General features: G+C 67.9%; 60 protein-coding genes (2 of these 60 only partly in view). 31 read left to right on the top strand and 29 right to left on the bottom strand.

Going from position 1 to position 55,063, the window contains the following annotated elements; genetic code table 11:
* The 4 genes in view from AB0L70_RS20655 to AB0L70_RS20640 are tightly spaced (at most 1 nt apart) and all read left to right on the top strand, a layout consistent with a single transcriptional unit that may run on beyond the window.
* On the top strand, positions 1-675 hold the final stretch of the coding sequence (locus AB0L70_RS20655) for an extracellular solute-binding protein (protein ID WP_363686336.1). The gene continues 699 nt to the left of window position 1, outside the view; 675 of the gene's 1,374 nt are visible here — the last part of the coding sequence; the start codon falls outside the window, past its left edge; it ends in the stop codon at positions 673-675.
* Position 676: 1 nt separating this feature from the next.
* Positions 677-1,552, top strand: a complete 876-nt coding sequence (locus tag AB0L70_RS20650) for a sugar ABC transporter permease (RefSeq protein WP_363686334.1) — start codon at positions 677-679, stop codon at positions 1,550-1,552.
* Entirely contained in the window at positions 1,549-2,433 is an 885-nt protein-coding gene (locus AB0L70_RS20645) for a carbohydrate ABC transporter permease (protein ID WP_363686332.1), read from the top strand. Before AB0L70_RS20650 ends, AB0L70_RS20645 begins: the two co-directional genes overlap by 4 nt.
* Positions 2,430-3,299: an NAD(P)-dependent oxidoreductase gene (locus AB0L70_RS20640; RefSeq protein ID WP_363686330.1), complete on the top strand. Its 870-nt coding sequence runs from the start codon at positions 2,430-2,432 to the stop codon at positions 3,297-3,299. Before AB0L70_RS20645 ends, AB0L70_RS20640 begins: the two co-directional genes overlap by 4 nt.
* Here AB0L70_RS20640 and AB0L70_RS20635 read toward each other — a convergent pair.
* Complete coding sequence (locus AB0L70_RS20635; RefSeq protein WP_363686328.1) at positions 3,272-4,267, bottom strand: LacI family DNA-binding transcriptional regulator; 996 nt, start codon at positions 4,265-4,267, stop codon at positions 3,272-3,274. The genes AB0L70_RS20640 and AB0L70_RS20635 overlap by 28 nt on opposite strands.
* Before the next feature lie 105 nt (positions 4,268-4,372).
* Here AB0L70_RS20635 and AB0L70_RS20630 point away from each other — a divergent pair, with 105 nt between their 5' ends.
* The 7 genes from AB0L70_RS20630 to AB0L70_RS20600 all read left to right on the top strand — a co-directional run bounded on the left by AB0L70_RS20630 (position 4,373) and on the right by AB0L70_RS20600 (position 11,873).
* A complete protein-coding gene (locus tag AB0L70_RS20630; protein ID WP_363686326.1) occupies positions 4,373-7,120 on the top strand; it encodes a sugar-binding protein in 2,748 nt (915 codons plus the stop codon).
* Between the two features lie 62 nt (positions 7,121-7,182).
* The gene (locus AB0L70_RS20625) at positions 7,183-7,404 is read left to right on the top strand and encodes a biotin/lipoyl-binding carrier protein (protein ID WP_363686324.1); all 222 of its coding nucleotides are present in this window, start codon (positions 7,183-7,185) and stop codon (positions 7,402-7,404) included.
* Between the two features lie 150 nt (positions 7,405-7,554).
* Positions 7,555-8,223, top strand: a complete 669-nt coding sequence (gene sigE, locus AB0L70_RS20620; RefSeq protein ID WP_363686322.1) for an RNA polymerase sigma factor SigE — start codon at positions 7,555-7,557, stop codon at positions 8,221-8,223.
* The gene (locus AB0L70_RS20615) at positions 8,220-8,840 is read left to right on the top strand and encodes a zf-HC2 domain-containing protein (protein WP_363686320.1); all 621 of its coding nucleotides are present in this window, start codon (positions 8,220-8,222) and stop codon (positions 8,838-8,840) included. The genes sigE and AB0L70_RS20615 overlap by 4 nt, the downstream gene beginning before the upstream one ends.
* A gap of 3 nt (positions 8,841-8,843) precedes the next feature.
* Positions 8,844-9,899, top strand: a complete 1,056-nt coding sequence (locus tag AB0L70_RS20610; protein WP_363686318.1) for a sigma-E factor regulatory protein RseB domain-containing protein — start codon at positions 8,844-8,846, stop codon at positions 9,897-9,899.
* 182 nt (positions 9,900-10,081) lie between these two features.
* On the top strand, positions 10,082-11,467 hold the full coding sequence (locus AB0L70_RS20605) for a trypsin-like peptidase domain-containing protein (protein ID WP_363686316.1): 1,386 nt from the start codon (positions 10,082-10,084) through the stop codon (positions 11,465-11,467).
* A 67-nt stretch (positions 11,468-11,534) separates the two neighbouring features.
* Positions 11,535-11,873: a sec-independent translocase gene (locus tag AB0L70_RS20600; protein WP_363686314.1), complete on the top strand. Its 339-nt coding sequence runs from the start codon at positions 11,535-11,537 to the stop codon at positions 11,871-11,873.
* On the opposite strand, the gene AB0L70_RS20595 is transcribed toward AB0L70_RS20600, so the two are convergent.
* The gene (locus tag AB0L70_RS20595; protein WP_363686312.1) at positions 11,870-12,298 is read right to left on the bottom strand and encodes a hypothetical protein; all 429 of its coding nucleotides are present in this window, start codon (positions 12,296-12,298) and stop codon (positions 11,870-11,872) included. The two genes, AB0L70_RS20600 and AB0L70_RS20595, sit on opposite strands and share 4 nt — an antisense overlap.
* A 90-nt stretch (positions 12,299-12,388) precedes the next feature.
* On the opposite strand from AB0L70_RS20595, the gene AB0L70_RS20590 reads away from it, so the two are divergent.
* On the top strand, positions 12,389-12,994 hold the full coding sequence (locus AB0L70_RS20590) for a helix-turn-helix domain-containing protein (protein WP_363686310.1): 606 nt from the start codon (positions 12,389-12,391) through the stop codon (positions 12,992-12,994).
* A 3-nt stretch (positions 12,995-12,997) separates the two neighbouring features.
* On the opposite strand, the gene AB0L70_RS20585 is transcribed toward AB0L70_RS20590, so the two are convergent.
* The 6 genes from AB0L70_RS20585 to AB0L70_RS20560 form a co-directional block, all read right to left on the bottom strand.
* Positions 12,998-14,146 (bottom strand): P-loop NTPase, encoded by a 1,149-nt coding sequence (locus tag AB0L70_RS20585; RefSeq protein WP_363686308.1) that lies wholly within the window; start codon positions 14,144-14,146, stop codon positions 12,998-13,000.
* A gap of 173 nt (positions 14,147-14,319) precedes the next feature.
* Entirely contained in the window at positions 14,320-14,883 is a 564-nt protein-coding gene (locus AB0L70_RS20580) for a hypothetical protein (protein ID WP_363686306.1), read from the bottom strand.
* Between the two features lie 4 nt (positions 14,884-14,887).
* Positions 14,888-15,781, bottom strand: a complete 894-nt coding sequence (htpX, locus tag AB0L70_RS20575; protein WP_363686304.1) for a zinc metalloprotease HtpX — start codon at positions 15,779-15,781, stop codon at positions 14,888-14,890.
* Between the two features lie 64 nt (positions 15,782-15,845).
* On the bottom strand, positions 15,846-16,379 hold the full coding sequence (locus AB0L70_RS20570; protein ID WP_363686302.1) for a DUF1003 domain-containing protein: 534 nt from the start codon (positions 16,377-16,379) through the stop codon (positions 15,846-15,848).
* Complete coding sequence (locus AB0L70_RS20565) at positions 16,369-17,646, bottom strand: CBS domain-containing protein (protein ID WP_363686300.1); 1,278 nt, start codon at positions 17,644-17,646, stop codon at positions 16,369-16,371. The genes AB0L70_RS20570 and AB0L70_RS20565 overlap by 11 nt, the downstream gene beginning before the upstream one ends.
* Positions 17,647-17,676: 30 nt before the next feature.
* Complete coding sequence (locus AB0L70_RS20560) at positions 17,677-18,204, bottom strand: hypothetical protein (protein WP_363686298.1); 528 nt, start codon at positions 18,202-18,204, stop codon at positions 17,677-17,679.
* Positions 18,205-18,307: 103 nt separating this feature from the next.
* On the opposite strand from AB0L70_RS20560, the gene AB0L70_RS20555 reads away from it, so the two are divergent.
* Positions 18,308-19,270 (top strand): CoA ester lyase, encoded by a 963-nt coding sequence (locus AB0L70_RS20555; protein WP_363686296.1) that lies wholly within the window; start codon positions 18,308-18,310, stop codon positions 19,268-19,270.
* Here the strand turns inward: AB0L70_RS20555 and AB0L70_RS20550 are convergent.
* A complete protein-coding gene (locus AB0L70_RS20550; RefSeq protein WP_363686294.1) occupies positions 19,267-19,632 on the bottom strand; it encodes a VOC family protein in 366 nt (121 codons plus the stop codon). The genes AB0L70_RS20555 and AB0L70_RS20550 overlap by 4 nt on opposite strands.
* Before the next feature lie 40 nt (positions 19,633-19,672).
* Positions 19,673-20,338 carry a peptidylprolyl isomerase gene (locus tag AB0L70_RS20545; RefSeq protein WP_363686292.1) on the bottom strand — a complete coding sequence of 222 codons (666 nt, stop codon included), beginning with the start codon at positions 20,336-20,338 and terminating at the stop codon, positions 19,673-19,675.
* Positions 20,339-20,457: 119 nt separating this feature from the next.
* Here AB0L70_RS20545 and AB0L70_RS20540 point away from each other — a divergent pair, with 119 nt between their 5' ends.
* Both AB0L70_RS20540 and AB0L70_RS20535 read left to right on the top strand, forming a co-directional pair.
* Entirely contained in the window at positions 20,458-21,936 is a 1,479-nt protein-coding gene (locus tag AB0L70_RS20540) for a serine/threonine-protein kinase (RefSeq protein ID WP_363686290.1), read from the top strand.
* Positions 21,937-22,046: 110 nt separating this feature from the next.
* Entirely contained in the window at positions 22,047-23,237 is a 1,191-nt protein-coding gene (locus tag AB0L70_RS20535) for an acyl-CoA dehydrogenase family protein (RefSeq protein WP_363686288.1), read from the top strand.
* A 38-nt stretch (positions 23,238-23,275) separates the two neighbouring features.
* Here the strand turns inward: AB0L70_RS20535 and AB0L70_RS20530 are convergent, their stop codons facing one another.
* From AB0L70_RS20530 to AB0L70_RS20515, 4 genes are all read right to left on the bottom strand, one after another.
* Positions 23,276-23,725, bottom strand: coding sequence for an RICIN domain-containing protein (locus AB0L70_RS20530; protein ID WP_363686286.1), 450 nt, complete (start codon positions 23,723-23,725; stop codon positions 23,276-23,278).
* Between the two features lie 128 nt (positions 23,726-23,853).
* Positions 23,854-24,846 (bottom strand): winged helix-turn-helix domain-containing protein, encoded by a 993-nt coding sequence (locus tag AB0L70_RS20525; RefSeq protein WP_363686284.1) that lies wholly within the window; start codon positions 24,844-24,846, stop codon positions 23,854-23,856.
* Between the two features lie 159 nt (positions 24,847-25,005).
* A complete protein-coding gene (locus tag AB0L70_RS20520) occupies positions 25,006-26,025 on the bottom strand; it encodes a helix-turn-helix domain-containing protein (RefSeq protein WP_363686282.1) in 1,020 nt (339 codons plus the stop codon).
* Positions 26,026-26,221: 196 nt separating this feature from the next.
* The gene (locus AB0L70_RS20515; RefSeq protein ID WP_363686280.1) at positions 26,222-27,331 is read right to left on the bottom strand and encodes a magnesium and cobalt transport protein CorA; all 1,110 of its coding nucleotides are present in this window, start codon (positions 27,329-27,331) and stop codon (positions 26,222-26,224) included.
* A 74-nt stretch (positions 27,332-27,405) separates the two neighbouring features.
* On the opposite strand from AB0L70_RS20515, the gene AB0L70_RS20510 reads away from it, so the two are divergent.
* Positions 27,406-27,960: a general stress protein gene (locus tag AB0L70_RS20510; protein WP_363686278.1), complete on the top strand. Its 555-nt coding sequence runs from the start codon at positions 27,406-27,408 to the stop codon at positions 27,958-27,960.
* A 122-nt stretch (positions 27,961-28,082) separates the two neighbouring features.
* Positions 28,083-28,586 carry a MaoC family dehydratase gene (locus AB0L70_RS20505; protein ID WP_363686276.1) on the top strand — a complete coding sequence of 168 codons (504 nt, stop codon included), beginning with the start codon at positions 28,083-28,085 and terminating at the stop codon, positions 28,584-28,586.
* A gap of 9 nt (positions 28,587-28,595) precedes the next feature.
* On the opposite strand, the gene AB0L70_RS20500 is transcribed toward AB0L70_RS20505, so the two are convergent.
* From AB0L70_RS20500 to AB0L70_RS20485, 4 genes are read right to left on the bottom strand one after another with little or no spacing between them, the layout of a single operon-like run.
* Positions 28,596-29,888 (bottom strand): alpha-L-fucosidase, encoded by a 1,293-nt coding sequence (locus tag AB0L70_RS20500; RefSeq protein ID WP_363686274.1) that lies wholly within the window; start codon positions 29,886-29,888, stop codon positions 28,596-28,598.
* Positions 29,889-29,907: 19 nt separating this feature from the next.
* On the bottom strand, positions 29,908-30,771 hold the full coding sequence (locus tag AB0L70_RS20495) for a carbohydrate ABC transporter permease (RefSeq protein WP_363686272.1): 864 nt from the start codon (positions 30,769-30,771) through the stop codon (positions 29,908-29,910).
* Positions 30,761-31,705, bottom strand: coding sequence for a sugar ABC transporter permease (locus AB0L70_RS20490; protein WP_363686270.1), 945 nt, complete (start codon positions 31,703-31,705; stop codon positions 30,761-30,763). Before AB0L70_RS20490 ends, AB0L70_RS20495 begins: the two co-directional genes overlap by 11 nt.
* The gene (locus AB0L70_RS20485; RefSeq protein WP_363686268.1) at positions 31,705-32,976 is read right to left on the bottom strand and encodes a sugar ABC transporter substrate-binding protein; all 1,272 of its coding nucleotides are present in this window, start codon (positions 32,974-32,976) and stop codon (positions 31,705-31,707) included. The genes AB0L70_RS20490 and AB0L70_RS20485 overlap by 1 nt, the downstream gene beginning before the upstream one ends.
* A gap of 213 nt (positions 32,977-33,189) precedes the next feature.
* Between AB0L70_RS20485 and AB0L70_RS20480 the strand changes: the two genes are divergently transcribed.
* A complete protein-coding gene (locus AB0L70_RS20480) occupies positions 33,190-33,951 on the top strand; it encodes a FadR/GntR family transcriptional regulator (RefSeq protein WP_363686266.1) in 762 nt (253 codons plus the stop codon).
* Here AB0L70_RS20480 and AB0L70_RS20475 read toward each other — a convergent pair.
* From AB0L70_RS20475 to AB0L70_RS20450, 6 genes are read right to left on the bottom strand one after another with little or no spacing between them, the layout of a single operon-like run.
* Positions 33,857-35,668: a xylan 1,4-beta-xylosidase gene (locus tag AB0L70_RS20475; RefSeq protein WP_363686264.1), complete on the bottom strand. Its 1,812-nt coding sequence runs from the start codon at positions 35,666-35,668 to the stop codon at positions 33,857-33,859. The genes AB0L70_RS20480 and AB0L70_RS20475 overlap by 95 nt on opposite strands.
* A 14-nt stretch (positions 35,669-35,682) precedes the next feature.
* Positions 35,683-37,257 (bottom strand): glucoamylase family protein, encoded by a 1,575-nt coding sequence (locus AB0L70_RS20470; protein ID WP_363686262.1) that lies wholly within the window; start codon positions 37,255-37,257, stop codon positions 35,683-35,685.
* Positions 37,258-37,268: 11 nt separating this feature from the next.
* Entirely contained in the window at positions 37,269-38,081 is an 813-nt protein-coding gene (locus AB0L70_RS20465) for a carbohydrate ABC transporter permease (RefSeq protein WP_363686260.1), read from the bottom strand.
* The gene (locus tag AB0L70_RS20460; RefSeq protein ID WP_363686258.1) at positions 38,081-39,022 is read right to left on the bottom strand and encodes a sugar ABC transporter permease; all 942 of its coding nucleotides are present in this window, start codon (positions 39,020-39,022) and stop codon (positions 38,081-38,083) included. The genes AB0L70_RS20465 and AB0L70_RS20460 overlap by 1 nt, the downstream gene beginning before the upstream one ends.
* A gap of 5 nt (positions 39,023-39,027) precedes the next feature.
* Positions 39,028-40,323: a sugar ABC transporter substrate-binding protein gene (locus tag AB0L70_RS20455; protein WP_363686256.1), complete on the bottom strand. Its 1,296-nt coding sequence runs from the start codon at positions 40,321-40,323 to the stop codon at positions 39,028-39,030.
* Between the two features lie 11 nt (positions 40,324-40,334).
* Positions 40,335-41,366 (bottom strand): LacI family DNA-binding transcriptional regulator, encoded by a 1,032-nt coding sequence (locus tag AB0L70_RS20450; RefSeq protein ID WP_363686254.1) that lies wholly within the window; start codon positions 41,364-41,366, stop codon positions 40,335-40,337.
* A gap of 104 nt (positions 41,367-41,470) precedes the next feature.
* On the opposite strand from AB0L70_RS20450, the gene AB0L70_RS20445 reads away from it, so the two are divergent.
* Positions 41,471-42,046 carry a histidine phosphatase family protein gene (locus AB0L70_RS20445; RefSeq protein WP_363686252.1) on the top strand — a complete coding sequence of 192 codons (576 nt, stop codon included), beginning with the start codon at positions 41,471-41,473 and terminating at the stop codon, positions 42,044-42,046.
* 4 nt (positions 42,047-42,050) lie between these two features.
* Here the strand turns inward: AB0L70_RS20445 and AB0L70_RS20440 are convergent, their stop codons facing one another.
* A complete protein-coding gene (locus tag AB0L70_RS20440) occupies positions 42,051-42,605 on the bottom strand; it encodes a TetR/AcrR family transcriptional regulator (protein WP_363686250.1) in 555 nt (184 codons plus the stop codon).
* A 90-nt stretch (positions 42,606-42,695) separates the two neighbouring features.
* Here AB0L70_RS20440 and AB0L70_RS20435 point away from each other — a divergent pair, with 90 nt between their 5' ends.
* A complete protein-coding gene (locus AB0L70_RS20435) occupies positions 42,696-43,112 on the top strand; it encodes a DUF4267 domain-containing protein (RefSeq protein WP_363686248.1) in 417 nt (138 codons plus the stop codon).
* On the opposite strand, the gene AB0L70_RS20430 is transcribed toward AB0L70_RS20435, so the two are convergent.
* Together AB0L70_RS20430 and AB0L70_RS20425 are read right to left on the bottom strand one after the other, a co-directional pair.
* Positions 43,088-43,867: a GNAT family N-acetyltransferase gene (locus AB0L70_RS20430; RefSeq protein WP_363686246.1), complete on the bottom strand. Its 780-nt coding sequence runs from the start codon at positions 43,865-43,867 to the stop codon at positions 43,088-43,090. The genes AB0L70_RS20435 and AB0L70_RS20430 overlap by 25 nt on opposite strands.
* A 17-nt stretch (positions 43,868-43,884) precedes the next feature.
* The gene (locus AB0L70_RS20425; protein ID WP_363686244.1) at positions 43,885-44,718 is read right to left on the bottom strand and encodes an SDR family oxidoreductase; all 834 of its coding nucleotides are present in this window, start codon (positions 44,716-44,718) and stop codon (positions 43,885-43,887) included.
* Between the two features lie 85 nt (positions 44,719-44,803).
* On the opposite strand from AB0L70_RS20425, the gene AB0L70_RS20420 reads away from it, so the two are divergent.
* Positions 44,804-45,565 carry a helix-turn-helix domain-containing protein gene (locus AB0L70_RS20420; protein WP_363686242.1) on the top strand — a complete coding sequence of 254 codons (762 nt, stop codon included), beginning with the start codon at positions 44,804-44,806 and terminating at the stop codon, positions 45,563-45,565.
* A 1-nt stretch (position 45,566) separates the two neighbouring features.
* Here AB0L70_RS20420 and AB0L70_RS20415 read toward each other — a convergent pair whose 3' ends face one another.
* A complete protein-coding gene (locus AB0L70_RS20415; RefSeq protein WP_363686240.1) occupies positions 45,567-45,971 on the bottom strand; it encodes an NUDIX domain-containing protein in 405 nt (134 codons plus the stop codon).
* Positions 45,972-46,097: 126 nt separating this feature from the next.
* On the opposite strand from AB0L70_RS20415, the gene AB0L70_RS20410 reads away from it, so the two are divergent.
* From AB0L70_RS20410 to AB0L70_RS20375, 8 genes are all read left to right on the top strand, one after another.
* Positions 46,098-46,982, top strand: coding sequence for a PHP domain-containing protein (locus AB0L70_RS20410; protein ID WP_363686238.1), 885 nt, complete (start codon positions 46,098-46,100; stop codon positions 46,980-46,982).
* Positions 46,979-47,596, top strand: coding sequence for a MarC family protein (locus tag AB0L70_RS20405; RefSeq protein WP_363686236.1), 618 nt, complete (start codon positions 46,979-46,981; stop codon positions 47,594-47,596). The genes AB0L70_RS20410 and AB0L70_RS20405 overlap by 4 nt, the downstream gene beginning before the upstream one ends.
* On the top strand, positions 47,596-48,486 hold the full coding sequence (locus AB0L70_RS20400; protein ID WP_363686234.1) for a PD-(D/E)XK nuclease family protein: 891 nt from the start codon (positions 47,596-47,598) through the stop codon (positions 48,484-48,486). The genes AB0L70_RS20405 and AB0L70_RS20400 overlap by 1 nt, the downstream gene beginning before the upstream one ends.
* A gap of 71 nt (positions 48,487-48,557) precedes the next feature.
* A complete protein-coding gene (locus tag AB0L70_RS20395) occupies positions 48,558-49,379 on the top strand; it encodes an alpha/beta hydrolase (RefSeq protein ID WP_363686232.1) in 822 nt (273 codons plus the stop codon).
* A 79-nt stretch (positions 49,380-49,458) separates the two neighbouring features.
* Positions 49,459-50,298, top strand: a complete 840-nt coding sequence (locus tag AB0L70_RS20390; protein ID WP_363686230.1) for an alpha/beta fold hydrolase — start codon at positions 49,459-49,461, stop codon at positions 50,296-50,298.
* A 242-nt stretch (positions 50,299-50,540) separates the two neighbouring features.
* Positions 50,541-51,338: an ABC-2 family transporter protein gene (locus AB0L70_RS20385; RefSeq protein WP_363686228.1), complete on the top strand. Its 798-nt coding sequence runs from the start codon at positions 50,541-50,543 to the stop codon at positions 51,336-51,338.
* Positions 51,331-52,146, top strand: coding sequence for an ABC transporter permease (locus tag AB0L70_RS20380; protein ID WP_363686226.1), 816 nt, complete (start codon positions 51,331-51,333; stop codon positions 52,144-52,146). The genes AB0L70_RS20385 and AB0L70_RS20380 overlap by 8 nt, the downstream gene beginning before the upstream one ends.
* Before the next feature lies 1 nt (position 52,147).
* Positions 52,148-53,101, top strand: a complete 954-nt coding sequence (locus tag AB0L70_RS20375; protein ID WP_363686224.1) for an ATP-binding cassette domain-containing protein — start codon at positions 52,148-52,150, stop codon at positions 53,099-53,101.
* Here the strand turns inward: AB0L70_RS20375 and AB0L70_RS20370 are convergent.
* On the bottom strand, positions 53,091-54,053 hold the full coding sequence (locus tag AB0L70_RS20370) for a hypothetical protein (protein WP_363686222.1): 963 nt from the start codon (positions 54,051-54,053) through the stop codon (positions 53,091-53,093). The genes AB0L70_RS20375 and AB0L70_RS20370 overlap by 11 nt on opposite strands.
* 158 nt (positions 54,054-54,211) lie before the next feature.
* Here AB0L70_RS20370 and AB0L70_RS20365 point away from each other — a divergent pair, with 158 nt between their 5' ends.
* Positions 54,212-54,718 (top strand): RNA polymerase sigma factor, encoded by a 507-nt coding sequence (locus AB0L70_RS20365; protein WP_363686220.1) that lies wholly within the window; start codon positions 54,212-54,214, stop codon positions 54,716-54,718.
* Positions 54,715-55,063, top strand: partial view of a hypothetical protein gene (locus AB0L70_RS20360; protein WP_363686218.1) — the beginning only. It continues 704 nt past the right edge of the window; the window shows 349 of its 1,053 coding nt (coding positions 1-349); its start codon is at positions 54,715-54,717; its stop codon lies beyond the right edge, outside the window. Before AB0L70_RS20365 ends, AB0L70_RS20360 begins: the two co-directional genes overlap by 4 nt.

Here is a 55,063-nt window from a genome sequence, read left to right as displayed (position 1 = left end):
TTCGACGACGCGCCGTCGCGGGCCGCGCTGCAGGCTTTGCACGACATGAAGTGGGTCGACAAGTCGATGGGCAAGGCGGTGCTCTATGACATCGACGGCATCTCCAAGGCGTTCGCGGCCGGCAAGGTCGGCATGTACATGGCCGCTCCGGACTCGTACCGCACCCTGGTCCAGACCAACGGTCTGAAGGCCTCGGCGTTCGGCATCGGCCCGATGCCCCAGCAGGGCGGCGATCACGGCACGCTCAGCGGCGGCAGCGTGCAGATCGTCAGTCCGAGTACGACGGACGCCGAGCGGGCGGCCGCGATCAAGTGGATCAAGTTCAACTACCTGAACAAGTTCGTGAACCAGGACGCCGCGGTGACGAGTGCCAAGAACGGTGTGGCGGCGAAGCTTCCGGTCGGTGTCCCGGGGCTGCCGGTGGTCGCGGCCGATCAGTGGGAGAAGTACAACTCCTGGATCAAGCCGTACGTGAACGTGCCGCTGGAGAACTTCGCGCCGTACACGAAGGTGGCGGCCGACCAGAAGATCATCCCGGAGCCGCCGGTGAAGGCCCAGGAGGTGTACGCGGCGCTCGACCCGGTGGTGCAGACCGTGCTCGGCAACGAGAAGGCCGACATCCCCGCGCTGCTGACCAAGGCGGCCGGCACGGTGAACGCGAAGCTCGGGCGTTGAGTTGATCCGGCGCCTGCGCAACGGCGTACCGGCAGTGGTGTTCGCACTGCCGGTACTCCTGGTCTTCGCGGTCTTCTCCTGGGGGCCGATCGTTCGCGGGCTGGTGATGAGCCTGCAGCAGACCAACCTGATCGACCCGGTCCGTTGGGTCGGCCTGGACAACTTCAAGTACGTCCTGACCGACCCCGGTGTCGGTCAGGCAACGATGAACACGGTCTGGTTCACCCTGCTGGCGCTGCTGTTCGGCTTCCCGTTGCCGATCGTGCTGGCGATGTTCCTGTCCGAACTGCGCGGCCGGTCCTGGGCGTACACGACGCTGGCGTACCTGCCGGTGATCACGCCGCCGGTGGTTGCGATCCTGCTCTGGCGGTTCTTCTACGACCCGTCCTCGAGCGGGATGTTCAACACCATCCTGGGGTTCTTCGGGCTCGGACCGTTTCCCTGGCTGGACAGTCCGTCGTCGGCGATGCCGTCGATCGTGCTGGAAGCGACATGGGCCGGAGCCGGCAACGCAGTGATCATCTACCTGGCCGCACTGACCTCCGTCCGGGCCGATCTGTACGAGGCCGCCGAGCTGGATGGCGCCGGGGTGTTCCGACGGGTGTGGCACGTGATGCTGCCGCATCTGCGCGGCGTACTGCTGTTGATGCTGCTCCTGCAGGTGATCGGCACCATCCAGCTCTTCACCGAGCCGCTGCTGTTCACCGGGGGCGGGCCGCAGAACTCGACCACCACGATCCTGCTGCTGATCTACAACTACGCCTTCGTCAACGGCGACTACGGTGCTGCGACCGCGTTGAGTGTGCTCCTGGCGATCGCGCTCGCCGTACTGTCGGCCGTCTTCCAGTTGGCGACGCGTGGCTGGAGTTCTGAGTGAGCGACGAGCGCGGGGCGCTGTCGGACGCGGACCGCAGGCAGAATCGGATCCGCGTGCCGTTCGTCATCGGACAGGTCCTGGTGTTCGTGGGACTGCTGGTGGCAGGTCTCGGGCCGTTCCTGTGGTTGCTCAAGGCAGCGATCTCGCCGACGCAGGACAGCATCCGGCATCCACTCGCGTTCTTCCCGTCCGGCCAGGTGCAGTGGCAGAACCTCGGTACCGCCTGGCAGCAGGGCCACATCGGCTACTACCTCGGCAACACCGGCATCATTGCGGCCGGTACGGCGCTGGCGGCACTGATCGTCTGTACGACGGCCGGTTACACGCTGAGCGTGCTCCGGCCTCGTTGGGGACCGGTGTTGTCGGCGGCGATCCTGATCACGCTGTTCGTCCCGCACATCGTTTCGCTCGTACCGCTGTACCTGACCGTGCTGAAGCTGCCGGTGGTGCACAGCAACCTGACCAACACGTTCTGGGCGGTCTGGCTGCCGCCCGCGGCCAGTGCGTTCAACGTGCTGATCGTGAAGCGCTTCTTCGACGGCATCCCGCGCGAGTACTTCGAGGCGGCCCGGATCGACGGGGCCGGGTCGCTGCGGGTGTTCACCTCGCTCGTACTCCCGCTGTCGCGCCCGATTCTCGGTGTGGTCGTGCTGCTGAGCATCATCTCTTCCTGGAAGGACTATCTGTGGCCCCTGCTGGTGCTGACGAATCCGGATCTGCAACCGGTCTCGGTGGCGTTGCCCAAGATCGCCAAGGTGACGGAGCTCAACATCCAGTTGGCGGGGCTGTTCCTGGCCCTGCTGATCCCGGTGGCGCTGTTCCTGGTCTTCCAGCGGGCGTTCCTGCGCGGCGTCGGACTGTCCGGGGGGATCAAGGCGTGAAGCGTGTGCTGGTCACCGGAGCGGACGGATCGATCGGACGGGCCGCAGCCATCGGTCTGTACGCGGACGGGTACGACGTGACCGGCCTGTCGCTGCGCTACGACCACGTCAGTACGGCGGACCGCCCCCTGGTCGGCGACGCGCGCTCACCGGACGACGTGGCCGCCGCACTCGACGGTGTGGACGCCGTACTGCATCTGGCCGCGATCCCACATCCCAGTCTGGGTACGCCGGAGGAGGTGTTCGAGAACAACGTGGCTGCGACGTTCAACGTGCTCTCGCAGGCCGGGCAGCGGGGGATCGACCGGGTGGTGATCGCGAGCAGTATCAACGCGTTCGGCGTACCGATGAACGTGAATCCGGTAGTGCCGGCGTACTACCCGCTGGACGAGGACGTGCGGGCGGACATCTCCGATGCGTACTCGTTGTCGAAGAGTGTGGACGAGCAGAGCGCCCGGATGGCCTGGCGGCGTTGGGGGACCAATGTGATCGCGCTGCGCTTTCCGCTGGTGAAGTCCCGCAAGGACCTGCTGCGGTTCGCGGCCAAGGCTGAGAGCGACCCGTCCATCATGGCGCGCGAGGGCTGGGCCTATCTCGACCTGCGCGACGGTGTGGCGGCGATCATCGCCGCACTCGAGTCATCGGTGACCGGAGCACACGTGGTCGGGCTGGCGGCCGATGACGTCCTGATCGACCGCCCGACCGATGAACTGCTCCGCGAGTACGCCCCGACAGTGCCGGTACGACGTCCTGTCGCCGGGCGGGACGCGTTGGTCGACACCTCCCGGGCGCGCGACCTGTTGGGGTTCAGTCCGCGCTACTCGATCCACAACGATGATCACACCGTTTCGGCGATCACCAGCTGAGGGGCGACGTACTGGGTGCCGGGCTCGGGGTCTGGTTCGAGCAGTTGGGCCGCGACCCGGCGGCCGATCTCCTCGAGTCCGACCTCGATCGTGGTCAGGTGCCGGGTCACGCGCTGGTCGTGCATCAGCTGTTCCCAGTTGTCCACGCCGATCATCGCCACATCCTCGGGCACCCGGCGACCGCTGGCCCGGACGACTCGCTCGGCACCCCGGGCGATGGCGTCGCTGCCGCAGAAGATGCCGTCGATGTCGGGCACCTCGGCCAGCACCTCACGCGCCGCGTCCTCGCCCCAGTCCTCACGCCACCGGCCGAACCGCACCGGCGTCGCCCAGTCCAGCCCGGCATCAGCGAGCGCCTGAGTGGCACTCGCCGCGCGGCGCTGGGCGGCGTGGTCGTGCGGCTCCGCAGTGATGTGGGCGAGGCGGCGGCGGCCCTTGGACAGCAGGTGATTCGCCGCCAGCTTGCCGATCGCGGTGTCGTCGGAGGTGATCGTGACGTCGTTCGGATCCTCGGTGGAGGTGAACGCGTAGATCACCGGGACGTCGAACCGGCTGGTCAGCGACGGGGTCGGGTACGACGTGCCGGTGCCGATCACGATCAGTCCGTCGATCCGGCGGGCCCGCAACTGCAGGACGCTCTCGGTGATGTCCTGGTCGCCCAGGCGGGCGTCGTACAGCAGGATGGCCTGTTCCTTGGCGCCGAGCTCGGTGGCGACAGTGGCCAGCACGATCCGGGTGAACGGGTTCGACGCGCGGTGCGTGAGGACGCCGATCGTCTGGCTCCGGCCCCGGGCGAACGACCGGGCCAGCGCGTTGTGCCGGAAGCCGAGTCGTACGGCGGTGTCCCGGACGTGGTCCCGGGTGGCCTGCGAGATCCGGTCGGTGCCGTTGAGCGCCTTGGAAGCCGTCGACAGCGACACCCCCGCGGCAGTAGCCACATCGGACAGGGTGATCAGCTGGTCGGCCATCTGCTCATCGTAGTCAGCTACGAGCCGTTGACAGTGGGCTCGGCGGGTATCAGGGTGTGATGTGCGAAACCGCTTTCGCAACCTGCGATCTGGGAGGAGCACTCCATGGTCCGCCGCCGCTCTGGCGCAGTCAGTCTTCTCACGGCCGGCTTGCTGCTGGCCGCCGTACTTCAGTCACCCGCCCACGCAGCCTCCACCGCCGCGCCGACTCTGACTATCGCGCCGACGACTGTCGGCAACACGTTCATCGCCGGTGCGGCGGTGCAGCTCGGCTTCAGCACCAACGCCGCCACGGTCGGCTGGACCGTGCGCGACGCGAGCGGGACCGAGGTCGCCAAGGGCTCGGCGACCGCAGCCTCGCTCATCGGCCGGCTTCCGCTCTCGATCACCTCACCGGGCTGGTACCAGGTCGACCTCACCGCGACCGGCTCCGACGGCTGGGTGACCAACGGTGGCACGGACTTCGCCGTACTCAGCCAGCACGACTTCTCCACGTCGACGGACACCCGGATCGGTGTCGCCACCGGACTGGGCTTCGCCAGCGGCGCCAACCCCGGCCTGGCCTCGGTGCCGCTGCTGGCGAAGGGTGGCATCTCCACCGCCCGCGATGAGGCCTTCTGGGCCAACGCGGAGACCACTCCGGGTGTGATCCAGTTCCCGCAGCGGGTGAAGGACTACAAGGCCGCACTGGACGCGAACCACGTCGATTTCCTCAACATCCTCGACTACGGCAACCCGATCTACTACCCGGACGAGGCGCCGTCCACGGACGCCCAGCGGCAGGCCTTCACCCGGTACGCCGTCGCCGCGGTCGACGAGTTCGGTACGGCGCACACGACGTACGAGCTGTGGAACGAATGGAACTGGCGCGACAAGGACGGCCCTGCTGGTGCCACGGCCGACAACTACGTCGCACTGCTGAAGACGGTCGCTCCGGCGATCCGGGCGAAGCACCCGGACGTCAAGCTGACCGGTCCGTCGCTTGCGGTCATCTCGGACTGGCAGGCCTGGTTCACCCGGTTCGCCGACCTCGGTGGTCTGGACTACGTCGACGCGGTCACCATCCACCCGTACGTGCAGCCGAGTGACCCGGAAGCGTCCGTCACCTACGTCAACACGATCCGCAGCATCATGGCCGCGCACGGCTCGACCAAGCCGATCTACATCTCCGAACAGGGTTGGGCGACCGGTACCAGCGCGACGGCAGTCAGCGAGCCGGTGCAGGCCCGCGACCTGATCCGTGGCGAACTGCTGGCCTTCGGCAACAATGTGGCCCGGTACAGCGGCTACAACTTCATGGACTCGGGCACTGACCCCACGAACGTCGAGCACCGCTTCGGCCTGGTCCGCAACACCCAGGACCCCCGGGGCGCGCTGGTGCCGAAGCCGTCGTACGTCGCAACCGCCGTCCTGGCCCGGCAGATCGACCAGCTCCCGCTGATCGGTCAGACCCGATTCGGCACCAACGGGTACGACGTCGCCTTCAACGCCGGCGGTGGACAGAGCGTGCACGCGGTCTGGTCCACTACACCCGGACTGGTCAACGCGGGCGCAACGCCTGGCTCAACCGTCCGGGTGACGAACATGTACGGCGCGGTGACCAACCTGACCGCGGATTCGGGCGGCCATATCTGGGTGACCACCGGACCGGAGCCGGTGTACCTGAAGGGCGCTATCAGCGGAGTCGCCGCGTCGACCCGCTTCGCGTTGTCGGTCCAGCCGGAGATCGCCGGCGACCCGGTGAGCGGCAGCCTGACCTTCACCAACCCCGACACGACCGCGCATGCGTTCACCGTCCAGGCGGGCACCGGCCAGGCCAGTGGCAACGTCCCTGCCGGCGGCACAGCGTCCGTACCCGTCAACTACGCGGCACAGAACTCGACCGGCCCGCGTACGTACTCCGCCAAGGTCACCGTGGACGGCGTCCCGTCCGCACTCCTGACAGCCAGCGGTACGGCGACCGCACCGCTGACAGTCACCGGATCACACGTGCTGAGTACTAGTGGACAAGACCTGCTCCGGCTGCGGGTCACCAACGCATCAGCCCACTCGTACACGGTCGCCGGGCTCGACTGGGCCTCCGGACCTGGATCCGGAACGCTGCTCGCCGGCACCACGATCACAGCGCACGGTACGGCGTCGGCCGACGTACCTCTCACCGTCACAGCCGCCTCTGACTGGGCCGCCAGCCTGCGCATCTCTGGCGTCGGCTTCTTCAAGGCATCCGGCAAGCTGGCACCGGTCGGTACGCCGACAATCGCCACGCAGCACACCCTGACACTCGACGGGGTGATCGACCCGGAGCTCAGCCAGGTCACGCCGATCTCCTTGGCAGGCACCGGAACACCACCGGTGACCGGCTGGGGCGGGCCGAACGACCTGTCCGGATCACTCTGGCTGACCCAGGACAGCCAGAACCTGTACCTGTCCGCCAAGGTCACCGACGACGTGTTCTCGCAGCCCAACCGCGACGGCAACATCTGGGGCGGTGACGGACTGCAGATCGGTATGACGTCCGGTGCGCCGGGGGAGGCCACCAGGACGCAGGAGATCGGTGCTGCACTGACTGATGCGGGCACTGTGGACACGTGGCGATGGGCTCCGGTCGAGCTGGCCGGAAAGCCGCCGGGCGTGCAGGCCAAGGTGGTCCGCGACAACACTGCCCACACCACGACGTACGAGGTGGCGCTGCCCTGGAGCACGCTCGAGTTCGCGCCGGGTGATCGGCTGCTGTCGGCGACCGTGGTGGTCAACGAGAACGACGGCACCGGGCGGCGCGGCTGGCTGACCTGGGGCAAGGGCGTCGCGGAGACGAAGAACACCGCCCTCTTCAACGCGATCCGCCTGGGCTGAGTACGTCGATCCGGATCTCCCGCCTAGGATCGAGGCGGGAGATCCGGATCGAGGGAGCGCGAGTGAGTCACACCGTGGTGGCCGAACTGGTGGCCAATGTGCTGAAGGTCACCGCACGGGCCGGTGACACGGTGGGACCGGATGACACCCTGGTCATCCTGGAGTCGATGAAGATGGAGATCCCGGTGCTGGCCGAGGTGGCCGGAACCATCGTCGAACTCAAGGTCGTCGAGGGCGAAGTGGTCCGCGACGGTGACCCGATCGCGATCATTGAAGAGAAGTGATTAAACCGAAATGGCCACCAACGCGTCTTGCTTGGTGAGGGGCCTGGTGGGGAACTTCCCACCGGGGCGCCGCGTTGAGCCGTCGTACGAAGAACTCAGGGTCCGACCCGGGTTCTCCCGACGTGCGCAGAGGACGGTGACCGCGGCACCATGGCCTTCACGCTTATTGCCGAGAGGACCCAGGGAGGCGTCGCGGTGAAGCCCGCCGACACCAGGACGGTGCCCGCGCCCCAGGTGGCGCCCGAGGTGCTGCCCTCGTGGGACGAGATCGTCCGCACCCACTCCGCCCGGGTCTACCGGCTCGCGTACCGGCTGACCGGCAACAAGCACGACGCCGAGGACCTGACCCAGGAAGTGTTCGTCCGGGTCTTCCGCTCGCTGTCGTCGTACACGCCGGGCACCTTCGAGGGCTGGCTGTACCGGATCACCACGAACTTGTTCCTGGACGGCGCCCGCCGCAAGCAGCGGATCCGTTTCGACGGCCTGCCGGACGACGCGCACGACCGGCTCCCGGCCAAGGGCGTGGGCCCGGCCGAGAAGCTGGACTCCGACCTGTTCGACCACGACGTGCAGGACGCGCTCGACGCGCTGCCCGAGGACTTCCGCGCCGCCGTGGTGCTCTGCGACATCGAGGGCATGACGTACGACGAGATCGCGGACGTCCTGGACGTCAAGCTCGGCACCGTCCGCAGCCGGATCCACCGCGGCCGATCGATGCTGCGCAAGCACCTGGAGCACCGGGCCCCGCGGTCCGGTCAGACCCGGGTCGGCGGCCCACCGGTCGACGGCCCTCTGAGCGCCGGAGGTGAGCACCGGTGACGCTGCAACACCCGATGGACAAGCTCAGCGCCGTCGTCGACGGTGCGCTCGACCACGACTCCCGGGACAAAGTCCTGAGCCACCTGGTCGGCTGCGACACCTGCCGCGCCGAGGTGGACGCCCAGCGCCGGCTGAAGGCGCGGATGGCGACCCTGGACTCACCGGATCCCTCCACCGACCTGATGCAGCGCCTGATGGGCGTCTCGTCGTTCTCCCCAGAGCCGCGCGAAGAGGTCCGTCCGGTGCTCACACCGGTGAACCTGTTCCCGCAGCGGTCCGCGTTCCCGGCCGGGCGCTCAGGTGGCACCCGGCCGGGCGCACCCCGGACCACGCGGTCCCGCCGGCGCACCGGCGTACTGGGTGCGGCCGGTTCCGCTGCCGCAGTCGCCTCCCTGCTCGGTACTGCGTTCGTCGTCGGCGATCCGGCCCGGTCGGAGCAGCCACCCGCGCTGCAGCCGCCGGTTGCGAGCTTCTCGTCGGACCACGCGAGCACGACGGGCGGAGCGCCGTTCGCGGACCCGGTCGCACTGCTGAACTCCTACAGCGGGGCTGGGTACACAGGGCTGAGCCCGACGCTGCAGCCGGTGGCGATGGTAGGGCCACAGGCGGGGCGCTGACCCGTGAGCCTCTCCCGGCTCGCCGTACTGGTCAGCACCGCTCTGATCGGCTTCGGCCTGCCCATGCCCGCCTACGCGGCGCCGTCCGCCGGCCGGGCCGACTCACCGCTCGCGGTCAGTTGGCTGCAGCGCGCGGCCGCAGCGCCGAACCAGGTCTCGTATCACGGCACGCAGATCATCACCGCCTGGGGACCGCAGGGTGCGAGCTCGGCGATGCTCGACATCGTGCACGCGGCCTCCCAGGGCTCTGAGATCAGCGTGGTCGGTTCGTCCTCCGCACCGGGTGCCAAGGCGTTCGTGCAACGCGTGACGACGACGGGCGCGGCGATTGACGGCGGACCGCTGGCTTTGCTGCAGGCGACGTACCAGCTCATCTACAAGTGCTGCACGGACACGATCGGGCGGGCCGCCGTCCTCGTGGAGGCCGTGCGGGACGACCAGACACTGGCTGCGCGGTTCTGGATCGACAAGGCGACCGGACTGCTCTTGCAGCGGCAGCTGTTCAGCGTGGACGGCAAGACGATGGTCCGGGCCACGGTGTTCACCGAGCTCGAGATCGAGGACTCGGAGTTCATCAGCCACCTGCCGCCGATGACGCCGAGTGGGGTCGAGTCGCTCGGCCTGGGCACGGCCGACAGCCTCCGCTCGCAGGGCTGGGTGTGTGCGCCCGAGCTGCCGGCCTCGCTGAGCTTGTACGGCGTCCACAAGGACACGTCCAACGGATCCCTGCAGTTCTCTTACTCGGACGGGCTCTTCAACGTCTCGCTCTTCGAGCAGCGCGGCGCACTCGATCCGGACGCGGTCGCCGGCTTCACCAGCACCGACCACCCCGGTGTCTACCTCCGCTACGGAATGCCGTCGTACGTCGTCTGGTCGTCCGGCGGGATCGTCTACACGCTGATCGGGGACCTGCCCCCGGACATGCTCGGACAGGTGGTCCACGCCTTCCCGCACGACGTCCCGGTGAAGCTGTCCGCGGTCCAGCGAATGGGCGCCGGACTGGCCAAAATCGCGACGTGGCTCACTCCGATGGGTGCGCTTTCCCCGAAACTGGGATAATCGACTCTGGAAGACCCTTCGGTAACCTCGAAGTGCCCTCCGGCAGAGACCACGACGACGACGTGAGGCGGGGCAGCGTGAGCAACGACGACGCCGAGCCGACAGTTCCGAACCTGACCACTTCGGAACCCACTGCGGTCCTTCCCACCTCCGGGGCACCCTCCGACGGTCCTCCTCCGCCGATGTCGAACGGGTCCAACGGGTCCAACGGCTCGTCGCCGCTGACCGGCCTCGCGCCACCGGTGCCCGGCTCGGGTGCTGCGCCACTGCCCACTCCCGGGAGTGACGCGGCGTATCGGCAGACGAACGGGCGGTCCACCACCCAGCGCAGCTTCGGTAAGCCAGAGGCTCAGGAGCCCGGCTTCCGGCCGGTGTACCAGGGACAGGCCTGGCCGACGCAGCAACCGGCGTACCGGCCGACCTACACGCCGCCTCCGCCCTCGGACTGGCACCACCAGCAGGCGCACGCCTACACGCCGGCGCCGCCGCCCAAGGCCAACCGGATCCTCATCATCGCCGGGGTCGTCGCGTTGGTGATCGGTGTGATCGCCGGCGCCGGTGCGGCCGCGACTGTGGTCGCCGTGAACCGGAGCACCGGCGACCCCATCACCGCGCAGCCGACGGTGCCGGTCGGCAACGGTACCGACCCGAAGATCAAGACCGGATCCGTCTCCGCGGTCGCGGCCACGCTGCTGCCGAGCGTCGTCCAGCTGAAGGTCGAGGGCGCGGACAACTCCGACGCCACCGGATCCGGGTTCGCGATCGACAACGCCGGCCACATCCTGACCAACAACCACGTGGTCGCGGGTGCGGCGAAGGGCGGTTCGATCCAGGTCCTCACCCAGAGCGGCAAGACCTCGACCGCACGGCTCGTCGGCCGGTCCCCGGCGTACGACCTGGCCATCGTCCAGGTGATCGGGCTGGACGCGCCGTCGGTGCAGTTCGGTCAGTCGGACCAGGCCGTCGTCGGGCAGGACGTGGTCGCGATCGGCTCGCCGCTCGGGCTGGCCGGGACGGTCACCTCCGGGATCATCTCCGCGAAGAACCGGCCGGTGACCACGGGCGAGACCGCGGACGAGACGTCGTACATCAGTGCGCTGCAGACCGACGCTGCGATCAACCCGGGCAACTCCGGCGGCCCGCTCGTCGACATGAACGCGCGGGTGATCGGTGTGAACTCCGCGATCGCCACCGTCCGCGGCTCCGAGGAGGGGCAGAGCGGGAACATCGGACTTGGGTTCGCCATCCCGATCGACCAGGCCCGGCGGACCGCGCAGCAGCTGATCGCCAACGGCCAGGCGTCGTACCCGGTGATCGGGGCGAGCGTGGACATGCAGTTCGAGGGTGGTGCCCGGGTGAGCGCGGTCAACGCCGGTTCGCCGGCCGCCCGCGCCGGGATGAAGGTCGGTGACGTGATCACCTCGATCAACAGCGTGGCGGTCGACTCCGCCGAGACGTTGATCGTCGCGATCCGGACGCACCAGCCGGGCGAGAGCGTGCAGTTGGTGTACGAGCGCAGCGGGAAGGCGCGGCAGGCCACGGTGACCTTGGCGCAGCAGATCGGTTGACCCAACAGGCGGAGTGACCAGGGCCGATATACCCTGGTCGGCGTCGGGACGTAGACAGGGGTGAGGCATGTTCGGCATCGGGCCGCTCGAGCTGGTCGTGATCGCGATCGTTGCCATACTCGTCTTCGGTCCGGACCGGTTGCCGGAGTTCGCCCGGACCGCGGGCCGGCTGCTCCGCCAGGTGCGCCAGATGGTCACCACCGCGCAGAACGACCTGCGCAACGAGCTCGGCCCGGAGTTCGCTGACCTCGAGCTCCAGGACCTGAACCCGAAGAACTTCGTCCGCAAGCACCTGCTCGAAGGCGCGGACGACTTCGACGAGAAGCCCGTCGCGGACTTCGCCGACTCGGCTCCCGAGCGGCTCCCCGCCGGCCAGCGCCCTCCCTACGACCCCGAGTCCACCTAGCGTCCCGACCGCCGGACCACCATGACGGTTGCGGCGATGCCGGCTACGGCCGGGAGCAGCGCGAGTACGCCCCAGAGCGCGGGGAAGAGGTGTGCGCCGTACTCCGAGGTGGTCAGCAGGACGACGGCCAGAGCTGCCGTGATCACGACCGAGGTGACCGCCAGGGCCGCCTTGGGCCAGCGGGCGACGAGTAGCCAGAGCAGCACGTTGACGACCGCCACGGTGTACACGAGGCCGTAGAGCAGGCCGCTAGCGGGCTGTTTGCCGTACGACGCGTAGACGGCGGCGGTGTGGTCCACCAACGACTGGCCACCGGCTTGATCGATGATCCCGGCGACCGCGAGGGCGAGGGAGAGGACGACGGCGCCTACGGCTGCGCCGCGGCCGGTCGAAGTTGTTGTTTTTTCAGATAGTGACTGTCTCATGCAAGTGACTGTACGAACGAGGGATCCGTGTGGTCAAGTTTTTAGATAGTGACTTGCTGAAGCGCGTGGCTGTCTCTTAGAGTCGGAGCCATGGCTACCGGTCTGCGGGAACGCTGGCGCGTGAAGGCGCGGCGGAACATCCAGGAGCGTGCGCTCGACCTGTTCGACGAGCGTGGGTTCGCCGCGGTCACAATCGAGGAGATCGCCGCGGCGGCCGAGGTCTCGCCGTCGTCGGTCTATCGGTACTTCGGGACCAAGGAAGGGCTCCTGGTCGCGGACGAGTTCGACACGCTCAGCCAGGAGGCGCTGGAGGAGATCATCGATCTGAAGGATCCCGTCGGGAGCCTGCTCGAGATCGTCCGCCGGTACGAGGCGGTGTCGGAGGACATGGAGTCTCCCCAGACCGAGCGCAGCCCGTGGCGCCGGGTCCGGTACTTCTTCCAGGAGCCATCGGTGCGGATGGCGTTCTGCGCCACCCTCGACCGCGCGGGCCAACGCATCGCGCCGATGCTGGCCCGCTCCGGCGACGTCAGCGCGACCCAGGCCCGGGTCGCCGCCAACGCGCTCGTTTTCGGCTACCTCGCCGCGCTCGAGCAGTGGTACCTGGACGACGGCGCCAACCCCATCGCCCACTACGTCGAAGAGGGACTGGCCCCGCTGCGTTCCATCTGGCCGACCCTCGGTGGCGTCGACTGAGCGTTAGCGCCCGACGGGGGACAGGCCGAGCTGACGGCCGAGGAGGCCGCGAGGCTTGCCGCCGAGCTTGGCCGCGATCTGATCCAGGATCTGAGCGGCCGGGGCCTCCGGGTCGGTGGCGATCAGTGGGTTGCCGATGTCGCCGCCGCTGCGCAGCCGCTCGTCGAGCGGGATCTCGCCCAGCAAGGGGATCGGGTACCCGAGGCGTGCGGACAGCGTCTCCGCCACTCGCGTCCCGCCGCCGGTGCCGAAGATCTCGATCCGGTGCTCGGGACCGCAGTGCGGGCAGGGCAGGAAGGACATGTTCTCGACGACCCCGGCGACCCGCTGGTGCACCATCTGCGCCATCGTGCCGGCCCGCTCGGCCACCTCGGCCGCGGCTTCCTGCGGCGTCGTCACCACGATGACCTCGGCGCTGGTCAGCCGCTGGCCGACCGAGATCGCGATGTCACCGGTGCCGGGCGGCAGGTCGAGCAGCAGTACGTCGAGGTCACCCCAGTACACGTCCGCCAGCATCTGCACGAGCGCGCGGTCCAGGATCGGGCCGCGCCACGCGACCACCTGGTCCCGCTTCGGCTTCAGCATGCCGATCGAGATCACCTTCACGCCGTGCGCGGGCACCGGCATGATCATGTCGTCCACCGCGGTCGGCCGCTCGTCCGCGACACCGAGCATGGCCGGCACCGAGTGCCCGTAGATGTCCGCGTCCAGGACGCCGACCGAGAGCCCTTGCCGGGCCATCGCGACCGCGAGGTTGACCGTCACCGACGACTTGCCGACGCCGCCCTTGCCGGACGCGATCGCGAACACCTTGGTCAGCGAGTCCGGCCGGGAGAACGGGATCTCCTTCTCGGCCACGCCGCCGCGTAGCTGCGTCTGCAGGGCCGCCCGCTGCTCGGCCGACATCACGCCGAGGTCGATCTCGACCCCGGTGACACCCTCGAGCTTGCTGACGGCAGCCGTCGTGTCCCGCCGGAGCGTGTCCTTCATCGGACAGCCCGCGACAGTCAGCAGGATGCGTACGGCGACCACACCGTCGTCGCGGACGACGACGGACTCGACCATGCCGAGGTCCGTGATCGGTTTCTTGATCTCCGGATCCAGCACGCCACCGAGCGCCGCGGTCACCTGGTCAGCAGTGGGGGGAGCCATACCCCAAGGCTACGTGCTCGACCGAACCCACCCGACCACGGTCCGTGTGACGTACCTCCAGGAAGGCGAACCTAACTCCGACAACACCAGGGGATAACCCTCTGCCTTGCCCGTTCTCCCACCTTGACAAGACGGGAGAACCGGGCACGCGAGGGGTTATCCCGTCGCGTGACTCAGAGGCCGGGGGCGCCGTAGACCGGGAACCAGCGGGCCAGATCCGGCTCGAAGCGCAGGTCGGCGCCGATGAGCGACTTGATCTGCAGCTCGGTCGCGTTGTCGCGACGGTCGGCGCCGACGGGGACGAACGGGTACCAGGAGCCGCGCTTGTACAGGTAGACCAGGCCCAGCGACCGGGTGCCGTTGGTGAACGCGACCAGCGTGCAGAGGAGGGCGTTCCCGAAGCCGGCGTCGACGAGTGAGGTGTTCACCGCGTGCAGGTCGGTGACGAGGCCCTCGACATCGTCAGGGGTGGTCTGGCGGACCAACCAGGTGAAGCCGTAGGAGTCCGTCGTACTGCTGAACTTGCCGTTGTCGAGGGCGAGGAGCTTGTCGACCTCGTCGCGCATCAGGGAGAACCCGCCGCCCTCGGCCGCCTTGAAGCAGACCGAGCCACTGCCCGTCGGTCGGTAGTCGGCCGCGGTCTCCAAGGTGATCGCGGCCGACGGAAGCGAGAACAGCTGGTCGAGGTTCGGCGGGACGGCTTTACTCCGGCCGAGCAGGATGTCGAGAAGGCCCATAGCTCTAAGCTTGCTCGCCCAGCTCGCGGGAGAGCACACCGAGGCGGTCGAGGCGTGTCTCGAGCGACGGGTGCGTGGAGAACAGCGCAGACACGCTCTTGCCGGAGATGGCGGGCGCGAAGAAGAACGCGTTGAACGCCTGCGACTGCCGCAGGTCCCGCGACGGTATCCGGGCGATGTCCCCACTGATCTTGGTCAGCGCCGAGGCCAGGGTCGACGGTTTGCCGGTGAGCATCGCGCCGGCCCGGTCCGCGGCCAGCTCCCGGTACCGCGACAGTGCCCGGGTCAGCAGGAACGAGACCGCGTAGACGGCGGCGGAGACCAGGACGATGGTCAGCACGACCATGGCCGCGTTCTGATCACGGTTCCGGCCGAGGCCGCCGTACAGGCCGAAGCGGGTGATCAGGCCGGCGAGTACGCCGAGGAACGACGCGATCGTCATCACGGCGACGTCCCGGTGGGCGACGTGGGACAACTCGTGCGCGAGCACGCCCTCTAGCTCGTCGGCGTCCAGCCGCCGCATGATCCCGGTCGTCACGCAGACGACCGCCTTGTTCGGGTTGCGTCCGGTGGCGAAGGCGTTCGGCAGGTCGACGTCCGCGATCGCGACCCTGGGCTTCGGCATGTCCGCCAGCGCGCAGAGCCGGTCGATCGCGCCGTGCAGCTGCGGTGCCTCCTCGGGCGTGACGATCTTCCCGTGCATCGCGTACAGCGCGATCCGGTCGGAGAACCAGTACTGCGCGAACAACGCGCCACCTGCGATCACCACGGCCAGTACGGCGCTCTTGGTCAACGCGATCAGCAGCGCCACGAAGCCGACGTACAGCAGTCCCAGCAGGAAGCTGGTCACCACCATCCGGCTGGTCAGCCCACGATCGGGCTTGAAGCGAGTCTTCATCGCCACGTCCTTCCTCACCCTCAATCAGAGCGTAGCTCGGTGCCGGAACGGGTTAAGGCGACTCTCAGACTCGGTCGTCCTCGCGGCTCTTGAGGTCCAGATCGGCCAGCAGCGAACGCAGTTCGGAGCGGAGGAAGTCGCGGGTGGCGACCTCACCCACGGCCATCCGCAGCGACGCCATCTCGCGGGCCAGGAACTCCATGTCCGCCCGGGTCCGGGCGTCCACGTCCCGGTCCCGCTCGTACTGGACCCGGTCGCGGGCCTCCTGCCGGTTCTGCGCGAGCAGGATGAGCGGAGCGGCGTACGACGCCTGCAGACTGAGCGCCAGGGTCAGGAAGATGAACGGGTACTGGTCGAACCGCACGCTCTCCGGCGCGAAGATGTTCCAGGCGACCCAGAACAGGATGGTCGCGGTCATGTAGACCAGGAACTGCCCGGTGCCGAGGAACCGGGCGATCCGCTCCGACAACCGCCCGAACGCGTCCGCGTCGTACGCGTTCCGGCGGACGATCGTGCGGCGCAGCTCGCGGGGGATGTCCAGGCGGTTGGCACTGCGGAGCATGCGGCGGTCGTCGGAGCTGCGGTCGTCACGGGGCATCGTGGTCCACCTCCTGCTGTTCGCGGTCACGGTCTGGTTGGTCGCGCCAGTCGTCGGGGAGCAAGTGGTCGAGTACGTCGTCAACGGTGACCGCACCGAGTAGCCGGCCCTCGTCGTCCAGCACCGGGGCCGCGACGAGGTTGTAGGTCGCCAGGTACTTGCTGACTGCCTGCAGGCCGTCGTCCGGCCGCAGTCCGTTCAGATCGGTGTCCAGTACGGCGGACACCAGCTCGGACGGTGGTTCGCGCAGCAGCCGCTGGATGTGGCCGACTCCGATGAACCGTCCGGTCGGCGTCTCAAGTGGTGGCCGGCAGACGTAGATCATCGCGGCCAGCGCCGGACTCAGGTCAGCGTTGCGGACATGAGCGAGTGCGTCGGCCACAGTGGCGTCCGCGGGCAGAATCACCGGCTCGGAGGTCATCAGCCCGCCGGCTGTGCGCTCCTCGTACGTCAGCAGTCGCCGTACGTCCTCTGCCTCGTCCGGCTCCATCAGGGTCAGCAGGCGCTCGGCGGTCTCCGTCGGAAGCTCGGCGATCAGGTCGGCGGCGTCGTCCGGTGACATCTCCTCGAGCACGTCCGCGGCCCGCTCGGTGTCCAGACCGGCCAGGATCTCCACCTGGTCGTCCTCGGGCAGCTCTTCGAGCACATCGGCCAGACGCTCGTCGTCCAGCGCCGCTGCGATCTCGTTGCGCCGCTTGGACGACAGGTCGTGCAGTACGCCGGCCAGGTCCGCGGCCTTCATCGACTCGAAGGCAGTCAGCAGGTGGGTCGCGCCCTGGCCCTCCTCGACCTGCGCGAACCCACTCACGTCACTCCAGTCGAGCACGTGCGACTGCCCGCGCCGCCGGAACCGGTGAGCGCCCTCGCGGACCGCTACCTTCGACAGAACCCAGTCCCGGGTCCGCCACTGCTCCATGGCCATGTCGAACACCACTGCGGTCGTCTCGGTCTCGCGGATCGTGACAGTGCGGTCGAGCATCTCGCCCAGGACGAGCACCTCGGTCGGGCGCTGCTCGAACCGGCGCATATTGAGCAGACCGGTGGTGGTGATGTGCCCTACGTCGACGGAGGTGACGCGAGTCATCGGCAGGAAGATCCTGCGCCGCGTGAACACCTCGACGACCAGACCGAGGACCCGCGGTGGCTGGCGGTCCGACCGCATCATCGTCACGACATCGCGCAGCTTGCCGACCTGGTCCCCGTTCGGGTCGTACACCGGGAGACCAGCCAGCCGGGCCACGTAAACGCGAGACGGTGAGCCGCTCATGCCCGAAGGCTAACCCGCCGAGGCGAAGTGTCAGCTGAGGCGCGGACGGCGGCGGATCTTGCGGTGCAGCGTGATCGGTGCCTTGCCGCGGGTCGTGGCCGGGGTCCCGATGGGTGTTTCGGCTCGCGGACTGTCGTCGTACCGGCCGGCTGCCTCGGTGATTTCGCCGGTGGGCTCGAGGACGAGGAGGTCTGCCTCGGTCTTCCAACGCTCGAGCTGTGTGTCCAGTCCAGCTGCGTTGAGGCGCTCTGTCCGCAGGGTCTGGGCCGCGGTGGTCCACTCGTCGCTGCCGGGGTCAAGGCGCCGTACTGTCGCGGTCCAGCTCGCCAAGCGGTTGGTGGCCGGCTTGGCCGGTACGACGACCTCCGCGGAACCGGCCGCGGCGAGTCCGGGAAGTGGCTGCTCGGCGCTCTCGGCCGCATCCGCGAGTACGACGTACTGGCCGTCTACCGTCGCGAACCACGCCGGGAGGGGCCGTCCGCCGTTCCACGACAGCCAGACCAGTCCGGCCTTCTTCATCACCGCAGCGATCTCTGTCACAGCCTCCTCGGTGCTCACCCGGACAGGGTGTCACAGTGAGCGATGTCACCGGGCGCGGCGCGAGGATTACGCCGTACGCTGCGGGTGACCGGCGAGTAACCGAAGCGGAGGTCTGTGGGTTATGACGGAGCAGGTACTGCGGAGCAGAAGGTCTTGTCTGGCCACGCCCGGGTCCAACCCGCGGTTCCTGGCCAAGGCGAAGGGGCTCGACGCGGACCAGGTGTTCCTCGACCTGGAGGACTCGGTCGCGCCGATCGCCAAGGTGGACGCGCGCAAGAACATCGTCGCCGCGCTGAACGAGGGCGGCTGGGGTGACAAGCTGCGCGTGGTCCGGGTGAACGACTGGACCACCGAATGGACCTACGCGGACGTGATCGAGGTCGTCGGCGGGGCCGGCGCGAACCTGGACTGCATCATGCTGCCGAAGGTGCAGACCGCCGAGCAGGTGGTCGCACTCGATCTGCTGCTCACCCAACTGGAGAAGGTGCACGGGTACGAGCCCGGCCGGATCGGGATCGAGGCGCAGATCGAGAACGCGCTCGGCCTGACCAACGTGAACGCGATCGCCAACGCGTCGCCGCGGGTCGAGACGATCATCTTCGGGCCGGCCGACTTCATGGCATCGATCAACATGAAGTCGCTCGTGGTCGGCGAACAGCCGCCCGGGTACGACGTCGGCGACGCCTACCACTACATCCTGATGCAGATCCTGATGGCCGCGCGGGCGCACGGGAAGCAGGCGATCGACGGCCCGTACCTGCAGATCAAGGACGTCGACGGCTTCCGCCGGGTCGCCGGCCGCTCCGCCGCCCTCGGCTTCGACGGCAAGTGGGTCCTCCACCCCGACCAGATCGCGGCCGCGAACGAGGTCTACTCACCGCGCCAGGACGACTACGACCACGCCGAGAACATCCTCGACGCGTACGACCACTTCACGTCGGCAGCGGGCGGCGCCCGCGGCGCGGTCATGCTCGGCGACGAGATGATCGACGAAGCCTCCCGCAAGATGGCCCTCGTCATCTCCGCCAAGGGCCGGGCCGCCGGCATGACCCGCTCGGATGTCTGGCAGCCTCCGGCCGACTAGCCCACCTGGGCCATGATCGCGAGCAGTTGCCCATCGGGGTCGGGAAAGAACGCCATCCACTCCTCGACCCCGTTGTCGTGCTTGTGGATGAGATGCGGCGCGCCCTCGAAGACCACGCCCCGGCCGCGGAGTTCGTCGTACGCCGCCTGAATGTCGTCCACCCGGAAATACAGCACGGCCGCCTGGCCCGGCTCGTCGACGGCGCTCAGGAACAACCGGGTCCCACCGCAGTCGAAGAACGCGAGATCGCCGTACGTGTAGAGGTGGGGGAGTCCCAGCACGCCGCCGTAGAAGGCGACCGCGGTTTCGATGTCACGAACCGGGCGTGCGATCTGCCCGAGCGCACCTAACTGCACAGTCATGGCTGGGACCCCCTTCACCACCTAGCTTCCTCGGGTCAGGTCAGAAGCTCCAGACCTTGTAGATGCGGATCGGCTTGACCGGGGGACCGTCCTGGTCAGGATCGGCGATGCCGGCGGCGACCATGCGGTCGAAGGTGGACATGCCGGCGATGACGTGGCCCAGGACGGTGTAGTCCGGCGGGATGTTGGCGAAGGAGTGGACGACGAAGAACTCGGAGCCGTTCGTGCCGGGTCCCTGGTTGCCGTAGGCAACGGTCCCGCGGGGGTAGGTCTCCTGGCCGGTGACCTCGTCCGGGAACTTGTAACCGGGTCCGCCCTCCTCCTGGCGGTAGATGTCACCGCACTGCAGGACACCGAGCCGGGCCGAGTTCGTCAGCCGGAAGCACTGCGTGAAGTCGTAGAACCGGCTCTGCACCAGGTGCACGAAGTTGTGTACGCCGCACGGCGCGTTCGCTCGGTCCATCCGGACCACGAACGGTCCGTAGTTGGTCAGGAAGAACACGTCGACCGTGCCCTTCGCGCGAGCCGTCGCGGACGGAATCCGGACCGGCTTGGCCGCCGGGTTCTCCGGGGTCGGCGTGAACTCGCATTTCGTCACCGGCTTCGGCTTCGCCGCGGGGGCGGCGGAAGCAGCGGAAGCGGGCGTCGTGGTCAGCGTCGCGGCGACCAGAGTGGCCGCGATCAGGGCGGTGAGTGATCGCTTCATGCGCTCACGGTAGTACTCCGCTCGCTCTGTGCAGAGTTCTTCAAGTATTTGGGCCAGAACTCGCTCTCGAACGTGTGGGTTGCCTAAGGTGTTGCGGTCCGCTGCGGAAGGTGTGGTTAGTGAACGGCGAGATACTGGCAGGGCGCTACCGCTTGGTGACCCTGCTGGGCAGAGGTGGTGCCGGTGAGGTCTGGCAGGCTGAGGACACCGTTCTCGCCCGCCAGGTAGCGGTCAAACTGCTCCGCCGGCTCGAAGGCGACCCGATGGACGCGGTCGAGCGGTTCCGGGCCGAGGCCCAGTCGGCCGCTCGCCTGATGCATCCGAACGTCATCGCGACGTACGACGTCGGTAGCGAAGGCGAACACGTGTTCCTGGTGATGGAACTCGTGTCAGGCCCTGATCTGGCCAAGCTGATGCGCAGTGCCGGCCTACCGAGCGCCGACCTGGTCGAAGACATCGCCGTCCAGGGTGCGCGCGCCTTGGATGCCGCCCACGCCGCCGGGATCGTCCACCGCGACGTGAAGCCGGCCAACTTGCTGCTGGCACCGGACGGCACGCTCAAGATCACCGACTTCGGCATTGCCAAGCGAGCAGGCAACGAGACGACCGGTCTGGGCGTCCTGCTCGGTACGGCGGCCTACGTCTCCCCGGAGCAGGTCCGGGGCGAGCCAGCCACCCCAGCCAGCGACTGGTACTCGTTCGGCTGCGTCCTCCACGAGCTCCTCGCCGGTACGCCGCCCTTCACCGGACCGACCGTCGACACGGTCATGCGGCAACACCTCGACACCCCGCCACCGCCGATCACCCGGACCGACGTACCGGCTGAGCTGGCCAACCTCGTCACGCATCTGCTGGCCAAGAACCCAGCCGACCGCCCGTCCTCGGCGGATGAGGTCACTGCACTCCTCACGGCCCATAACGCCACCCAGGTGCTCGCATTCACGCCAGTGGCGGCTCCCGCTGAGGACGTGGTCGGGGTCGGCAAGTGGGAGGAAGAGCCTGAGCAGAGCGGAACCCACCGGGCTTCCACCAAGCGAGCGTTCCCGCTGGCGCAGGTAGGTGTGGCCGCGGCAGTGGTGATCATCGGCGTCGTAGCGGCGCTGTTGCTGCGGGCAGGTGTGACGAACGAGCCGCCGGCCCAGGCAGGCGGGACGCCGTCAGCGCCGGTGAAGCAAGCCGCCGCGCCCAAGACCACACCGAAGCCGACGCCCACGCCCACCAGGACTCCGTCGAAGAAGCCGACGCCCAAGGAGACTCCGAAGGAGACGCCGCACCAGAACCCGCAGGCGGTGCTGGTGCAGACGCTACGGTCGCTCGCGGCGCAGGTGCGCCAGACCGAGCAGGGAAACCGCAGCAAGGCTCCGAAGGACGCTGCACATGACCTGGACCAGGCTGCGGTCGCGCTGGACCACGGCGACACCGAGGCGGCGGCGAAGCACTTCTACGAGGCCAGGCAGCGGCTGATCGAGGCGCAGCAGCGGCATCGCTGGCAGGGCACACCTCAGATCGCCGCTCTCTTCGTCGTGGCCGGCCGCTCGCTCCCCCGCCCCGACGACTACGGGAACGGCAACAACAACGACGGCAACGGGAACGAGTGAGCCAGGCAACCTCTGTCAGGTGGCCGGTGTCACAGCGGGTGTCACCCTCGTGCCGGGATGCTGAAACCCGCGATACTCGCGGGTAAGCACTCGATCGCAAGGAGCTGACGATGAGCAGGTTGCAGCAGACCGACGGGCTGACCGACATCCAGGAAGAGATCCTCAAGACGGTCCGCGCGTTCGTCGAGGCGGAGATCCTCCCGGTCGCCACCGAGCTCGAGCACCGCGACGAGTACCCGACCGAGATCGTCGAGGGCCTCAAGGAGCTCGGCCTGTTCGGCCTGATGATCCCCGAGGAGTACGGCGGCCTGGGTGAATCGCTGCTCACCTACGCCCTGTGTGTCGAGGAGATCGCCCGCGGCTGGATGAGCGTGTCCGGCATCATCAACACCCACTTCATCGTCGCGTACATGCTGCTCCAGCACGGCACCGACGAGCAGAAGCAGAAGTACCTGCCCCGGATGGCCGCCGGCGAGGTCCGCGGCGCGTTCTCGATGTCCGAGCCGGGCTGTGGTTCCGACGTCGCCGCGATCAAGACCAAGGCGGTCAAGGACGGCGACGCGTACGTCGTCAACGGCCAGAAGATGTGGCTGACCAACGGCGGGTCCGCGAACCTGGTCGCCGTACTCGTGAAGACCGACGAGCAGCAGGACTCGGTCTACAAGAACATGACCACGTTCCTGGTCGAGAAGGAGCCTGGGTTCGGTGAGGTCGACAAGGGTCTGACCATCCCGGGCAAGATCGACAAGATGGGCTACAAGGGCGTCGACACCACCGAGCTGGTCTTCGACGGGTACCGGATCGACGCCGGCCAGATCCTCGGCGGCGTACCGGGTAAGGGTTTCTACCAGATGATGGACGGCGTCGAGGTCGGCCGCGTCAACGTCGCCGCCCGTGGTTGTGGGGTGGCCCGGCGGGCGTTCGAGCTGGGGATCTCGTACGCGCAGCAGCGGGAGACGTTCGGGAAGAAGATCGCCGAGCACCAGGCCGTGCTGTTCCGGCTGGCCGACATGGCGGTCAAGGTCGAGGCCGCGCACGAGCTGATGGTGAAGGCGGCGCGGAAGAAGGACAGTGGTTCGCGCAACGACTTCGAGGCCGGAGTGGCGAAGTACCTGGCCAGTGAGTACTGCTCACAGGTCGTGGAGGACTCGTTCCGCATCCACGGCGGCTACGGGTTCTCCAAGGAGTACGAGATCGAACGTCTCTACCGCGAGGCGCCGATGCTGCTGATCGGCGAGGGTACGGCAGACATCCAGCGAATGATCATCGGCCGCCGCCTCCTCGAAGACTACAAACTCTGAGAGGCCAGGCTCCCCTGCGACCTGGCCTCCCCGGCGGGTCAGTGGAAGCGCTGCGACACCGAGCCGTTGCACTGTACGAGCTTCAACGGGCGGCCGAGCTCGTAGTTGATGCAGCTCCCGACCGCGACGTTGCGGAAGGCGATCGATCCGTCGCTGTAGTGCAGGATGTTGAACCGCTGGTAGTCGGATCCTTGGCACACCACGCTGACCACCCGGGCATCCCAGCCGCCTTGGATGCATCGCCCGGTCGACACGTTCTTGAACGCGCGAACGTTCGGCGCGGCGTAGACGCCCCACTTCTGGTAGTTGGGCGGATTCGCCGGGCACGACGCAATCCCCAGACCTTCTGACAGGTCGGAGATGCACAGGTTGGTGCCGACCGCCCGGTAGTTCTCGATGCCGAGGTACGTCGATGCCTGGGCCGGCAGTGCGGTACCGGCGAGTGTTGCCGCCGCCAACGCCCCCAGAACGCCCATGAGCTTTCGCATGGTGTCTCTCCTTGTCGATGACCGGCCGCCGACCCCGATGACCCGCGACCGTCACCGAGCCTGGCGACTGCCGCTGACGAACCGCTGACGATTCGCTGACGACAACCCAGCCACCAACTCCAGCAGGACTACACCCTCTGATCGGCCGGGACGAACCCACCGGCCAGCATCGCTCTCCCGAGCACCGTCAACTCGTGCCGGACGGCCTGTCCCGCACGCCGGGTAGTGACCAGGCCCGCATCCCGCAGGATGGTCGCCTGCCGACTCGCTCCGGCTGCCGAGATCTGACAGCGTGCCGCCAGCTCTGTCGTCGTACAGCCGTCCGCAATCACCTCCAGCGCCGCCGCTCGCGTCGTACCGAGGAGTGCGGCCAGCGGTTGCGACCTGTGGTCGGCAGGCACCCGCCGGAGCAGTCCAGGCGCGTACTGGACCGGGTAGACGAGCACTGGCTGCAGATTCGGGTCCTGCAGCTTGGTGGGGGACTTCCAGCAGAACACGGACGGCTGCAGCCGCAGTCCACGCCCTTCGAGATGCAGATCGCGGTCCGCGAAGTTGGGGATCTCCAGTACCGGCGAGTTCCAGCGCACCGACGGATGCAGCCGGCCCAGGAGCGTCTCCACACCCGCACCGGTCAGATTGCCCACCTGCCGCTGGTGATCCGTCCGGACAAGAGACCTGATCGATTCCCAGTACGGCGCAACCGCAGACTCGTGGTAGACCCGCAGAGACCGCCCAAGCACGTGTACGGCGCCAGCCTGGCCGGCCGCCAGGTCACGCGTCCACGTGGTGCGAGGACGTCGTACGGCGAGCAGCTCGAGCTCCTCGTGCATCCGCTGGGACGGAGTGGACAGCACACTCTCCAGAGCCTCGTCGAACGTGGTGGCCTGCTCAGCCGGGGTGAGGAAGTCCGGCGAGTACCCGTGCGGCGGCGCCAGCTGCAGCAACCGCGTCGCCGGGCGGGGGAGCAGCTTGCGGGCGCGCTCACGCCAGCCGCCGTAGTGTGCGGCGCCGTCCCGGCCCTGCAGCTGGTGCAGGCTGAGCAGCACCTCCCACATCGGGTCCGGTTCCTCGGCCAGCGTCGTCCGCGCCAGGTCCTGCCCGGTGAAATGGATCCGCAACACCGTGGACTACCTCCTCAGGCTCCCCCGAGCAAAAGCCTGCCAGCCCCCACTTTCAAACACCTTTCATTCAGGTCGGCTGGTGGGAGGTGAAGCCGGCCGGCGTGCTGGGTCGACGGGCGGGGCGGTGCCAGTCGGCCCAGTCACGCGGCGGGGCAGGGTCTATGCCGAACTGCGGGCTGGAGCTTGTCTGGTGGTGCCGGATCCGTAGCCGGACAGCAGCCAGATGCCGAGTTGGGTGATCTCGTGCCGGACGGAGGCGCCGTCGCGGCGAGTGGTGATCAGGCCGGCCTCGCGCAGGACCGTCGCCTGGTGGCTGGCCGCGGCCGGGGAGATCTTGCAGCGCTTCGCCAGCTCCGTCGTCGTACATCCCGCGACGGCGGCCTCGAGCGCGGCGGCCCGGGTCGCGCCGAGCAACGAGCCCAGCGGATCACTCGACGCGGCCGAATCCATCGACGCCTGCCGCAGGATCCCCGGCGCGTGCTGGATCGGGTAGACCAGGATCGGCTTCAGCTCCGGATCACGCAGCTTGGTCGGCACCTGCCAGCAGAACGCCGACGGCTGCAACTCGATCCCGCGGCCGTCCAGATACAGGTCCCGGTCGTTCATGTCGAGCACCTGCAGAACGGGCGCCACCCACCGGACCCGCGGATGCAGCGACGAGAGCAGCCGGTCCACCCCGTGCCGGGCCAGGGCCTCACCGCGATGGGCGTGGTCGGCGGACACGTGCGTCCCGATCGACTTCCAGTACGGCGCGATCGCGGCGTCGTGGTACGTCCGGATCGCCCGGCCGAGCTTCTGCAGCGACGTCCGGTCGCCCTTGGCCAGCTCGCGCGTCCACGGCGACACCGGGCGGTACTTGCTGAGCAGGTCGAGCTGGTTGCGGATCTGCTGCCGCGGAGTCGACAGCGTCAGCTCCAGCGCGGTGTCGAAGTCCGGGCTGGACTCGGCCGGCGTGAGGAAGTCGGGGGAGTACCCCTTCGGCGGCGTCAGCTCCAGCAGCAACCGCATCTGGTCCGGAGCGACCGTGGTCCGGACGTGCCGGCGCCAGTCCTCGAAGATCAGCCGCCCGTCGGAGTGCTGCAACATGTGCAGACTCAGCAGCACCTCCCACAGCGGCGCGGGCGAGGTGGCCACCGTGACGCGGGCCAGGTCTCGTGGCGTGAAGTGGATACGAAGCACGGCGGGCCCTCTCGGACAACGATCACGACATCCCCCGATGCCGTCGGTAGCAGATTGTGGTGGGCTGCTGACCGAACGCGAGTACCCGATTCAACCAGGCCGTTCAAACGCGACACAACCGTTGGAAGGATCCAACCGCGGAGCAGTGGCGGCCATGGCAGAAGGTTGCCATCCGGCCAGATGCACGGTATTGGGATCAGAGCCAGTGGATCCGCTTGAACAGCCGGTAAAGCCCGGTGCACGCGAGCACCATCACGCCGAGGACGACGAAGTACGCGTACTTCAGCCGCAACTCCGGCATGTAGTCGAAGTTCATCCCGTAGATCCCGGCGATCATCGTGGGCACGGCAAGAATCGCCACCCAGGCCGAGATCCGCCGCATGTCCTCGTTCTCCGCCACCTGCACCTGGGCCAGCCCGGCCTGCAGGATCGAGCTGAGCAACTCGTCGAACGAGATGACCTGCTCCTTCACCCGCAACAGGTGGTCGTCCACGTCGCGGAAGTACTTCCTGGTCTCGTCCGCGATCAGCGGGTGCCGCAGCGTCGACAGTGCGCGCATCGGCCCGGTCAGGGGCGCCACTGCCCGCTTCAGCTCGAGCACCTCGCGCTTGAGCTGGTAGACCCGGTCGATGTTGCGCCACCCGCGCGGGGTGAACATCGCGGTCTCGATCAGGTCGATATCGGCCTGTACGGCGGCCGCGACCTCCAGGTACCGGTCCACCACATGGTCCGCGATCGCATGCAGTACGGCGCCTGGGCCGAGCGCCAGCCGCGCCGACTCGCGCTCGAGCTCCTGCCGGATGCCCGTGAGCTCACTGTGCTCACCGTGGCGGACCGTGACGACGAATCCCGGCCCGCAGAACACCATCACCTCACCGGTCTCCACGACCTCACTGGTGGCGGTCAGATCCCCGTGCGGGACGTACCGGACGGTCTTGAGTACGGCGAACAGCGTGTCGTCGTACCGCTCGAGCTTGGGGCGCTGGTGGGCCTCGTACGCGTCCTCCAGGGCCAGCTTGTGCAGACCGAACTCCGCACCGATGATCGCGAGCTGGTGATCGGTCGGCTGGAACAGCCCGATCCAGACGAACCCCTGGCCGCGCCGGGCCCGGCCCAGGGCCTCGGTGTAGGAATTGATCCGGTCGTCGCGGTGACCGTCGCGGTAGAAGCCCCAGTCGACCAGAGCACCGTCCAACTTGCCGCTGGCGACCAGGTCCGGCGGCACCGGGCCGTCACCGTCCGCACGCCGGGCGAAGACTCGTCCCATCCGGCGTGTCGCGCCCATGTCCCACCGTCGCCCGGCCATTACGGCGAGGCTATCAAGCGGCGTAACCAGGCGTCGGCAATGATGGGGGTGGAAGCACGTGGAGAGGAACGACGATGACCCCGCAAGGCATGCCCTCGATAGACCCCCGGCCGAGTGGCCTGACGATCGGGACGTACGACACCTATCGGGAGGCGCAGCGAGCTGTCGACTACCTCTCGGACGAGAAGTTCCCGGTGGAGCACACGACCATCGTCGGCAACAACCTCCGGCAGGTGGAGAAGATCACCGGACGGCTCACCTGGGGCCGTGCGCTCACCGCGGGCCTGGCCAGCGGTGCCTGGTTCGGGCTGTTCGTCGGCCTGCTGCTGGGCCTGTTCACGACCGGTAACTGGCTCGCTGCGCTGGTCACCGGTGTGGTGCTCGGTGCGTTCTTCGGACTGGTGTTCGGCGGCCTCAGCTACGCGCAGTCCGCCGGCCGGCGCGACTTCACCTCGCGGACCGCGGTGGTGGCGACGACGTACGACGTACTGTGCGACTTCAAGTTCGCCGAGGAGGCGCGCAACCACCTGGCCAAGCTCGCCCTCAAGGGCGAGGTGAACCCGCGGCTGCCCGAGCAGCCCGTTCAGCAGCCGGTCCAGCAGCAGTCGATGCAGCGGCCGACCGACTGAGTCCTACCGGCCGGCACCGGTGCGGAGGTGACCTATCTCTCCCACCGCTGAGAGCCAGACCACGGACCGTGGTGGTCCGGTTCCGGCAGCATGGGGAGTCCATCCGTGGAGAGGGAGCCGGCATGCAGTTCGGGCGCAGCTACGAGGAGTTCGAGGTCGGTGCGATCTACAAGCACTGGCCGGGCAAGACGGTGACCGAGTACGACGACCACCTGTTCTGCCTGCTCACGATGAACCACCACCCCCTGCACCTGGACAGCCACTACGCCGGGGAGACCACCCAGTTCGGCAAGAATGTTGTGGTGGGCAACTACATCTACTCGATCCTGCTCGGTATGTCCGTTCCGGACGTCAGCGGCAAGGCGATCGCGAACCTGGAGATCGAGTCACTGCGGCACGTCGCGCCGACCTTCCACGGCGACACCATCTACGGCGAGACGGTTGTCCTGGACAAATGGGAGTCCAAGTCCAAGGACGATCGCGGCGTCGTCTACGTGGAGACCAAGGGCTACAAACAGGACGGCACCGTCGTGTGCCTGTTCCGCCGCAAGGTGATGGTCCCCAAGAACAACTACCTCGAAGCCCGGGGTGGAGAACAGCCCGGCCGCCCCACCCCGGCCTCCTGAGGTCTAGGTCTAGAGGAACAGCTCGATTACCGGGACGAGGACGTTCGGCTTCTGGATCGGGAGTTTGAGGGTGAGTACGTCGGCCGCGACGCCACCCATCGTGGTGTTCTGGGCGGTCTGACCCGGGTCGTTCTCGATCCGCTTGATTTCGGACGCGTCGTTCAGCAGCTGGGCGTACTTGACCTTGCCGCCGAGTCCGGGCAGGTGCACGTGACCCATCGGCCAGGAGAACAGGTGCAGGTACAGCCGGTTGCCCTTCTGGGTGTAGCGGGCGTCCGGTGGTGGGGTGAGCTCGCTGGGCCGCGCACCGCGGACGGACCGCTCGTGCAGCCGCATCCATTCGCCGATCGAGGCCAGCGTGGCCAGGGCGCGCGGGTCGAACTCGCCACGGCCGGTCGGGCCGACGTTCAGCAGCAGGTTGCCGTCCTTGGAGACCGAGTCGACCAGCATCTTCACCAGCAGTTCCGGTGACTTCCAGTCCAGGTTGTCCCGGTCGTACCCCCAGCTGCCGTTGAGCGTCTGGCACGCCTCCCACAGCACGGGTACGCCGTCGCGCTGCATCGGACCGTCCGGCTGGTACTGCTCCGGCGTGACGAAGTCGCCCGGGATGTCCAGCCGGTCGTTGATCAGGATGTCCGGCTGCAGCTCCCGGACCATCGCCATCAGCTCGACCGACCGCCAGTCGTCCTTACCCTTGCCGTGCCCGTCCCGGCCGTCGTCGTACGAGCGTCCCGGGTAGGAGAAGTCGAACCACATGATGTCGATCGGGCCGTAGTTGGTCAGCAGCTCACGCGTCTGCGCGTGCAGATAGTCGGCGTACACCTTGATGTCGCGGCCGGCCGCCTTCGCGATCGCCTCCTCGTCGTCCCGCTGCGGGTGCACCAGGTCGATCGGGAACTCCGGGTGGTGCCAGTCGATCAGCGAGTGGTAGAACCCGACCCCGAGCCCCTCGGCCCGGCAGGCCTCGACGAACGGCCCGACCAGGTCCTTGCCCCATGCGGTCTTCGCGACCGTGTAGTCCGACACCTCGGAGTCCCACAGGCAGAAACCCTCGTGGTGCTTGGTCGTGAGTACGGCGTACTTCATCCCCGCCTCGCGCGCCGCCCTGGCCCACTTGGTCGGGTCGTACAGGTCGGGCTCGAAGTGGTCGAAGTACGGCTGGTAGTCCTCGTCGGTCAGCCGCTCGCGGTTCTTCACCCACTCGTGCCGGGCCGGCAGCGAGTACAGGCCCCAGTGGACGAACAGGCCGAACCGCCAGTCGCGGAACTTCTCGACAGAGTGCGCGGGAGGCGCGTCGGTCATAACAAGACTCCTTAAGGATTTAGCGGCCGCCGAGGCCGGTGACGAGCAGGCCGCGGACAAGGTGTTTCTGCAGCAGGACGACGAGCAGCACGGTCGGGATCATCGCCATCATCGAGGCCGCCATCATCAGGTTCCACTGCGTCCCCTGCTGGCCGACGAACTGCGCCAGCCCGAGCGGCACGGTGCCCTTGTCCTCGACGCTGTTGATGATGACCAGGGGCCACAGGAAGCTGCCCCAGAAGCTGATGAACGTGAAGACGGTCAGTACGGCGATGGCCGGCCGGGCCAGCGGCAGCATGATCTGCAGGAACGAGCGGATCGGTCCGCACCCGTCCACCCGGGCCGCTTCCTCCAGCTCGGCCGGGACGGTGAGGAAGAACTGCCGGAGCAGGAACGTGCCGAACGCGGTGAACGCCCAGGGCAGGATCAGCGCCCAGTAGCTGTCCACCCAGCCGAGCGACTGCATCAGCCAGTACATCGGCACGATCAGCACTTCCTGCGGCACCATCAAGGTGCCCAGGAACAGCACGAACAGTTGATCGCGGCCCCTGAATCGCAACCGGGCGAAGGCGTACGCCGACAGGCTCGAGGCAACCACCACGACCAGGGTCCCGGCGACCGCGACGAACAGGCTGTTCAGGAAGTACCGGTCGAACGGCGCGAACGTGAACGCGTCGGCGTAGTTCTTCCAGCGGATCTCGGAGCCGAACAGGTGCGGAGTGTCGGTGAACACCTCGTCCGCGGGCTTCAGCGACGTCGAGACGGCGTACACCAGAGGTCCGAGGAAGATGATCGCGACGACGACCAGCAGTACGTGCGAGACGCTGCTGCGGATCCGCCGTCTGGTGACCAGCGCGGATTCAGACGTCCCGTTAAACGTCATAGTGCACCCACCGCTTCTGGCCGATGAACTGGATCGCCGTGATGCCCATGATGATCACGAACAGCACCCAGCCTGCGGCCGACGCGAGTCCCATCGTGAGGAACTGCCAGCCCTGGTTGTAGACGTACATGACGATGGTCTGGGTGGAGACACCCGGACCGCCCTGGGTCAGGATGAACGGCTGCGCGAACACCTGGAACGAGGTGATCAGCGTCATCGTGGTGGCGAAGAAGATCGACGGCGTGATCATCGGCCAGGTGACGTAGCGGAACCGCTGCAGTGCACCGGCTCCGTCGATCTGGGCCGACTCCAGTTGCGATTGCGGCACTTGGTCGAGCGCGGCGGAGAAGACCAGGAAGTTGTAGCCGAAGCCCTGCCAGATCGACATCGCCACGATCGCCGGCATCGCCCAGTTGGAGTCGCCGAGGAAGTTCGGCGCGTTGATGCCGAACCAGCTCTGCAGGCCGCCGTCGATCAGTCCGCCCGGCTGGAACAGCAGCCGCCAGACCATCACGTTGGCCACCATCGGCGTCATCACCGGGATGAAGAACAGCACCCGGAACGCCTGCCGGCCCTTGATCTTCGGGCCCAGCCAGACCGCGAGCCCGAGCGAGACGATGACGTTCAGCGGGACGTAGAGCACCACGAACAGCACCGTGTTCAGAACGACGCGGCGGAACACCGGGTCGTGCAGCAGGTGCGAGTAGTTGTCCAGGCCGAGGAACTTGCGTTCGCCGAACACCGGCCAGTCGAACAGGCTGATCCCCAGCGCCATCGCGGTCGGGAAGAGCGTGAACAGGGCGAGCCCGGCCAGACTCGGGGCCAGGAAGACCCCGGCGTACCGGCCGTCCCGCCGCAGCGAGGGCCGCCGCCCCGCCCGGACCGCGCCCGAAGGCGGTCCAGGCGGAGCGACGGTGGTGGTATCCGTCGCCATCAGGATCCAGCGCCCGCCTGGTCCTGGATGGTCTTCAGCGCTTGGTCGGGACTGACCTCGCCGTTCAGCGCCTGCGTCCCGAACCGGTTGAGCAGGTCGGCGACCTGGACCCAGTTCTTCGAGGTGACCAACGGGATCGAGTTCTCGGAGGCGTAGTCGATCGTCTCCTTCGCACCGTCGATCTTCACGGCCGTGAACCAGGCCGGGTGGGCGACAGTACGAGCCGGGTACGCGCGGCCTGCGACGGCCAGCGTGGTCAGCGGCTTCTCACTCGTCATCGACATGATCGCCTGGAAGGCCGCGTCCGGGGTCTTGCAGGACCGGGAGATCCCGAAGCCCGAGCCGGCGGTATAGGTCTTCGAGCCGTCCGGACCCGCGGGGATCGGCGCGATCCCGAGGTTGAACTTGACCTTGCCCTTGGCATCGATCAGCGACCACGGACCGTTCAGCTGCATCGCGGCCTTGCCGGAGGTGAACTGCTGGGTCTCGAAGTCCGGGTTGCCACCCGGTACCTGCGGAGCGATCTTGTCGGTCTTGACGAAGCCGGCGTACTGGGTGAACCCGTCCACGAACTTCGGGTCGGTGAGATTGAGCTTGCCGTCGGCAAGCGGTTCCGCACCGGTCAGGGTCCGGACCCACGAGGCCACGCCGAGATCACCAGGCGATGTCACCAAACCGGTCTTGCCGGCAGCGGTGAGCTTCTTCGCGGCGGCCTTGAACTCGTCCATCGTCCAGCCGGGCTTCGGGTCGGCCACGCCGGCCGCCTTGAACATGTCCTTGTTGTAGAAGATCACCATCGGACCGGAGTCGTAGGGGATCGCGATCTGCTTCCCGTCCGCCTTCAAGCCGTCCATGATCGGCTTGTCGAAGTCCTCGGCCTTCAGGTTGTACTTCTTCATCAGGTCGTCCAGCGGGAGCAGAGCGTTCGCGTACGACGCCAGCCGCAGGCTCTGCATGCCCATGATGCAAGGGGCCTTGCCGCTGGCCAGCAGGGTGCCGACCTTCGCCCAGTAGTTGTCCCAGCTGGTGCCCTGGAGCTTCACGCTGATGCCGGCATGGTCGGTATGGGCCTGGTCGGCGACCTTCTGCCAGGCGGCCTGGTCCTCGGCGCCGGCGACCCAGAACGACCAGGTCAGATCGGCCTTGTCGGCCGAGCCGGAACTCCCGCTGCTGCCGTCGTTACCGCCCCCACAGGCGGCCACAGCCGTCAGAGCCAGCGCCGATATGGCGGCGGCGGCCCAGCGGCGTGCCCGCGCTGGTGATGCTTTCATCGCTGACCTCCAGGACAGGGGTTGTTTCCACGAGAGGGTTGTTTCCAAGAGAGCGTGTTATTCATCCGATCTATATGACGAACCCTTGACACGAGTCAACAGCTCATGTCCTTATTTCAGGGTAGAAAGTCGGGTTTCAGCGTGAAATTGTGTCCAGACATCGGATGTGTTGCGTGATGACATCGGATGTTTCCGGCGGACGAGGAGGGGTGCGTGCGGGTCACCGACGAAGCGATCGACCGGATCAAGCAGATGATCGTCAACGGCGAGCTGCGACCCGGTGATCGGCTGCCGCGTGAGCCCGACCTGGCCGCCCGCCTCGGCCTGTCCCGGAACTCCCTGCGCGAGGCGGTGAAGGCGCTCGCGCTGATCCGGGTGCTCGAGGTCCGGCAGGGCGACGGAACCTTCGTGACCAGCCTCGACCCGTCGCTGCTGATGGAGACGATGGGCTTCGTCCTGGACCTGCATCAGGACGCGTCGGTGCTGGAGTTCTTCGAGGTACGACGCATCCTCGAGCCGGCTGCGGCGGCTCGGGCCGCGCTCCGGATGGCCGACACGGAGATCGCTGCCCTGCGCAAACTGCTCGATGACCTCGGCCCGGAGCCGTCGGTCGAGGACCTACTGACCAGCGATGTGGAGTTCCATCGGCTGCTCGCGGTCGGCAGCGGCAATCGAGCCCTGGCCTCGATCATCGACAGCCTGCGGCAGCCGACCTACCGAGCCCGGATCTGGCGGGGCCTGACCCAGGACGACGCGGTGGCCCGGACGTTGTCCGAGCACCGCGCCATCCTCGACGCCATCGAGGGCCGCGATCCCGAGGTGGCCAGATCGTGGGCCACCGTCCACATCGCCGGCGTCGAACACTGGATCCAGGACGCGGTCAACCTCGATGAGGAGCGACCTCCACGAGAACTGCGGAAGGCATCGGGAGGGTCAGTTCGACCACTTCGTCGCGCAACTCCAGCGGAGTACTGACCATCCGGCTGCGCGCCGCCAGCTCCGCGAGCTCGTCGTCGGTCGGCCAGTCACCGAGACCGGCCGCAGCTGTCGCAACGTCGCCCACGCCGATCGCTAGCGTGGTGGCCGTTGCCTGCCAGGACGGATCCACGCCGGGCAGCTGCACGTGGACCGTCCTGGACAGTTCGGGCGCACCCTCGGCCTTCGTCTGGTCGAGCGTGAGATTCCACAGCAGTACGGCGATCCGGTCGCGATCCCGTGATGCCCAGGCCTCGACCAGGCTGCCGCCGCCGTCACCGCTCACGCTCACCGGCAGCTCGACCGGGCCGAGCCGGCTCAGCAGACTCATCGCGTGGAAGCGCGGTTTCGCCAACCCACCAACGGTTTGCAGCCCGAAGCCACCATGCAGGAGCTTCGGCGGTCGGCCCAGCTCCTCGAAGTGGTCCGATGCGACCCAGTAGGCGAGCGCCTCGACCCGCCCGGCCGCCGACCGCATCCCGCGGAGCAGGAACACCCCGGAGAACACCGAGTCGTTGATCGGGTTGAAGTGCCGCGGCGTCACACCCCATTCGGTCCACAGGATCCGCGCATCGCTGAACCCGTGCCGGTCGAGCGACGCCTGGACGTCGAGCGGCGGCGAACCGTAGGTGTGCGTCGACACGAAGTCCACCGGCGTGCCATACCGTTGGGCATGGACCAGGAGATCGTCGACCCACCCGGCCGCGGCTGACGACGGCCCGCCCACCTGGAGGCGGGGATCGACCGACTTTACGGCGGCCGCGGTCACGTCGTACAGCTGCAGCCATTCGGCCTTGGTGCCGGACCAGAAGACCTCGAGGTTGGCTTCGTTCCAGACCTCGAAGTCCCAGGTCAGCACCTCGTCGAGGGTGTAGCGGTCGACCAGGTGCTGGACCAGAGCGCGGACCAGGTCGTGCCAGGCGTCGTACGACGTGGGCGGCGAGATGATCGCGCCGTACTCGAAGACGGTCTTCGTCGGGTCGCTCGCCAGTTCGCGTGGCATGAAACCGAGTTCGACCACCGGTCGGAGCCCGATCCCGAGCAGCTTGTCGTAGATCGCGTCCACGACCGAGAAGTCGTACCCGGACGGACCGAACACGTGCGTGTCGTCGTGGAAGATCGCATGCGCCCGGACGGTGCGGACCCCGATCTCGTCATGCATCCGCCGGAGGGCCTGCTCGAGCTCGACGCCGATCTCGTGACCGCCGGTGCGATCCGTGCAGAGCAGCTGACTGAGTCGCTCGCTGCCGACCATCGGCACCCACGGACGCAGCAACTCGGTGCCCTCGGCAACCGTATCGACGTTCACCTCGACCACGGGTACCGCGCCGTCGGCAACCAACGGAACGGCCCCGATGGTGTGACTCGGCCGCCCGCTCACGGTCACCTCGGGCACACTCGCAACGGCATAGCGGTACGGCGTACCCGGGGTGATCGTGGTGTCGACGTACGGCGGACCTGGGACCGAGAGGACGTCGGCACTGTGGTGATCGACCGGCTCGAGCGGTCCGCGATCACCGGTACCCCGCAGGATCAGGTACCCCGCGGCGCCCTCCACCGGTGACCAGTCGATCGTGACCTGGCCGATCCCGCCGACCGCGGTGATCTCCTTGGGTGGATCGAGTTCCGGGAAGGCGAACTCGCGCTCCTCGTCGCTGCGAAGCGCGATCCGCTCGTCCCAGTCCGTCTGTGCCGATTTCTGGGCGTCCTGCTGCATCAGAAGATCTCCCGTTATTCGAGGCCGGATTCGAACTTCTCCATCGCGATCAGCGGCCGGATCCGGCGCTCGACCGTCCGGCTGGCGAAGCTGCGCCGGATCAGGTCGTTGCCGAAGACGTTGCCGATGGCACCGAGCACCATGGCTTGGTCGAGGGCCAGGTAGCGCTTGGCGATCAGGCCGGACTTCACCGCGACCGAGTCGTAGAACCCACCGCCGCCGTACGCGTGCAGGTTCGTCTCGATGCGGCGGAGGTTGTCGATCGCCTGCCGCGGTGCGTAGGACATCGCCAGGAACGCGGCGTGCGGGGTGACCACGCCGTCGCCGTACGTCGGGTTCGGGTTGGTGCCCTCGCGGCAGCCCTCGAAGCCGGCGTCGAAGTTCGTCGCCTCCAGGTCGGACGGGTAGCCGCCCGGGTCCATCCCGATCGCCTCGACGCCGTAGACGGAGTACCCGCCCTTGGGGTTGGAGGCGGGGGAGAAGCCCCAGTAGCCGTACTTGGCGTCGTCCAGGCCGTGCTCGATGTGCGCGCGGACGGTGAGCGGGTGGTTGATACCCCAGCTGCGCGGGGCCCAGGTCGACTCGGGGACGAACAGGTCGGGCATCAGGGACTCGAACATGTCGCCGCCCCAGGACGGGACGAGTCGCATGCCGCGGTAGGAGTAGGTGCCTTCGAAGACGTCGAGGCCGAGGTACGTGCGGTGCACGCCCTTGGGCTTCTGCTCGACCCAGGACCAGTCGCAGCTGTCCGGGAAAGTGCGGTAGGTGGCGAAGTACTGCGTGTGCGGGACCTGGCCGAGGGCGAAACCGACGTACCCGGCGATGCGGGCCTCGGTGTTGCAGGTGTCGTAGTGGAACTTGCGGTAGTACACGTCCGGGCCGGTGCCGGCGTGGTTGCCCTTGTCTGTCTCTTCGTCCGGTGGTGGGGTCTCGAAGAAGCCGCCGCGCATCAGACCACCGGGGCGAGCCGCGGGGTTGTAGTAGTAGGCGAAGTTCATCTTGTTCAGCAGGGAGTCCGCGAGGGCGCGGGCCCGTGGCTCGGCGTTGCGGACCACCATCAGCGCGCAGGCGAACCAGCCGTTGTCGACACTCGACACGAACGGCGTGATCGCCTTCGTGCCGTCGGGATCGACGTACAGGACCTCGCCGGTGGATTCGTCGTACCAGTTGAAGAACATGCCGCTCGGCTCGTGGTGTACGGCGTTCTTCATCGTGGTGAGCGTCTGCGTGATCCGGCGCAGCGACTCGTGCGGCGAGATGATGCCGAGGTGGCGGGCGACGACCGTACTCCACAGGTAGCCGCCGATGTTGGTGGGTGACGTGTACTTGCTCCGGACCGGGTTGGTGACGGAATCGCCGATGTTGTCGGCGGGCAGCCCGGTCTTCTCGTCGGTCATCGCGACCATGCTGCGCCAGGTGTCGCGAGCCCAGCGGCCGACCAGGGCCTTGTCGTCGCGGCTGGGCTTCCAGCCGCCCTTGAGGAGCTCGGCCGGTGACGGCGTGCCACCGAAGGCGGGTGTGGCGGTTCCGACCAGCGCCGCGGCGCTGGTGGCGGCCAAGAGGGTGCGGCGACTGATGTTGGCGGTCATCGTGTCTCCAGTTATTTGAGGCCAGTGATGGCTATGCCCTTGGTGACGTGGCGCTGGAAGGCCAGGAACATCACCAGCACCGGTACGACGACCACGACCGCGCCGGCCATCAACAGGCCGAAGTTCTGCGCGTTCTGTCCGGTCGAGTACAGCGCCAGGGCGACGGGAAGGGTGTACTTGTCCTCGGTCTGGGCGATCACCAGCGGCCAGAGGAAGTTGTTCCACGAGCCGAGGAAGGTGAGGATGCCGAGGGTTGCGAGCGCGGGCCGGGTCAGCGGCAGCATGATCCGGGCGAAGATGCCCAGCTCACTGGTGCCGTCCACGCGACCGGCGTCCATCAGGTCGTCCGGTAGGCCGAGGAAGAACTGCCGCATCAGGAACACGCCGAACGGCGAGACCAGGAACGGCAGGATCAGGCCGGGGTAGCTGTTGGCCAGCCCGGCGTTGGTGACGAGCACGAACAGCGGTACGAACGTGACCATGCCCGGGATCATCAGCGTGGCCAGGACCAGCACGAAGAGCACGTTGCGGCCCTGGAACCGCAGCTTGGCCAGGGCGTAGCCGATCATCGAGCAGAAGGCCAGGTTCCCGGCCGTCACGATCAGCGCGACGATCGTCGAGTTGAGGAAGTAGCGCGGGAAGCTCGCCTTGCTGAACAGGTCGCCGTAGTTCTGCGTGGTCGGTTGGTCCGGCCACCAGGTCGGCGGGACGCGGAGCAGTTCGCCCTGCGTCTTGAAGCTGCCGAGCAGCATCCAGAGGAACGGCGCGGCCACGGCCACCAGGCCGAGTACCGCGATCAGGTAGATCCACCAGGTACGGCGCATCACTTCTCCCTCAGCAGCCGGAACTGGATGAATGTGATGACCGCGATGACGACGAACAGGATGTACGCCATCGACGTGGCCAGGCCGTAGTTGCCGAAGCCGAACTGCTGGTACGTGTACATCGACACCGAGATCGTGCTGTTCAGCGGACCACCCTGCGTCATCACGAACGGCTCCTCGAAGAACTGCAGGTAGCCGATACCGGTGGTGACGCTGGTGAACAGGACCGTCGGCCGCAGCAACGGCAGGATCAGGTGCCTGAATCGTTGCCAGGGGCCCGCACCGTCGATCTGACCGGCCTCCTCGACCGACTGCGGGATGCCCTGCAGTCCGGCCAGGAAGATGATCATCGCGGAGCCGAAGTTCCGCCAGACCGCCATCGCGATCAGTGACGGCATCGCCCACGTCTTCGACGCCAGCCAGTTGGGCCCGTCGATCCCGACCCAGCCGAGCACGGTGTTCAGCAGGCCGGCGTCCGGGGACAGCACGAACCGCCAGATCACCGCGATCGCGACGATCGACGTCACCACGGGGAGGTAGTACCCGACCTTGAAGAGCGCCTGGAACCGCTTGACGCCACGATCGAGCAACACCGCGGCACCCAACGCGACCACCAGGGTGAGCGGTACGCCGATGACCACGAAGTACGCCGTGTTGAACGCGGCCTTGCGGAACGTCTCGTCCGACAACGCCTTCACGTAGTTGTCGAACCCGACCCCGTTGACCGCGAACGGCGTCCGTAGATCCCGTTGCCGCATGTCGGTGAAGCTCATCCCCAACGACCCGAGCACCGGCCCGGCCGTGAACGCGAGGAAGAGCAGAGCGAAAGGAAGGATGAGGACCCATGCCGCGACGGTTTCCCGGGTGATCCTCCGGCGCGGGCGCCCGGGCGGCGGCGTACGTCGTACCGCCCGAGCGCTCGTCTCGGTGAGGGTGGACATGGGGATCAGCTACCGCCCATGCCTATCTGGGTGGCCTTGGTCTGAGCGGCCTTGGCGGTGTCGGCGGGGGACTGGCCGGCCTTGACCATCTTCTCGATCTCGAGGTCGAACGCGTTCGCGACCTGCTCCCAATTGACCACCGCGGGCGGTGCCTTCGCGTCCTCGAGCTGCTGACCGAAGACCGGCAGCAGCGGGTCGGAGGCGATGCTCGGGTCCTGCCACGCGCTCTTCACCGCGGGTAGGTCGGACGACATCTTGAACCACGACGCCTGCGTCTTGGCATCCGACAGGAACTTGACCAGCTTCCAGGCGCTGTCCTTGTTCTTCGAGTTCTTGAACACCACGAAGTTCGACCCACCGACGAACGACGTCGAGGTCTTCGCCTTCGGGATCCGGAAGACGCCGATGTTCGGCTTGATCGCGTCACCACCGAGTTTCGCGATCGACCCGGCCATCCACGGACCGGAGATGAACATCGGTACCTGGCCGCTGACGAACTGCGCCTCGGTCTGGTTCGGCGGCAGATCGGCGCCGGCCAGCTTGTCGGTGAAGAAGCTCTGGTAGTACTTCAGCCCCTCCTGCATCTCCGGCGTGTCGAAGGTGAACTCCTTCTGGTCGTCGGAGGTCAGGTTCGCCCCGGCGGACCAGGAGAACGGCATCACGGTCTGCCAGGAGCCCGTGCCGCCCGGCTGCAGGTTGATCCCGTACTTGGCGCCGGCCTTCTCCTTCATCGCCTTCGCCATCGCCTTCAGGCCGTCCCAGTCGGTCGGCGGCGTGGTGATCCCGGCCTTCGCGGCCAGGTCCTTGCGGTAGAACACCAACCGGGTCTCGACGTACCAGGGCACGCCGTACTGGGTGCCGCCGACCTTCGTGGTGTCGAGCGCGCCCGGGTAGAAGCCGGCGTTGTCGAAGCCCTGCGGGGTCGGGTCGAGCGCGCCGAGGTCGGCGAACTCACCCATCCACGTCGTACCGACCATCGCGGCGTCCGGCAGCGTCTGCGCGGTGATCGCGGTGGTGAACTTGCTGTGCGCCGCGTCCCAGGGCACCGGCGTGACGCTCACCTTCACGCCCGGGTTGGCCTGCTGGAACTGCTGCATGAGCTTGGGAAGGTTCTCGCCTTCGGCGCCCATCGCCCAGACCGTCAGGTTGCCGGTGGCCGGCCCTTCGCTGACCGTCGTGGTGGCTTGCGCGCCGGTCTCGCCGGAGTCGCTCGACCGTCCGCAGCCGGCCAAGGCCAGTGCTCCGGCAGTCAACACAGCGCTGCCGATCACCAGCCGGCGGCGGATGCTGTGGGTGAACATTCGTTGTCTCCTTACTCGGTTACCTCTGCAGCCCCGTTCGTGCCGCAGCTGACCCGCAGCACGAGTTGTGTCGCCAGTACGTCGTTCCGTGCGCGGGATCGCTCACCCGTCACACGCTCATGCAGGCGCTGTGCCGCCAACCGCCCCAGCTCGGCCATCGGCTGCCGCACCGTCGTAAGTCCGGGCGACACGTACCGTGCCGCCATCACGTCATCCCACCCCGTCACGACAACCTCGCCCGGTACATCGATACCCCTACCTTTGAACGCGGTAAGCATCGCCAGCGCGAGCTCGTCGTTGGCGCACAGCAAACCGTCGGGTCTGCCGGTGGTTGCCTGGAGCACCTTTTCGGCGACCTCCACACCTGCTTCTTCGGTGAGGGGGACCCGTTGGGGCTTGGGTACCTGGAGTCCGCGGCGCTCGTGTGCTTTGGCGAATCCGGCGTACCGCTCGGAGACGTCGTACGAACTGGCGGGGTCACCGACGAAGAGCAGGTTGGTGCGGCTATGGTCGAGCAGTCGCGTGGTGAGCTGCTCGGCGCTGGCCGCGCTCTCACTGCGGATGGAATCGCAACCACTGACCGGCGGATGCGCAATCAGCACTACTGGCACGCCGGCCTTCCGCAATCCCTGCACGGTCGACAGATCCAAAGAGTTGCCGTGGACAACTATCCCGTCGACCCGTCCGGCCAGGTCGCGGACGGTACGCCGAGGATCCGGGTTCCCATGGGTGACGGTGATGACGACGCTCTGACCGTGTTCGCCGGCCCAGCGTTCGTATCCCATCAGCAGGTCGCCGTAGAACGGGCCGGCCAGGTCGGGCAGTACGAGCCCATGCGCCTCATGCCGTTGTACCGCCAGGCTGCGGGCGGCGCGTAGCGGTACGTAGTTGAGCTCCTGCGCCGCCTGGTCGACCCGGGCCCGGGCGTTCGCCGATACCGGTCCAGTCCCTTGCAGGACACGCGAAACCGTCGCGATCGACAGTTTCGCCCGGGCCGCGACGTCGTAGATCGTCGCCGGCCGGCCGGTGGTCCCGGATGCCACGTGGGTGCTCCTCGACTGAAAGTGGAAGCGCTTACAGTTTCCGACCCTGCCCTGTCCCAGGTGCATCGGTCAAGACCTCAGCCTCGATCTGGGACCATGAGCCTGTGACCACACCTGAGCGCCAGGACCAGTTGTTCCTGATCCGGCACGGCGAAACCGAGTGGAGCAAGTCGGGCCGGCACACGTCCGTCACCGACCTGCCGCTGACCGCGGACGGTGAGCGGGTCGCGGCGGGTCTGAAAGACCGGCTGGCGGGGGAGAAGTTCGACCTCGTGCTGACCTCACCCCGGCAACGCGCCCGGCGTACGGCGGAACTCGCCGGCTACCCGGATGCCGAGGTCGACGACGACCTGGTCGAGTGGGACTACGGGGACTACGAGGGCATCACCACCGCGGAGATCCGCAAAACCGTGCCTGGCTGGACGGTCTGGGACAATCCAGTGCCCAACGGGGAAACCCCAGTCCAGGTCGCCGCTCGCCTGGACCGCGTGAACGCCCGCATCGCCGCCGTACCCGGCGACGTCCTCGTCTTCGGTCACTCCCACGCCCTGCGCGCGCTCACCGCCCGCTGGCTGGAACTGGACGTCACCGAAGGCCGTCACTTCGTCCTGAACACAGCCACGATCTCAGTCCTGGGCTGGGAAAGAGGCTCCCCCGCCATCCACCACTGGAACGTGTAACCGGTCAGGCGGTCAGGAGGCTGACGAGGAGGTCGGCGCGGGCTTGCTGGTGGGCGGGGCGGAGGCGCGTGTTGTGGTTGAGGGTGGCTTGGCCGTGCAGGGCGCTCCAGAAGACTTCGGTCAGGGTCTCGGCGTCGCCGTCGGCGTACGGCTCGACCGTGGCGCGGATTGCGTCGAAGGCGTCCTTCAGCACGTCGGGGCTCTCGGCTGCCCCGAAGACCAGGTCCGTGTTCCGCACGAACATCGCGTCGTACACGGCTGGATGCGCCTCGGCGAACTCCAGGTAGGCGTTCGCCAGCCCGCGTAGCCCGTCGGCGGCGCTGCCGCGGCGGAGGACGGTGGTCAGTTCTTCGATGCCTTCCAGGGCGACGGCCGTGGCGATGGCGTCCATGTTCTTGAAGTGGCCGTAGAGGACGGGCTGGCTGTAGTCGACCTTCTCGGCGAGGCGGCGGGTGGTGACGGACTCCCACCCCTCGGCCTCCGCGAGCTCCCGCGCGGCGCGGACGATCAACTCGCGCCGCTCCTCGCGGGCTCGTTCCCTACGTGTCTGACTCGGCATAGACCGGATGTTAGCACCGCTAGACAATCTAGCGACGGCAATGTTAGCGTCGCTAGGAAAATTAGCAACGCTAGACATTGGAGAACCTCGATGCGCCGCTTCACCACCGTCCTGACCATCCTGCTCGGCATCTTCCCGCTGACGTTCGGCACCCAGTTCCTGTTGGCCGGGCACAGCGCCGCCGCCAACTTCGGCATCGACCCGTGGCCGACCGGCACAGCGGCCGGGTACTTCGCGGTGAAGGGGATCCGCGACATCGTCCTGGGCCTCAACCTGCTGACCCTGTTCGCACTCGGTCAGCGCCGCGCGACCGGCGTCCTGATGGCGATCACGTCGCTCGTTCCGATCGTCGACATGATCACTGTGTTCACCCACGACGGCCCCGCCGCCACCGCCCTCGGTGTCCACGGCCTCACCGCCGCGGTCGTCCTCCTCGACGCCTTCCTGCTGCTCCGCGAGCGCAAGCCCGCCGCCGACCTCGCTCAGCCGGTCGCGGTCCACTCGTAAAGCGCGATCGTGCACAACTCGCGGAATCCCAGTGCGGCGTACACGGACCGTCCAGCAGACGACGAGCCGAGTACGCCGTACTCCGCAACCGGCCCGGCGTCGCGAAGGGCGGCGTACGTGATCGCCGCCCCGATCCCGCGCCGCCGCGCCTCCGGGACGGTCATCACGAAGTACACGCCGGCAACGCCCGCACCGAGGAAGACCGCCGTGGTCGCAACTGCCCTACCGTCGATCCGACCGAGGTAGTGGCGCCACGGATCGCCGTACCCGAGCTTCTGGTACACCGATGCGACCCACCGCGCCTCTCGCTCACCCTCGCCGAACCCCCGCCCGAGAGTCGCCTCCCAGACCGCAAGCGCCTCGTCGTCCTCGACCCGCGTGATCTCCAACCCCGGTACGGTGTCTGGCGCGATCAACTCCGGGATCCGGACGGCCATCCCCGGCTCACTCCCGGCCGACGTGAAGCCGGCCGCGACGAGTCGCGTACCCAGGTCGTCCGGACGCATCGACGGCCCGACGTGCCAGTTCCCCGGCACACCGTGATTCTTCAACTCCAGCAGGGATTCCGCGATCACAGCGTCGGCGTCCACAAGGTCAGCCGCCACCACCGCGTTGTGGTAATCGATCGGCGATCCACCGATCGTCCACCGCACCTCCGGCGTCTCCCGCTGCCGCCCGCCACCGGCCGCGCCCATCGCCATCAGCAAATCGGCCGCGTTGTCCTCGATCGCCCGCACCAGCTCAGCGTCGTCCATCACCCCAGTCTGATCGATCAGCCGAACGCACCGCGATGGGTTTCCAGCCAGGCGCGGAACGTCCCCGCCGGACGACCGAGAACCCGCTCGACATCAGCGGTCAGCGTCTTCTCCCCACCACTCCGAATCAGCTCGGCGCCGCGAAGCGCAACCGACACGACAGCCTCATCAAGCCCCGCGGCCCGCAACTGCTCGGCCGCAACGTCCGGCGGTACGTCGGTCACCGTCAACGTCCGCCCGAGGACCTCAGCCAACTGTGCAACCTGATCCGGCACGCTCAACAGCTCCGGCCCGGTCAGGGTGTAGATCTGGCCGTCGTGTTCCGCCGACAGCAGCGTTTCGGCGGCAACGGCCGCCACATCCCGCGGATCCACGAAGGCGTGCACGCCTGCCCCGGTCCGGTTCGGGATCGGCTGTCCGGCCCGGATCGCAGGCACCCACGCGAACATGTTCGACGCGAAGCCGGCGGGTCGCAGGATGGTCCACGCGAGCCCGCTCTCCTGAACCGCCCGCTCACCGGCCGCATGCCAGTTGCCGGGCATCCCCTCGTCGGTGCTGCCGATTGCCGATAATTTGACGATCTTCCGCACCCCGCCGGCGACGGCCGCCTCGACCATCGCCCGGTCGTGCTCCGGCACCCGCGGTCCGGGCGCGCTGAGCAGGAAGACCGCCGAGACATCATCGGTTGCCCGTCGCAAAGAATCCGGGTCTTCGAAATCCCCTTGGACTACAGGGACTCCGGACACCCGCCGAGGATCTCTTGTCATCGCGCGGACGGAGGTGCTGCGGGCAACCAGTTGACGGACGAGCTCGCTCCCGATGGTGCCGGTCGCACCAGTAACCAGAATCATGTCCCCACTCTGTGCAGGACCCCTCGCGACCGGATAGGAGCTTTCGGTACTACGGATGCCACCACCAACTGGCTACGCTCGAAGCGTGCCCGAACCGTGCATCGAGGAGATCACCCAGGACCGCGTCGGCGGTCCGGTCGGCCATGAAGGTGCACCTGGATCCGGCGCGCTCGGTGCGGTCGCCGCCGTGACGATGCTCCCTCCGGACCCCTCGGCCACGGTCGTCTGGCGGATGACGGTCAGCGGCGAGAGCGACGTACTGGTCGCAGGGCCTCGGACCAAGGCGGCGTACCACGCGAGTAAGGAGCTGCCGGTTTGCCTGCGGATGAGGATTCGGCCGGGCTGGGCGATGCCGCTCCTGGGGACACCCGCAGATGATCTGGTGGATCGGGTGGTGCCGTTGAGTGCGCTGTGCGGTCCATCGGCGCTCCGGTTGGGCGAACGACTGGCCACCCACCGCGATCACCCCGACCAAGCGGTCCACCTGATCGGGCGCTATCTGCTCGAGCGCCTCCCGCGGCGCCTGCCCGACCGGTTCGAACTCGTCGAAGCAGCCGCCGACGTGTTGTCCGGACCGGGCACGGTGGCAGACACCGCGAGGCGGCTCGGGGTGAGTGATCGCTATCTGCGTCGGGTCTTCCGCCAAGCAGTAGGCGTCTCACCAAAGCATTTCGCCCGGATCGCTCGGGTGCGCGGCGTGATCAACGAGGCTCGGCACTCCTGGTCCGACGCTGCGGCCGGCGCCGGGTACACGGACCAGTCGCACCTCATCGCCGACTTCCGCTCCCTGATGCGAGTCACCCCAGCCGCCTTCGCGACCGGTCAGGTCCCGCTCAGTAGCTGCTGATTCAGCCGGGTAAGGCGTTCCATTGTTCGAGGGTCGAGACCAGGAGCGTTGTGGTGGGGAGGGCCAGGATCTCGGTGCGGGTGACGAACTTCGCCTCGGTGGCGTCGTCACCGGCAGTGAGAGAGCCGCCGATCGCGGTCGCCTCGTAGTCGCGGATCACGTAGAGCTGGCCGGCCGGACCCTCGCGCTCGACCTCACCGACCAACCCGCCGACCTCCACGGTCAGACCGGTTTCCTCCGCAACCTCCCGCGCCACGGCGGTCGGATCGTCCTCACCAGGCTCGACCCGCCCGCCGGGGATCGCCCACAGCCCGCGCCCGGGCTCGTTGGCTCTGCGCACCACGAGTAGCCGGCGCTCCTCGTCGTACACGAGCGCACCCACACAGTCGACCCGCCGCCTCTCCATGCCACCCTCCATGCCTCCTCGATGCCACCGCAGAATAGGCCGTCTGGGGACAAGTACCAGGGCTCACGCGTGAACGCGGATAGCATCAGCGGTGACAGCAGGCTTTCGAAGGGATCCGGACCGCTCGTGCGCATCGATCTGCACACACACTCGAACCGCTCGGACGGCACCGACCCGGTGGACGTCCTGATCGCGCACGCCGCGCAGGCGGGTCTCGGTGTGATCGCGCTCACGGATCACGACACGGCCGACGGCTGGGCCGAGGGACGCCGCGCCGCGGAGGACGCCCGGGTCGGATTCGTCCCGGGCATCGAGATCTCCTGCAAGCTCAACGGGATCAGCGTCCACCTGCTCGGGTACCTGCCGGATCCGTCGTACCCGCCGCTGGCCGAGGAGTTGCGGATCGTCCGCGACGGCCGCACCGACCGGATCCCGTCGATCGTCTCCCGGCTGAACGCCGTCGGTGTGTCGCTCACCGTCGACGAGGTGCTCGCCCAAGCCACCGGTACGCCGTCAGTCGGCCGGCCGCACGTGGCCGACGCGCTGGTTGCCAACGGCACGGTCGCGAACCGGACCGAGGCCTTCGACCGGTTTCTCGCCGACGGGCGGCCAGGACACGTGTCGCACTACGCGATCGATCCAGGCCGGGCGATCGAGCTCGTCCGCGCGGCCGGTGGCGTGCCCGTGATCGCCCACCCGTGGGGACGTTCCAGCTACAAGGTGATGACCGCGGAGACCATCGGCCGGATGGTCGAGGACCACGGCCTGGCCGGTATCGAGGTCGACCACCAGGACCACTCGCCGCAGTCCCGGACGGCGTTGCGCGCGATCGCGCAGGACCTCGGCATCATCTACACCGGCTCCAGCGATCATCATGGCGCCGGCAAGATCGACCACGACCTCGGGGTGAACTCCACCGAGCCGGAGCAGTTCGCGCGGCTGCTCGAGGTCGCCACGAAGAACGCGTCCGCCGCCCCCGACGCTCAGGTCCCCGAGGCCTACCTGCCGTGAACAGTGTCATCAACATCGGGCTGTTCACCGAGGTCATCGTCACGCTGTTCGTGATCATGGACCCGCCGGGCACGGTGCCGGTCTTCATCTCGTTGACCGCCGGACAGTCCCGTGCGGTCCGGAAGAAGGCCGCCTGGCAGGCGGTGCTGGTCGCGTTCGGAGTGATCGTCGTGTTCGCGGCGTTCGGGCAGCAGATCCTGCATCACCTCGGCATCACGCTGCCGGCGCTGCAGTGCGCCGGCGGCCTGCTGCTCCTGCTGATCGCCCTGCAGTTGCTGACCGACACCGCCGAGGACCCGGTCCAGACAAAGAACGTCAACATCGCCTTCGTCCCACTCGGTACGCCGTTGCTCGCCGGACCAGGCGCGATCGTCGCCACGATGGTGTTCGTGCAGCGGGCGAACGGGTCGCTGCCGGACGTGGTCGCGATCTCGGTCGGCATCATCGCGATCCACCTGATCATGTGGCTGACACTGCGGTTCTCCGGCCTGATCATGCGGCTGCTGGGCGAGAACGGCGTACTCCTGGTCACGCGGATCGCCGGTCTGCTGCTGAGCGCGATCGCCGTCCAGTTGGTCGCCGACGCGGTCACCGACTTCATCAAGGCCGGCTGATGGACGATCTGCTGCCGGGGATGCCCTCGCGGTTGTTCGTGGCGACACCGACCAAGCTGCTCAACTTCGCGGACTGCAAGCGCAAGTACCGCTACACCTACCTGGAGACGCCCCGGCCGCCGAAGGGTCCGCCGTGGGCGCACAACACGGTCGGGGCGATCGTCCACGAGGTGCTCGCCGACTTCTTCGGTCGCTGGCCGGCCGCTCGTCGTACGCCGGACGAGGTCGTCGCCAAGATGCGGTCGAGCTGGCGCAGCGAGGGCTTCCGGGACGAGCAACAGTCGCTCGACTGGCGGGACCGCTCGACCGACATGGTGCTCGGGTACCTGCGGGATTCCGATCCGTACTATGAACCCCGCGGAGTCGAGCGTACGGTCGCCTTCACCACCGAGCGTGCTTCCTTGCGCGGGCGGGTGGACCGGATCGACGAGCGTCCCGCCCGCGACGGGAGTGGCGGGACCGAGCTCGCGATCGTCGACTACAAGACCGGCCGGCGCCCGCTCACCTCGACGGACGCGCGGTCGTCGCTGGCAATGGCGCTGTACGTGCTGGGTTCGCGCCGGGTGCTGCACCGGCCGTGCACCCGGGTCGAGCTGCATCACCTGCCGACCAACACCGTTGCCGCGGCCGACCACGACGACGAGTCGCTCGCCCGGCACCAGCGCCGCGCCGAGTCGATGGCCGACGACGCTGCCGCCGCCGAGGTCCGCTGGCGTGAGGGCCTGACCCCGGCCGAGGCCGACGACGCGTTCCCACCCGAGCCCTCCGCGCTCTGCGGCTGGTGCGACTTCGCCCGCATCTGCCCCCAAGGCCGCCGCGAATCCCCACCCCGCGACTCCTGGGCCGGCCTCGACGACGCAACCCCCGTCCCGATGCAAGACGCAGGCTGACTCAGCGCCGTGTGCGTGTGGTGCCAGCGGGGTGGTCGACGCTGGGGGCAACCAAGAGAGGGGTTCGCCTGATGACTTTCGGCAAACTGTCGATGCCTGGAGCAACGCTGCACTACGAGGTGACCGGAGCCGGACCGGTGCTGCTGTTGATCTGCGGTGGGAAAACGGATGCGGCGATCTTCGGCGGGATCGCCGGTCAGCTCGCCGCCGGCTACACCGTGGTCAGCTACGACCCGCGGGGCAACTCGCGCAGTGCGTACGACGGAGTGCCCGACGACGGGCCCGGTCCCGGGGCGGCGGAGGCGCTGGCCCTGCTCGAGGAGGTTGCCGGGGACGAACCGGCGTACGTCTTCGGGAGCAGCAGCGGCGCGATCGCCGGACTCGAACTGATCACCCGGCACCCGGAGCGGGTCCGGCGGCTGGTCGCCCATGAGCCGCCGTGTGTCGAGGTGCTCCCGGACGCGGTCGCGGCGGGTGCGTTCTTCGCCGACGTCGAAGCCACGTACCGGGCAGACGGTCCCGAGGCAGCCGAGGCGAAGTTCATCCACGGGATCGGGGCGGACCAGGGCGAGCCGCCGCGGCTGGAGAACGTGCCGCCCGCGATGCTGGAGATGTTCCTGCGGATGCAGGCGAACACCCCGGTCTTCTACGAGCACAAGCTGCTGCCGTTCACCAGGTACGCACCGGACCTGGAGGCGCTGGCGGCTTCGGCGGCGAAGATCGTGCCCGCGGTCGGTGTCACGTCGGCCGGCTTCCTGCCCGGTCGGCCGATCCAGGTCATCGCCGAGCGCATCGGCCGTCCGGTGGTCCGCTTCCCCGGCGACCACGTCGGGTACGCCGCCGATCCGGTCGGCTTCGCCGGCGTACTCGCCGAGGTTCTGGCCGCCGACTGACCCCGCGGTACCAGCGCCGTGTGCGCGGGGTGCCAGCGGTGGCGTGGACGCTGAGGGTGATGAGAGAGGGGATTGCCTGATGGGTGCGAAGACTGTGAACAAGCTGGTGGTACCGGGTGCGACGCTGCACTACGAGGTGACCGGGTCGGGTCCGATGCTGCTGTTGATCCCCGGCGGTGGGACGGATGCGGGTGTGTTCGACGGGATCGTCGGGCAGCTCGCGGCGGAGTACACCGTCGTGGCCTATGACGTCCGTGGGAACTCCAGGAGCCGGTGCGAGGGTGAGCCCGAGGACGCGCGGCTCGACCGGATGGCCGACGACGCGCTGGCACTGATCGACACGGTGTCGCCGGACGAACCGGCGTACGTGCTGGGCAGCAGCAACGGCGCGATCACCGGTCTCGAGCTGATCACCCGCCACCCGGACCGGATCCGGATGCTGGTCGCGCACGAGCCGCCGTGCACCGAGGTGCTGCCGGACGCGGACGACGCTCGCGCGTTCTTCCAGGAGGTGTACGACACCTTCTGGAAAGAAGGGCTGGCCGCGGCCGACGTGGTGTTCATGATGGGCACCGGGCTGGCCGACGACGCGATGCCGCCGATGGTGGATCTGCTGCCGGAGTACCGCGAACTGGCCGAGCGGATGGAGGCCAACATTGGCACGTTCTACGGCCATCAGCTGTTGCCGTTCACCCGGTACCAGCCGGACCTGGACGCACTGAAGATGGTTGCCGACCGCATCGTCCCGGCCGCCGGGCTGGGTTCGGGCATGCAGCTGCCCGGGCGGCCGATCCACGTCATCGCCGAGCACCTCGGGTGGCCGGTCGTGCTGTTCCCGGGTGGGCACGCCGGCTACGCCAGCCATCCGGTGCCGTTCGCGACCCACCTGGCCACCCTCCTGAAGGCTGATGCCGCCTGAGTCACCGGTCCGGGCGCGGGTCTGAGGGGTCCCGCGGCCGGACCGGTATGCGCAGACCGGTTAATTGTGTTGACGGCCGATCTCGCGGCGCTGTAGCGTCCGTTTCCTTTCCTTGACAACGGCGTGGATCAGCCATGCCCGTCACAGTGGTGTCCGAACCCCCGGGTCCTGACGGATCCGGGGTAGTTCTGCGTGCCGCTGGACCCCCGGACACCACCTCGCAGAACTGAGAGGAGGTTGCCGTGGGCGTCTATTGGGCGATCGGCGTACGGTCGTTCCGGCGCTTCTCGACGTACCGGATCGCCACCGCGTCCGGTGCGTTCACCAACACCGTGTTCGGGTTCATCCTGTGCGGTATCTACCTGACCCTGTGGCACGAGCGTCCGGGCCTCGGCGGGTACGACGCTGCGGACGCGCTGACGTTCGTGTGGCTGCAGCAGGGACTGCTGATGCCGGTCGGGATCTGGGGTTCCACGACGACGGGGGAGCTGGGGGAGCGGGTCCGCAGCGGTGAGATCGCGGTGGATCTCTACCGGCCCACGCACCTGTTGCTCTGGTGGTTGTCGGTCGACCTCGGGCGGGCGATGTTCCAGTTGCTGGCGCGCGGTGGGGCGCCGTTGCTGGTCGGAGCGCTGGTGTTCGACCTCAGGTTTCCCTCGACGCCGCTGACCTGGCTCGCGGTCGCGGCCGGCGTGTTCCTGGCGATTCTGGTCAGCTTCGGGATCCGGTACCTGGTCGCGCTGTCCGGGTTCTGGATCACCGACACGCGGGGGACGGAGCAGTTGGCGCTGGTCCTGTCGACGTTCTTCTCGGGGATGATCCTGCCGCTGGCGGTGTTCCCGGGCGTGATCGGAGACATCGCCAGGGCGACGCCGTGGGCCGCGACCATGCAGGTGCCGATCGACATCTGGCTCGGCCGGAACCCGGGCGGGACCGGCTCGGCCCTGCTGTTCCAGCTGGGCTGGATCGTGGCTCTCCTGCTCGGCGCCCAACTGGTGACCTCGGTCGCCACCCGCAAGGTGGTGATCCAGGGTGGTTGAACGAGTGCTCCGGGCACCGTCGCAGTACTGGATGCTGATCATGATGTGGATCCGGTCGTCGATGGCGTACCCGGCGTCGTTCGTGCTGATGTTGTTCAGCTCGATGGTGCTGACGGTGATGGACTTCGTCGCGATCGTGCTGATGTTCAGCCACATCTCGTCGTTCGGCGGGTTCTCGCTGGCGGAGATGGCGTTGCTCTACGCAACGGCCTCGATGACGCTGGGGATCGCGGACCTGTTCACCGGGTCGATCGAGCGGGTCGGCGAGCGGATCCGGACCGGGACGTTCGACGTCTATCTGATCCGGCCGGTGCCCGCGTTCCTGCAGACCACGGCCGACGGCTTCGCGCTGCGGCGGCTCGGCCGGCCGTTGCAGGCGCTGGTCGTGATGGTGTTCGCCCTCAACCGGCTGGACGTGGACTGGACCGTTGCCCGCGGCATCGTGATGGCGGTGTCGATGATCGCCGGATCGGTGATCTTCGGTGCGATCTTCGTGCTCGGCGCGGCGTTCCAGTTCCTCGCGGTGGACTCCGCGGAGCTGGCCAACTCGTTCACGTACGGCGGGCAGACGATGACGCAGTACCCGTTGACGGTCTTCGGGAAGGAGATCGTGCGGGCCGTTACGTTCGTCGTACCGCTTGCCTTCGTCAACTACTACCCGGTGCTGTACCTGCTGGGTAAGCCGGCCCCACTGGGCCTGCCGTCCTGGATCGGTCTGTTGTCCCCGCTGGTCGCCGTCGTGATGGTCGCGTTGGCCGCACTGGCGTGGCGGGGCGGTCTTCGTCGCTATCGCAGTACAGGGAGCTGAGTTGCCAGTCATCGAGTTGTCGAACGTGTCACGAGCTTTCACCGTGACGTCGCGGAACGGGTTCCGCCGTACGCGCCGGGAGGTCCGGGCGGTGGACGGGTTGTCGTTCAGCGTCGAGCCGGGCGAGGTGATGGGCTACATCGGACCGAACGGTGCCGGGAAGTCGACCACGATCAAGATGCTCACCGGGATCCTGGTTCCTTCGGGTGGGTCGATCCGGGTCGCCGGGGTGGATCCGTTGCGGAATCGGCTGAAGCTGGCCAAGCGGATCGGGGTCGTCTTCGGCCAGCGCACCACGCTGTGGTGGGACCTGCCGTTGAAGGACTCGTTCGCCGTACTGCAGAAGATGTACGACGTACCGCTCGCACGGCACCGGGAGAATCTCGCCACCTTCGTGGAACTGCTGGATCTCGGCGATCTCCTCGATGTCCCGGTCCGTCAGCTCTCACTGGGCCAGCGGATGCGTGGTGATATCGCGGCGGCACTGCTGCACGATCCCGAGATCGTCTACCTCGACGAGCCCACCATCGGACTCGACGTGATCAGCAAGGCGCGGCTGCGCGAGTTCCTGGCCCAGATCAACGCGGATCGCCGTACCACCGTCATCCTCACCACCCACGACCTCGACGACATCGAGGCGCTGTGCACCCGGGTGATGGTGATCGACCACGGCCACCAGATCTTCGACGGCACGCTGGAGCAGCTGAAATCCAGCCAGTCCGCGCCGCGAACCCTGGTCGTCGACCTGGCCTCCTCGCTCCCGCCCATCCAGGTCGACGGCGCCACCGTGATCAAGGTCGACGGCCCCCGCCAGCACCTGACCTTCCCCACTTCGACCAGCGCCGCACCGCTGCTGTCCCAGATCGCCGCCAACTACCCGCTCGTCGACCTGTCCGTTTCCGAACCCACGATCGAATCCGTCATCACCCAGCTCTATACGCCTGTCACCGGGTGAGCCCGCCCGACCGGTGAGCTGCGCCCGTACGCCGTTCCTGGGCTCCGTCGTCCAGCCCCGCGGAGATTCCGTCCCGGGTCCGGCCCGGTGCCGGTGCCTGGGATCGCGGGAGGGTCTGTAGTTCGGTCTGCATCACCTTGGTGAACCCGTCCTGGCCGCGGACCATGCCGTCGAGATCGATGCCCTGCGGCAGCACCGGAGCGGCGTCGAAGACGCGCGTGTGGGCCGCGACCAGGAACGTCCGCATGATCGCGTCGCTGCCACGTTTCATCTCCGGACCCTGGACCAGGCAGTAGGCGGCGTCGATGAACGCCTGCCGCTGGCCCGGGTCCTGTGGATCGGGTGTCGCGCCCGCGGCCCGTTGGGTCTCCAGCTCGCCAAGGGCCTCGAACGCGGCCCGGCGCAGGACCTCTCGGTCCTCCTTCGCCGCCGTCACGGTCAGCACCTCCGAACCGCCGAACTGGTTCCGCCGCAAGAGGTTTCCGTTGACCGTCCGGCCGTCGCGCAACCGAACCTGGTTCTGGAGCTCGTCCCCGGACTCTCCGAACCGGTCCAAGGCAGTCTGCTCCAGCTCCGTCAGCATCCGGTGGGCGGGCGATCCCACTTCCCGCCCGCCGACGTGCGGCGAAAGCCGGTACATCATCGAGCTCTCGATCGGCGTCCGTACGTCCTCGGCGTCAGCACCCGGTCGCGTCCACTGGCCCTGCATCGCCACCTGATGCCGCCACTCGGTCACATGCTGGAATGCCGTCTCGAACGCGGCGACGCGCTCTTGCGGACTCGTGGCCTCGGCCAGCCGGGCATCCAGCACCGCCAGCGCCGCGTTCGCCTCCGCGGCCTGAACGGCCGCGAATCCACCCACCTGATCCCACGCAGCCGGATTGTTGGTCACCTTCACGACATTCGGTGTCGGGAAACTCCGCGCAGTGATCCGCTCCGCACTAGCAGCCATGCCCGGCACGCTACTACGCGACAGTTTCAGTCCGGGTGTGGACAACTCGGGTGCGTTACGGAACACAGGGAGGTGTGACTTGGGGGTGGTGGGGTCGTTGAAATCCGGGTAGGACCCAACCGGAACCGTGATTCGGGGGTAGACAGGGTATGCCGACGATGACGGATGAGCCTGCGGTGGCGCTCGGTCCGCCGGGCGACGGGCCTGGGTTCGTCGAGTGGGTGCGGCCGCACCTGCCGGCGATGGCTCGGCTGGCGGCCCGGCTCGCGGTGGGTGCCGACCGGGACGACATCGTCCAGGACGCGCTCGCGCGGGCATGGTCCAAGCGGGGGCAGTACGACGCCACCCGCGGGACCGCCTCGGCCTGGCTGCTCGCGATCACCGCGGACCAGGCCCGGAAGGCGGCGCGGCGACTCCGGCCGGCGAACGAGTTCGACGACCACGACGGACCGGTCTCCCGGCCGGACCTGGACGCCCGGATGGACGTCGACCACGCGCTCACCTCTCTGTCGGCACGACAGCGCCTCGCGGTGGACTGCTACTACTTCGCCGACCTGTCGATCGCCGACACGGCCGCGGTGATGGGCTGCTCCGAAGGCACCGTCAAGTCCACCCTGTCCGACGCGCGGTCCCGCCTGCGCACCCTGCTGGAGGTCAGCGAATGAACCCGACCGACGAGGTCGACGACCTGCTGACGCGGGCCGGTGCGCGCTGGCGCGCCGACCAGCCGTCAGCTCCCGAGCCTGACCTCGACCAGCTCGTCAACGGCCGCCGCCGCCCGCGCCGCTGGGTCCCGGCCCTGGCCGCCGCCAGCGTCGCCGCTATCGCGGCCGCCGCCCTCACCGTCCTCCCGGACGGCTCCGGTCAGTCGGCGGCAACCCCGCCCGGCGGGTCCGAGCAAGCATTTGCCCCCAGCAACCAAACGCCGAACGACGACCTCCTGGTCAAGCCCGGTGACAAGGTCCGGGTCAGCGGCCGGGTGGTCGCTGCGCCCGGCAAGCCGGCGGTGT

The organism is Kribbella sp. NPDC051952, from assembly GCF_040680855.1.
In the GTDB taxonomy this organism is placed as follows: domain Bacteria; phylum Actinomycetota; class Actinomycetes; order Propionibacteriales; family Kribbellaceae; genus Kribbella.
The sequence above is the reverse complement of the archived record's forward strand: the minus strand, read 5'-3'. Positions and strand labels throughout refer to the sequence as shown.

What these genes read in the sequence shown, in the direction of transcription:
- sigE (WP_363686322.1), top strand. Translation starts at nt 7,555, where the DNA reads ATGGCCTTCACGCTTATTGCCGAGAGGACCCAGGGAGGCGTCGCGGTG.
- AB0L70_RS20495 (WP_363686272.1), bottom strand. Translation starts at nt 30,771, where the DNA reads ATGACGTTTAACGGGACGTCTGAATCCGCGCTGGTCACCAGACGGCGG.
- AB0L70_RS20390 (WP_363686230.1), top strand. Translation starts at nt 49,459, where the DNA reads ATGGGTGCGAAGACTGTGAACAAGCTGGTGGTACCGGGTGCGACGCTG.
- AB0L70_RS20440 (WP_363686250.1), bottom strand. Translation starts at nt 42,605, where the DNA reads ATGCCGAGTCAGACACGTAGGGAACGAGCCCGCGAGGAGCGGCGCGAG.
- AB0L70_RS20485 (WP_363686268.1), bottom strand. Translation starts at nt 32,976, where the DNA reads ATGAAAGCATCACCAGCGCGGGCACGCCGCTGGGCCGCCGCCGCCATA.
- AB0L70_RS20550 (WP_363686294.1), bottom strand. Translation starts at nt 19,632, where the DNA reads ATGACTGTGCAGTTAGGTGCGCTCGGGCAGATCGCACGCCCGGTTCGT.
- AB0L70_RS20630 (WP_363686326.1), top strand. Translation starts at nt 4,373, where the DNA reads ATGGTCCGCCGCCGCTCTGGCGCAGTCAGTCTTCTCACGGCCGGCTTG.
- AB0L70_RS20370 (WP_363686222.1), bottom strand. Translation starts at nt 54,053, where the DNA reads ATGGCTGCTAGTGCGGAGCGGATCACTGCGCGGAGTTTCCCGACACCG.
- AB0L70_RS20570 (WP_363686302.1), bottom strand. Translation starts at nt 16,379, where the DNA reads ATGCCCCGTGACGACCGCAGCTCCGACGACCGCCGCATGCTCCGCAGT.
- AB0L70_RS20365 (WP_363686220.1), top strand. Translation starts at nt 54,212, where the DNA reads ATGACGGATGAGCCTGCGGTGGCGCTCGGTCCGCCGGGCGACGGGCCT.
- AB0L70_RS20425 (WP_363686244.1), bottom strand. Translation starts at nt 44,718, where the DNA reads ATGATTCTGGTTACTGGTGCGACCGGCACCATCGGGAGCGAGCTCGTC.
- AB0L70_RS20530 (WP_363686286.1), bottom strand. Translation starts at nt 23,725, where the DNA reads ATGCGAAAGCTCATGGGCGTTCTGGGGGCGTTGGCGGCGGCAACACTC.
- AB0L70_RS20565 (WP_363686300.1), bottom strand. Translation starts at nt 17,646, where the DNA reads ATGAGCGGCTCACCGTCTCGCGTTTACGTGGCCCGGCTGGCTGGTCTC.
- AB0L70_RS20510 (WP_363686278.1), top strand. Translation starts at nt 27,406, where the DNA reads ATGACCCCGCAAGGCATGCCCTCGATAGACCCCCGGCCGAGTGGCCTG.
- AB0L70_RS20475 (WP_363686264.1), bottom strand. Translation starts at nt 35,668, where the DNA reads ATGCAGCAGGACGCCCAGAAATCGGCACAGACGGACTGGGACGAGCGG.
- AB0L70_RS20500 (WP_363686274.1), bottom strand. Translation starts at nt 29,888, where the DNA reads ATGACCGACGCGCCTCCCGCGCACTCTGTCGAGAAGTTCCGCGACTGG.
- AB0L70_RS20595 (WP_363686312.1), bottom strand. Translation starts at nt 12,298, where the DNA reads ATGAGACAGTCACTATCTGAAAAAACAACAACTTCGACCGGCCGCGGC.
- AB0L70_RS20580 (WP_363686306.1), bottom strand. Translation starts at nt 14,883, where the DNA reads ATGGGCCTTCTCGACATCCTGCTCGGCCGGAGTAAAGCCGTCCCGCCG.
- AB0L70_RS20460 (WP_363686258.1), bottom strand. Translation starts at nt 39,022, where the DNA reads ATGTCCACCCTCACCGAGACGAGCGCTCGGGCGGTACGACGTACGCCG.
- AB0L70_RS20545 (WP_363686292.1), bottom strand. Translation starts at nt 20,338, where the DNA reads ATGAAGCGATCACTCACCGCCCTGATCGCGGCCACTCTGGTCGCCGCG.
- AB0L70_RS20585 (WP_363686308.1), bottom strand. Translation starts at nt 14,146, where the DNA reads ATGGCTCCCCCCACTGCTGACCAGGTGACCGCGGCGCTCGGTGGCGTG.
- AB0L70_RS20605 (WP_363686316.1), top strand. Translation starts at nt 10,082, where the DNA reads ATGTCGAACGGGTCCAACGGGTCCAACGGCTCGTCGCCGCTGACCGGC.
- AB0L70_RS20635 (WP_363686328.1), bottom strand. Translation starts at nt 4,267, where the DNA reads ATGGCCGACCAGCTGATCACCCTGTCCGATGTGGCTACTGCCGCGGGG.
- htpX (WP_363686304.1), bottom strand. Translation starts at nt 15,781, where the DNA reads ATGAAGACTCGCTTCAAGCCCGATCGTGGGCTGACCAGCCGGATGGTG.
- AB0L70_RS20430 (WP_363686246.1), bottom strand. Translation starts at nt 43,867, where the DNA reads ATGGACGACGCTGAGCTGGTGCGGGCGATCGAGGACAACGCGGCCGAT.
- AB0L70_RS20555 (WP_363686296.1), top strand. Translation starts at nt 18,308, where the DNA reads ATGACGGAGCAGGTACTGCGGAGCAGAAGGTCTTGTCTGGCCACGCCC.
- AB0L70_RS20470 (WP_363686262.1), bottom strand. Translation starts at nt 37,257, where the DNA reads ATGACCGCCAACATCAGTCGCCGCACCCTCTTGGCCGCCACCAGCGCC.
- AB0L70_RS20400 (WP_363686234.1), top strand. Translation starts at nt 47,596, where the DNA reads ATGGACGATCTGCTGCCGGGGATGCCCTCGCGGTTGTTCGTGGCGACA.
- AB0L70_RS20505 (WP_363686276.1), top strand. Translation starts at nt 28,083, where the DNA reads ATGCAGTTCGGGCGCAGCTACGAGGAGTTCGAGGTCGGTGCGATCTAC.
- AB0L70_RS20415 (WP_363686240.1), bottom strand. Translation starts at nt 45,971, where the DNA reads ATGGAGAGGCGGCGGGTCGACTGTGTGGGTGCGCTCGTGTACGACGAG.
- AB0L70_RS20515 (WP_363686280.1), bottom strand. Translation starts at nt 27,331, where the DNA reads ATGGCCGGGCGACGGTGGGACATGGGCGCGACACGCCGGATGGGACGA.
- AB0L70_RS20590 (WP_363686310.1), top strand. Translation starts at nt 12,389, where the DNA reads ATGGCTACCGGTCTGCGGGAACGCTGGCGCGTGAAGGCGCGGCGGAAC.
- AB0L70_RS20455 (WP_363686256.1), bottom strand. Translation starts at nt 40,323, where the DNA reads ATGTTCACCCACAGCATCCGCCGCCGGCTGGTGATCGGCAGCGCTGTG.
- AB0L70_RS20535 (WP_363686288.1), top strand. Translation starts at nt 22,047, where the DNA reads ATGAGCAGGTTGCAGCAGACCGACGGGCTGACCGACATCCAGGAAGAG.
- AB0L70_RS20465 (WP_363686260.1), bottom strand. Translation starts at nt 38,081, where the DNA reads ATGCGCCGTACCTGGTGGATCTACCTGATCGCGGTACTCGGCCTGGTG.
- AB0L70_RS20395 (WP_363686232.1), top strand. Translation starts at nt 48,558, where the DNA reads ATGACTTTCGGCAAACTGTCGATGCCTGGAGCAACGCTGCACTACGAG.
- AB0L70_RS20490 (WP_363686270.1), bottom strand. Translation starts at nt 31,705, where the DNA reads ATGGCGACGGATACCACCACCGTCGCTCCGCCTGGACCGCCTTCGGGC.
- AB0L70_RS20435 (WP_363686248.1), top strand. Translation starts at nt 42,696, where the DNA reads ATGCGCCGCTTCACCACCGTCCTGACCATCCTGCTCGGCATCTTCCCG.
- AB0L70_RS20600 (WP_363686314.1), top strand. Translation starts at nt 11,535, where the DNA reads ATGTTCGGCATCGGGCCGCTCGAGCTGGTCGTGATCGCGATCGTTGCC.